Genomic DNA, 57671 nt, shown 5'->3' on the forward strand with positions numbered 1-57671 from the left:
GTTGCTCGCGGCGGAGTCGTTCGTACTCGTCTTCGAAATCGAGCCACTCCACAGTCTTCCCGTCCGATGTGTAGATGTAGTTGAGGATGCCGAGATCGATTCCCACACTGTTGCTTGCATCCAACGAGTCTACGTCGGGTTTCTCAGGCAGGTCTTCCTCGTCGGTTTCAAGGCCGAAAGAGACGAACCACTCTCCGGTCGTCTCCTTTTTAATCGTGACTTCCTTGATGGATGCTTCGTCAGGGATTTCGCGGTGGTACCGGATGGTGATGTCACCGATTTTGGAGAGCCAGAGCGTTGCAGTGCGACCACTCGTGTTTTTGAGTTCGAAGCCAGACTGCGAATACGTGATACTCTGAAACTCTTTTGGTGACTTCCATTTGAGCATCCCGACCGTGTGACCGTTCTTTTTCTTCTCGGAGAGGTTTGAGAGGTTCTGATAGAACCGGGTGACGGTTCGTTGGAGTGCTTTCGAGTGAACCTCTGTGAATACCGGATACTCCTCTTTCCAGTCGGTGAGGCGGTCGTGATGCGTGTAGGCCGACCCAATGTTGTCAGCGTCTTTGTGGTTCGTGTATTCGTACCGTGTGAAGTTGTACGCTTGGCGATGAACGTCGATGTGATAGTCTACAGCCTCCGCCACCTCTTGTGTCAGGTAGGCGCGATAGCGGTGACTGTATTCCATCGCCATCTTTTGGTTAGGGATGTATTCGCTTAATGGTTTGTACTGATGTGCGGCGATTCATCCCCTCCCTACTCACTCCCGTTGGTCGCTCCTTGAGGGGGGGAATTCTCGCCTCAATTCTGGTAATCACCATCAAGCAATCGTCTTTAGCTAAGAGACGAACCGCGTGACAGCAACGGCTTATCGAGGCTACTCTCTGAAAGGGATGGGGCAGTCGAGTCTGTACACGACAACGGCTCCTCAACTCGAATTATGCGTCGGCTCACCACATTGTTTCCCTCCGAGTTCCTCGAAGAGCACGCCGAGCAACTCGACGTAGTCGAGCGAGAGGCAGGCTTCAGATCCCTGTCCTCGTGTGGGCGCTCGTGTTCGGCTTCGCCGTAGGGCTTCTGTCACCGGTTGACCCCCTCACTCGCAGAGTATCTCCGCGACCTCATCGACCGCGGCCTCGACGAGGTCGCTGTTCCTGGCGCTGTTGATGCTGACATCGACCGCTTCCAGGACGTGATGATCGCTGATGGAACCGTTCTACGGCTTCACGAGCTCCTTTCTGAAGAGTTCCAAGCCCGCCACGAGAAGCAGACTGGAGCGAAGCTCCGTCTGCTCCAGAATGCCACTAATCGGACGATCGAACGACTAGACGGTACCGACGAGAAAGCGCACGATAGCGTCGTTCAAGACCGGATCGTGGCTTGAAGGACGGCTGGTTCTGCTCGATCTGGCCGACTTCAAGTACCGTCGGTTTGCGCTGATCGATGAGAACGACGGCTACTTCGTGAGTCGGGTGAAGCGGAACGCCAATCCGGTGATAACGGAGGAATTATGGGCATGTCGCGGGTGCGCCATTCTCTTGGAAGGCGAGAAGATCCACGATGTCATCGATGAGCTGCACGGTGAATACATCGATGTAGAGGTCGAGGTGGGGTTCAAGCGAGGGCCGCATGAGGGGACGCGGTCACGAGGTACGAGGCGATTTCGCGTCGTCGTCCGCAACGAGGACGCCGACGACTACCATCTGTACATGACGAATCTGCCGCGAGAGAGGTTCTTGCCGGAGGATATAGCCACGCTGGATCGGTGTCGGTGGGAGGTGGTGTTGCTGTTCCATGAGTGGAAGACGCAGTACGAACCGGACGAGTTCGACACGAGCAACCCGGTCGTGTAGAGGTTTTGCGCTACGCGGCGTTGCTGTCATTGCTGGTGAACCGCGATCTGTTGGATCTCGTCACCAAGCAGGCGGCTGATGAACTCGTGTTTCCGCCGGAACGCTGGGCGGCGGCCTTCCGGTCGCACGCCCGGCTCATCCTTCATGAACCCGGCGAGTACCTCGGCTACTCGCCACCGCCGCTGTTGACGCGGCTGATCGAGGACGCACGGAAGATCCACAAGCAACGACAGATACTGCAAGAGACACTCGCTACCGCCATGCAACCGAGGTGTGAGGCTTCGCGAAAGACGAAACTTCTTGATGTTTCCTTGCGGAGCACCCGTATGAGCAACGGACTCTCGCTTCTCGTGATCGGCCCACATCCGGACGACTGTTCAATCAAGGCCGGAGGCATCGCGGCCCACTATGTCGACGCCGGACACGACGTGACGTTTCTCTCCGTCACTGACGGCAGCGCTGGCCACCACGAAATGGACCGATCATCGCTCGCCGCACGGCGGAAACGCGAAACGGAGGCCGTCGCGGAGACGCTCGGAGTGGACTACGAGTGGTTCGGCGTTCGCGATGGCGAGCTAGAACCGACGTTAGCGCTCCGCAAACGTCTCATTCGATTCATTCGGCGGCTCGATCCTGATCTGATATTGGGGCCCCGACCGAACGACTACCACCCCGATCACCGCTATTGCGCGCAGGTCGTTCGTGATGCGGCGTACATGCTCATCGTTCCCAACGTCTGTCCGGATGCTCCTCCGATTGATTCGATGCCCGTGTTCGGCTATGTCGCTGACGGCTTCACGAAACCGAGCCCGTTCGATCCGGATGTCGTCGTCGATGTCACGCCAGTCGAAGCGGCCAAGATAGATGCACTCCACTGCCACGAGTCGCAGATGTACGAGTGGCTACCATTCACGTTCGGTGCGCTTGACTCGGTCCCGGAAGGCGACGCGGAACGGCGGGCGTGGCTAGCTGACGACGGCGTCGACCACCTCGTCAGCGTCACGGAAATGAACGTGGCCGATCGGTTCCGTGATCTGCTGCGTGAGCGATACGGGCCCGATGCTGACGCGGTGACTCATGCGGAGGCAGTCGAGATATCCGAGTACGGCGCGCCGCTCGATGAGACGACCCGGGAGCGGCTATTTTTCATGTGACTCCACCTCCATTGAGTCGCTGACCCCGGAGTATATGCCGGCGGCGGCGGCAACCGTGTGTATGAACCGTAAATCCGTCTACGACCGGTGGGGGGTCCCGGAAGTGATCAACGCAACGGGAACGAAGACGCGCATCGGTGGGAGCCGGATCCGCCCCGAGGCAGTCGAGGCGATGGCCGAAGCCGCCGAGTCGTTCGTCAGACTCTCCGACCTCCAAGCCGCTGCGAGCGACCGGATCGCCGAGGTCACCGGCGCGGAAGCTGGCTACGTCACCAACGGTGCAGCCGGCGGTATGGTGCTGGCCGCGGCCGCGTGTATCGCCGGCGACGACCTCGGGGCCATGTCGCGGCTGCCCGAGACGAGCGGGGTCGCCGACGAGATCGTGATGGCACGGACTCACCGGACCGGCTACGACCACGCGTTTCGGACCGCGGGAGCGTCGATCGTCGAAATCGGGACGAACGACCGGTACCTCGGGACCGGCTCGCGGGACGTCGAACCGTGGGAGTACGCCGACGCGATCGGCGAGGAAACGGCCGCGATCGGCCACGTGTACAAGTCCTACGGGACGCCACCGCTCGCGGAGGTGTGTGCGATCGCCCACGACCACGACGTCCCGGTGATCGTCGACGCGGCCGCTGAGGTGCCGCCGGCGTCGAACCTCTCGTGGTTCACCGAGCAGGGCGCGGACCTCGTCGCGTTCAGCGGCGGGAAGGGGATCCGCGGCCCGCAGACGACCGGCATCCTCGCGGGCCGGCAGGACCTGATCCGGTCGGTCGCACGCCAGCAGCTCGACATGCACGCGGCCGAGGCGGTTTGGGACCCGCCGTCACGGCTGGTCGACGCCGACGCGCTCGACGGCGTTCCCAAACAAGGGATCGGGCGACCGCTCAAGGTCGGCAAGGAGGAGCTCGCCGGGCTGCTCGCCGCGCTCGACGCGTTCCTCGACGAGGACGAGGAGGCCCGTGTCGCCGAGTGGCACGACCGAGCGGAGCGGCTGGCGGCGGGCGTGACGACCGCAACCGGGCTTTCGGCGCGGGTCGGCACGAGCGGGCGGTCGGTCGCCCCGGAGGTCGTCGTCACGGTCGATGGCGCCGGCTCCGCGGCCGATCTCGTCGGGCGGCTCCGCTCCGAGGAGCCCCGCGTGTTTGTCGGCGCCGACTCGATCGCCGACGGGGAGTTCACGCTCAATCCGATGTGTCTCACCGACGATGAGGCCAACTACGTCGTCGAGCGGATCGTCTCGCTGGCCGGGGACGACGCCGATGGCACCGCCGAGGACGCCACCGGGGGTGCCGCCGATGGCGCCACCGAGGGGGAGTGACCACGATGCGCGCGATCGTCGTGACATCCGAGACGGAGACCCCACACGTCCGCGAGATCGACCGTCCCGAACCGGGCCCGGGAGAGGCGCTGATCCGGGTCCTCCGCGTCGGCATCGACGGCACCGACCACGAGGTGATCGCGGGCGGCCACGGCGGCTACCCCGAGGGGATGTCACACCTCGTGTTGGGTCACGAGGCGATCGGCGTCGTCGAGGACCCGAACGGGACCGCTCTCGACGCGGGCCAGCTCGTAGTCCCGACGGTCCGCCGGCCGGTCGAGGACGGGCCGACGACCTACTTCGAGCGCGGCGAGCCGGACATGGCCCCCGAAAGCCACTACGTCGAGCGCGGGATCGCCGGTGCACACGGGTTCATGGCCGAGTTCATCACCAGCCCGGCGGAGTTCCTGGTTCCGGTCCCGCCCGCGTTCGCGGAGACAGGCTTTCTGATCGAGCCGATCAGCAACGTCGAGAAGGCGCTCGCGCTCGCACGCGCGTCACGATCCGGCTTCGAGTGGACTCCCGAGAGCGCGATGGTGCTCGGGAACGGGCCGTTGGGACTGTTGTCGGTCGGACTGTTGGATGCGGCCGGCTTCGACCGGCTCTACTGTCTCGGCCGGCGGGACCGCCCCGACCCGACGATCGAGGTCGTCGAACGGCTCGGAGCCACCTACGTCGACTCCCGCGAGCACCCGCTCCGGGAGATCCCCGACAATCACGAGCCGATGGACCTCGTGTTCGAGGCGACGGGTCACGCGCCCCACGCCTTCGAGACGATCGACCTGCTCGCGCCCAACGGCGTCGGCGCGCTGTTGGGGATCCCGGGCGACGACTCGGTCACGCTCGACGCGGGACGGCTTCACCGCGAGTTCGTCCTGTCGAACAAGGCGCTCGTCGGCAGCGTCAACTCCAGCGTTCCGCATTTCCGTGCCGCGCTCGACACGCTGGAGGCGTTCCCCGACTGGCTCGCCGACGCCGTGATCACCGACGTGTTCGGCCCCGACGAGGTGGGATCGGCCTTCGAGCGCGACGACGACCGGATCAAGTCGGCGATCGAGTTCGACACGCTCTGAGGACCGGCCCCGGCCTCGGCACGCTCCGAGGATCCGTCCTTCGAGCCCTCTCGGACGAACGCGACCACCGTGTGAACTATACGCTCCCGGGGAGCGGGACGAGACATGACCACTGACGGATTCGGCATCGGCGTCGTCGGCTGCGGGTTCATCACGCGCGAACGACACCTCCCGAGCGTCGAATATCTCCCCAGCGTCCACGTCGCGGGACTCCGGAACCGAACGCGGAGCACGGCCGAGACGGTCGCGGAGACGTGTCGTGAGGAGGGCTGGGGCGATCCGACCGTGGCCGATTCGGTCACGGAGCTGGTCGCGGATCCCACGGTCGACGGACTGTGGGTCACCTCACCGAACTTCACGCGTGCCGACGTGATCGACGAGGCGGTCGACGCGCTCGAGGACGGCGCGACCCTTCAGGGGATCGCCATGGAGAAGCCGGTCGCCCGGAATCTCACCGAGGCGACCCGGATCCTCGACCGCGTCGAGTCCGCCGGCGTTCCACACGCCTACTTGGAGAACTGGCCGCACGAACCGGACATCAGCGGACTGCGGGAGTTGTTGTGGTCGCGCGGGCGGGAGGCCGGGCGGCCGTACCTCGCGCGGTCACAGGCGGAACACGCCGGACCCCACTCGGCGTGGTTCTGGGACGGGGCAAAACAGGGCGGCGGCGCACTGACTGACATGCTCTGTCACGCGCTCGCGGGCAACGAGGTACTGCTGTCGGACCCGGCTCGTGACGCGGGAGATGACGCGGCCGACGGCGGCCTCACACCGGTTTCCGTGACCGCGGACACGGAGACGCTCAAGTGGGGTCGCGAGGAGTACGCGGAAGCGCTCCGCGAGGAACACGGCGTGGACTACGAGACGAACCCGGCGGACGACTACGCCCGGGCGACGGTGCGGTACGAGGACGCCGAGGGGGCCCCAGTCGTCTCGGAGGCGACCGGGTCGTGGTGTTACGTCGGATCGGGCGTGCGGCGGACGATAGAGCTGCTTGGCCCGGAGTACTCCGGACAGGTCCTCTCGGATGAGGCGGCATCCAGCATCTTTCTCTCCGACGCCGTCGGCGACGGCGAGGGCTGGGCCGAGAAACAGAACGCGACGAGCGGGCGAACGCCCATCGCCGCCGCGGATGTCGTGAAGGGCGGGTTCGTCGCCGAGAACCGCGATGCAGTCGAGTCGTTCCGCGCCGGCGAGAACGGCGCGTTGGACGTGACCGACGGCTATCGGGTGTTGAAGATCTGCATGGCCGCATACAAGTCCGCGGAGGAGGGTCGCGAGATCGTCCTTTCCGACGCCGACCTCGACGGCTATACGCCGCCGCCGGCACGGCGCTGAGTGGAGCGGGATCCCGCGTCAGGAACCGGTACCGAAGCGCACACGTGGCTGTCCCAGGTGGGGCACGAACAGTCGACCGGAAACCGCCTATTCGGTCTCCGCGAGTGGCTCTGGATTCCCGGTTCGAGCGCTCTTTCGGGCCGTCTCGACGATTCGGTGTGCCTCACGACAAAACGCGGGATCGGCAGGGCCTTCGGGTTCCGCACCGGTTTCGAGTCGGTCAACGAGATAGGCCACCACGTTTTCAAACCGGGGAGCAAGCGAGTCGGGCTCGACCGCGTAGCCCTCCGGGCGGTCGTTGGTCTGGACCCGGATCGACGCCGACCGCTCGCGGGTGCTGATCGACCCGTGAGTGCCGACGATCTCGTACCCCTTGGCTGGCTGGGGCGGTGTCTCCCACGGGTTCGTCACCATTCGCCAAGAGGTCTGGAACGTCGACAGGCCGGTTTCGTAGCGACACACCGTCGCCGACTGAACATCGACCTCCATATCCGGGGGAGAGTACGTCTCGGCGGTTACCGCGGTCGGGAGGTCGCCGTCGCGGAACCATGTGGCGAACGTCGCGCCGTAACAGAGGTAATCGAGCAGTGACCCGCCACCGGCGTCCGCGTCGTAAAACCAGCTATCGTCGGGTGGCGCACCCGCATTGCCTCCGTAGTACTGGACCTCCTGGACGTCACCGACTGTTCCCGCCTCGACGAGCCGCTTGACTGCATGTTTGACAGGGTCCCACAGCACCGGCCAGTTGATGAACAGCCGGCTGTCGCTTCCGGAGACTGCATCCAGCATCCGGTCGGCATCCGCGAGCGTCGTCGCCAGCGGCTTCTCGATGGCAATCGTCAGGTTATGCGGGGCAACTCGCTCAACAAAGTTGGCGTGGTCGGCGTTCTTCGGACAGCCGATCACGACATCCGGCTGCAGTTCCTCAAGACACTGGTCCAGCGAGTCATACACCCGATCCGTCGGGAGCCCCAACTCGTCGACCACCCGCTGGACGGAGCCGGTCGAGTCCGCCGGCGTCTCGTCGCAGACACCGACGAGTTCGGTTTTGGGGTGGTCGACGACCCATTCGAGGTTCGTGTTCATGTGCATCTGATCGAAGTTCGCACCGACGACGCGCCAGGTCATGTTCGTGACCGTGGTGTCGAGTCATGTTAAACCTCAGTCGTGTATCGGTCCCATGCTTCGGCACTCTCTCACCCGCAATTTATGACAGGTTCCATATGGTATGGTGATACGAATGTGAATTAAAACTCCAATACGCATTAGTGAGACTCCCGGATATCGATTCCGGCTACTCTTCGTTTCCTTACATATGTAGTTGTAAATAAAAGGATTTATGATGTATGATGGTGACACAACGAGATAGTATGTCACACCCACTACATTCGGAAACCGATTCGAACGCTCGCTCCGCCACATCCCAGACTTCGGGAACAGTTGACCGGCGCGCGTTCCTCGCGTCGACGGCTGCGCTCGGTGCTGTCGGGCTCGCAGGCTGTGCGGACGAGGAAGCTGACGCCGAATACAATGCCGCAATAATCTCGAGCCCGGCCGGGTTCGACGACAACGCGTTCAACGATAACGCTCGAGATGGGCTGCGTGAGGCCGCCGAGGAGTTCGACCTGACGATCAACGACGTTGAGGAGACCGAGGAAGCCGAGTACGGGTCGGTACAAGCCGAGCTCGCCGAGCAGGAGCTGTATGACGTGATCGTGATGGTCGGTCAGCAGCACTACGACCCGCTGGTGGACAACTCCGCGGAATACCCCGACCAGAACTGGATGCTGATCAACGACCACGTCGAGGGCGCGGACAACGTCTCCGGCTGGATCGAGATGAACCACGAGATGTCGTTCCTCGCGGGCGTCGCGGCGGGCACGCTCACGACTGAGGACATCGAACACGGGGACAGCAGCACGGAGCCCGGCGAGAGCGTCGTCGGGTTCGTCGGCGGCGAGGACATCGACCTGATCAACGCCTTCGAGACCTCCTACATCGAGGGCGTGGAGTACGTCAACGACGATGTCGAGGTACTCACCGGATACGGCGGCAGCTTCTCCGACACCTCCGCCGCGAACGACGTGGCCTCCTCGCAGATCGACGACGGCGCCGACATCGTCTGGCACGCCGCCTCCGCGGCGGGCGGCGGCGTGTTCTCCGCAGCACAGGACAACGACCGGTTCGCGCTCGGCGTCGACGTCGACCAGTCCATCACCGAGGATCAGTACTCGGACGTCATTCTGGGCTCGTCGGTCAAGGCGCTCAACGAGGCGACCTACGACGTGGTGACGGCGGTCATCAATGACGACTGGGACAGCGTGTCCGGCGAACGGAACCTCAGCATCGAGCAGGGCGGTATCGACTTCATCACCGGCCAAGAGTTTGAGGGTAACTTGCCGGCCGTTCTCGACGAGAACCTCGAGGACGCGAAGGACGCGTTCATCGCCGGGGAGATCGAACTGACCTGCGGCCCGACCGGCTGCTGATCAGCCGGTGTGCTCCGATATTTCGTGGGGTGACCAATGAGTACAGACAACAGCACCGCGGTTCGGCTCGACGGGATCACCAAACGCTTCGGCGACGTCGTCGCGAACGACGACGTGACGTTCACGCTGGAGGAGGGAACGATCCACGCGCTGCTCGGCGAGAACGGCTCCGGGAAGACGACGCTCATGAGCGTCCTCTACGGACTGTATCAGCCGACCGACGGGACGATCGTCGTGGACGGCGTGGAACGGTCGTTCGCGTCACCGCGTGACGCGATGGCTGCGGGGATCGGGATGATCCACCAGCACTTCCAGCTGATCGAGCCGATGACGGTGCTCCAGAACGTCGTGTTGGGTCACGAACCGACCAAGAACGGGCTCGTCGACGAGGCGACTGCTCGCGAGGAGATCACACAGATCAGCGACCGATACGGGTTCGATGTCGCGCGTCACCTCGACACGCCGGTTCGGGACCTCGACGTCGGGGTCCAACAGCGGATCGAGATCGTCAAGAGCCTCTATCGTGGAGCGGACGTGTTGATCCTCGACGAACCGACCGCCGTGTTGACCCCACAGGAAGTGGACGGGCTCATGGACGTGATGGACGACCTTCGGGCGGACGGCCACTCGCTGATCTTCATCACCCACAAGCTCGACGAAGCGCTCTCGGCAGCCGACCGGGTCACGGTGTTACGTGACGGGGAGGCCGTCGGCAGCGTCGACGCCGCGGAGACGGACCAGCGCGGGCTCGCCCGCATGATGGTCGGCCGTGAGGTGCTCTTCGATCGGCTGGAGCGAGAGGGAGAGCCCGGCGATCCGGTGTTGACCACGAGCGATCTTCGCGTCTCCGGCGACCGGGGAGTCGAGCAGGTCGACGGCATCGACCTCACGGTTCGTGAAGGCGAGATATTCGGGATCGCCGGCGTTCAGGGGAACGGTCAGACGGAGCTGATCGAGGCGATCACCGGCCTCCGGTCGATCGACGACGGGTCGATCGACTTCCTCGGCCGCGACGCCACGGCGATGAGTCGGCGTGAACGGATCGAATCGGGGATCGCATACGTCCCCGAGGATAGACAGAAGGAGGGACTGGTTCAGGAGTACGACCTCGTGCGGAACGGGTTGCTCGGAAACCAGACGATAGAGCCCTTCGTCGACGGCGCGCTCGTCGACTGGCCGTTCGTCGCCGACCACGCGGAGTCGATCGTCGCGGAGTACGACGTGCAACCGCCGACGACGACGTCGGAAGCGTCCTCGCTATCCGGCGGCAATCAGCAGAAGTTCATCGTGGGCCGGGAGATCGAACACGACCCCGACCTGATGGTGGCGTCGCATCCAACCCGTGGCGTGGACATCGGCGCGATCGAGTTCATCCACAACCGGCTCATCGAGCTACGGGACAGCGGGGTCGCGACCCTGCTCGTCTCCTCCAAGCTGGAAGAAGTGCGGAAGCTCGCTGATAGAGTCGCAGTGATGTACGAGGGCGAGTTCGTCGACGTCGTCGACCCCGACGGCGTCACCGAAGAGGAGTTCGGCCTGCTCATGACCGGTCACGGGCTTGACGAGGACGTCGACCCCGGTCCCGACCTCGGAATCGAGGACGAGGCCGAGGAGGTGACGGAATGAGCGGCGCGTCCGAGACGGACGGGTCGGAGAGCCTCCTCGAACGGGTCGCCGGCTACCTGCTGAACGCGACCGTGCTCGAACGGATCGGCATCGCGGTCGGAGCGACCGCGTTCGCGCTGGCGATCGGGCTCATAATCGTCGCGCTCGCGGGGTACGACCCGTTCCGGTTCGCGGCCCAACTCGTCGTGGGCGCGTTCGGCAGCGAGCGCGCGATCGCCCGCACGCTGCGGTTCTCGACCCTGTTCGTGCTCGCGGGACTCGCAGTCGCGGTCGCCTTCCGCGCCGGCGTGTTCAACATCGGTGTACAGGGACAGTTCATCGTCGGCGGCATCGCGTGTGTGATGTCGATCATCTGGACCGCGCCGTATCTCCCGACGGGCGTCATCGGCGGCACCCTCCTGATCGGAATCGGCGTGATCAGTGCGGTCATCGCCGGCGGCCTGTACGGCGCGCTTCCGGGCGCTCTGAAGGCATACGCCGACGCAAACGAGATCATCACCACGATCATGTTGAACTTCATCGCGATCGGCGTGGTCGGCTGGCTCGTCAACGGGCCGTTCCGTGGCGAAGACGCGACGAGCGTTCGGACCGAACAGCTGCCGGACTACGTCTCGCTCCCACAGATCATCTTCTCGGATTCGAATTTCTCCATTATCGGACTCGGTATCGCGCTTCTGGCAGTGATCGGCGTGGCATTCGTGCTCACGCGAACCAGATATGGCTACGACATGGTCACCAGTGGATATCAGGCAACGGCCGCCCGGTTCTCCGGAGTGAACTCGAAACAGACAATCGTCGCCACGATGACGCTCTCGGGAATGGTCGCGGGACTCACTGGTGCGATATTCGCGATCATGATTCAAGGCTCATACACTGACCCAGCAGGCATCGGAAACTACGGTTTCGACGGAATTGCGGTGAGCCTGCTTGCAGCGAACAACCCAATCGGTGTTATCCCCGCTGGGATCCTCTTCGGTGGGCTAGAGTCCGCAGGATCGCACATCCAAATCCGTAGCGATGTCCCCGTCCAGTTGATCAACGGGATTATCGGGCTCGTGGTATTGTTCGTGGCGGTTCCTGAACTGTTTAGGATGCTTGGGGCTCGGTTGGGTCTCGGAGGTGAGGACCGATGAGTGACAGCGGGCTCCTCCAGCAGCGGTGGGTTCGGTTGGTCGCGAGTGCGGCGATCGTTCTCGTCGCGTTCGGCGCCGTCGGATCATCCGTGTTCGGCTGGCAGCTCGAACGGCTGTTGACAGTCGGGTTCATCAACCGGTCGCTACAGATGGCGACACCCATCACGTTGGCAGCGATCGGCGGGCTGTACGCCGAAAAGAGCGGTGTGTTCAACATCGGTCTGGAAGGCTTCATGATCATCGGCGCTATCTCTACGGCCGGGGTGCTGTTCAGACTCGGCGGAACCACGCCCAGTCAGGGAGACATCTGGATCGCAATGGCCGTCGCAGTGCTGGTGTCGCTGGTCCTGACGACGATATTTGCGGTGCTGCTCATTGCCTATCAGGCAGACCAGATCGTCGCCGGCCTGGCGGTGTGGTTCATCGGCCTCGGCTTCGCCCCGTTCGTCGCCTCGCTGATCTGGGGCAGCCGGAACAGCCCTGGCTTGGCGAGCATTGACAGAGTGACCGTTCCCGGGCTCTCGGAGGTTCCGTGGATCGGTCCGATATTGTTTGATCAGTCACCGCTCGTGTTATTGACGCTCGTTCTCGTCATCGTCTCGTGGGTGTTTCTCTACCGGACACGCTACGGGTACTGGATCCAGGCGGCCGGCGAGAACCCCAAGGCGCTCGATACGGCCGGCGTGAACGTCACCCGAGTCCGGTACGCGACCGTGTTGTTCTCGGGAGCAATGGCCGGATTCGGCGGTGCCGTCTTGTTCGCACATGCGGGCAACTTCGTCGGCACTGGCGATACGATGGTCAACGGGCGGGGGTGGATCGCGATCGTCGCATACCTGTTCGGCAACTACAACCCGATCGGCGCGGCCGCGGCGGCCGTCCTGTTCGGCGGATTGGACATGCTACAGGTTCAGTTCCAAACCGCTGGAATCGACGTTCCAAGTCGACTCGTGAACTTGTTCCCGTACGTCATCGTGATCGTCGTCCTCTCGGTGTGGGGGAAGACACGGATGCCATCTGCTGTCGGTGAATCCTACGATAAGGACGAGTGAGAGCAACCCACCTTTGGGTCGGGGGAAATTGTCCATACGCTCTTGTGTAGACCATTGTTGGTGGAGCACTGTCTGGCGATTATATTGTCTCCGGGATTGGTGACCTGTCTCAGCAGAATGGCCGTGTAGCGGCTTGAACGGGGGCATCCCTTGCTCCGACAGACTCCTCACAGCAGTCCCCAACAATCTACGCCACAAGAGCGTCACTTCTATATATAAATATGAACCGTTGTTCACACTAGATCTATGGCTGGTTTGAACTGTCGGTGAATACTGTAAACGGGCGGGGGATATCCCTGAACTTCCGTAACGACACTGCCGACACGCAACGAACCGTCTGGTGGGGACTTCCGGCGTTCCCGGGTCTGCGAGCGCCGGCGACGGTGTCTCAGGACCGTTCGGCGGACGCCGGCACCGCTCCCTCGCCGAACCGGTCAGCGAGCCGCGCCCAGACCACGATTGCGGACGGGAGAACGACGATAGAGCAAACGTAAGCGTAGAACACGCCAAGCGCCAGCAGGAGCCCGAATTCCATGATGAGCGGAATGAGCGCAACGTACAGCACGCCGAGTCCACAGACGGTCGTAAGCATGCTGCCCGTGAGTGCGCCACCCGTCCCGCGAACGGTGACGGCTAGCGCCTCGTGGACGTCGGCACGTTCCTTGAGCTCGTCGACAAACCGGTGCATGAAGTGAACCGTGTAGTCGACGCCCAATCCGATAGACACTGCGAGGATTGGTGCGTTTATGGGGGTAAGCGCCACGTCAAAGTAGCGCATCGATCCGGCAAGTAGCGTGACAGTGAGCAGGACTGGGACCAGGTTTATCAGGCCGTACACCGCACGCCCCTCCAACCAGCGGTACGACAGCATGAGGAACACTGCGGTCAGTAGGAACGCAACGACCAAACTTGTGACCGACGACTCCGTCGTGTCCTCGATCACGGACTGGAAGACTACCAGCTGTCCGGTCGCTGTCGCGTCCAGCGGCATGTCGCTAGCAACCTCCTCGGCTGCGTTTGCCGCCTCGGTTTCGTCTGCGTCAACCGAGACCTGGAAATCGATCCGCGTGGAGCTACGGTCGGTCGTCAAATAGTTGAGCGCCGCCTCGTTTTCACCGTCATCAAGCAGTTCCTCGTACACCTGGTCGACGTTGCGGTCAGGGACACCATTCCCAGTGGTGTCGTGCCGTGTAATCGTCTCCTCGAACGAAGGGTTCGACGCCGCGAACGCATCTATCTCGTCGAGCACGCTGTCGGCTTCGGCTCGCCGATCCGACGACTCAAACGCGTCCGGAGGGCTCTCGTGTGCGCGTTCGATCGCGGAGAGCGCGTCGTCGTCTCTGAGGTCCCTGTCGTCGACGAAGACGGTCACTGACCCCTCCAGTCCCTGTCCGAAGTCCTCTTCCAAGTAGTCGAGCACCTCCATGAAGGTGTACTCGCCGGGTTGGAATGGCGCGGGGAGCGACTCATACTGCTCGACGCGGTCCTCGTCGGGGAAGAACGCCTCCTCGTTGAACTCCGTGTCGACACCCGTCCCGTACGCACCGGCGCCCGCTCCGACAACGAGCACGACGACGAGAACGACTACGGGCGCCACCCGTGCGGCGCCGGTTCCAACTGAGAGGACGCGCCCCATGACGGACCCCTCGCTACCAAGCGGAGTTGTTCCGAATTCTGGGAACCGAGTCCCCTCTCTGAGCCTGTCGCTGGCGACTTTTCCCGCGGGGAGGAGCACGCCGAAGATAGCGAACGTGAACACCATCCCGAACGCCGCGACGACGCCAAAGTCCTGCATGGAATCCATCGAACTGGTCAAGTTCGCTGCGAAGCTGAACACAGTCGTAATCGTCACGATCAGGAACGCAGTTGCCAGCTGGTCGGCGGTAACCCCCATTGCGTCCGGGATCTCCTTACCCGCTGCCCGCTCCTCGCGATACCGGTTGATGATGTGGATCCCGAAGTCGATCCCAACGGCTAGCAACAGTGGAAAAACAGTTATCAACGCGTCAGAGAACGGGATCCGGGCGTACCCCATGAACCCGAAGGTCCACACTAGGGTCATCAGCAACGATGCCATCCCGAGTCCTAGGTCGACCGGGTCGCGGTATGCGACCAGCAGGAAAAACACGATGAGAAGGATCGCTGCCGGAAATACGACGATAGCCGTGTCTCCGAGCAGCTGTATCGTCTCCTCCTCGATCACCGCGTCTCCGAAGACCACGACGTTATCCTCGGAGAATCCGTCGACGGCGTAGGCCGACTCCATCGTCTCGAACTGCAGCGGCGCGGTGTTCCCGGTATCCGCGTTTGGCGGCACGTCATAGGTGACCGCGATCTGGGCAACATCGGCGCTTGCAGACTCCTCGGTAAAATCGTCGCTGACGGGGAGGCCAGCGGTGTCTTCCGCCTCCGCGATGGCGGCGGTGAGGTCACGCTGTGCACTGCGATCAACCACTCGATACTGCTCTTCCGCAGTCGTTGCCTCGGGGTTGAGCTGCTCGGCGACTAGCGACGCCGGGCTCGTGGTGGAAGTCACCCGTAGACCGTCCGTTTCTTCGACGGTTTCCTGGAACTCCAGCATCCTGAGCAGGTTTGGTTCCGCCAGAACGTTCCGCTCGGTCTCGATGAACAGTTGTGCAGAGGTGCCGCCAGAATCGCGTGTCGCTCGGTCGAACTCCTCGTTCATCGCCTCAAGCGCATCCGCTTCTTCCGTCTCGTCACCGAATTGGTCCGCGCCAGCCTGCTGTTCGCCGCCGCTTACGAGGAATCCGCCGGTGAAGATCAGTGTTACGACGACGAAGGCAGCGATCACACGCCACGGACGCTCCGTGATCAGCGCGTTCACGCGCTCGGCGATGTCTCCGGCGCGACTACCGGTCGCATCGATCAGGTCTGCGACCCGCTCGGTTCCTCGCATCCGTCAGTCCCTGATTCGCCAGTGCCAGACGACGACTCCCGTGGCGCCGAGCAGCAGGAACACGCCGACGATTCCAAGTAGGCCGACACCATCATCATCGTCGGTTTCGGCTGTTTCGACCTGGACGGGATGTTGGTACGCGTCGGAGAGCTCCGTGTCACCGCGTTCGGTGTCGTACTCGAAGTCCAGTTCGATCGGGTGAAGCTCCGTCGTCGCACCAGCACCCGCGGCCACCTCGAAGGTGAGATCCGCCGTCTCCCCGGGACCTATTTCTGGAACGTATGCCTCGTCGTTAGGAGCCGACAGCGGGGAATCCGTGTATAATAGCGCACTGATGTCGGTGAAAGTCTCGTCGCGTTCGTTAGTGATCGAGAGCGTCACCTCCTCGCTCCCGCCTTGCTCGACCGTCGCGTTGCCCTCCAGAGAGAACTCGTCGACCTGATCGTTGATACTCACGCGGTCTGCAGCCGGTCCATCCTCCAGCGGCGTCCCCTCGTCGTCAAAGTACTCGACGGTGAACTGAACCTGTCGATCACCGGGGTCGGCCTGACCGCTGACATCCGTCGGATACGCGAATTCGGCGGTTTCTCCGGACTCAATCGTCGGCAGTGCGTAGCGGGTATCCTCGACGAACAGCGACTCGCTCATCGGCTCCATCACGACAACCCCGTCGTCGACGGTTCGCGGACCGTCGTTGACCACTTCACCACGGACGATGCCGTCGTACCCAACCGCAAGCGTCTCCTCGACCACCTCAACGGAGAACGACTGGGAGTCGGCCGGTGCCAAACTCGCCGATTCGGCGGGAGCCTCCCGCGTGATCCCATTTTTCCCGTCGTAAGAGAACTCAAAGTCGAGTGGCTTTGCGCTGTCGCTTGCAGCATCGTCGACTGCCACTTCGAGATCAACCGCCACGGTTTCCCCGGACTCCAGGTTGCCGAGCGCCACCTCGCTCTCGCCTCCATCGACGGTCACGCCGCCACCACCGAGGATGGTTGCCCGGGTAGCGTTCGCATCCTCGACCCCGACGTTTTTGACCTCGACGGTCGCCTCGCCGCTTGCGCCGGGCTCCACGTCGGTGGAGACGTTCCCCACGTCGAAGCGTGCGTCCTCCGGCACGACGACGGTCACCTCCTCCGTCTCCGTCGTCGTCCGCCGGTTCTGGAAGTTGCTTGAGTCCGACACTCTCGCCGTATATGCGTACGAGAGATCTATCTCGACATCGTACTCGCCCGGCTCGATGTCACTAGGTACGTCGATCGAGAGTGGTGCGTCCATCGTTGTCCCATCAGGAATCTCCCCTACGGCGACTTCTCCGGAGGCGGATTCGAAGGGTTCGCCGTCGGATATTTCTGCCGTGACGCTCCGTGCGTTGAGAACGCGGTCACCCTGGGCACCGGTGTCTAGATTCCCGTCGTTGGAGACGGCGACTTCGAGTGAAGCGGTCTCTCCAGGAGTCACCTCGTTCTCGGCGAGCGTTAGACTCAGGTCCGGCTCGCCAGCTGTAAACCCGCCGTCGTCAGCGGGATTTGCAAGGCCTGGTGCTGACGTCATCGTGACTCCGACCGCGAGGGTGAAGGCGATCACGAGAAGGAGCGTGTATCGCCGCTTCATCGGGTCGCCTCCACGCTGTTCGGGAGAGCTACACAGAGGATCGGCGGCTGCTCCACGGAGAGGAGGGTCGCGATGCGACGCAGTCTCATCGTACACTACTTTGGATAGCAGAAATATATATGTGCTGACTGAACGTTTAGTTAATAGCCTTATAAAGAGCAAGGAGAATACCTGCGGCTGAAGCCGCAGGATGAATCCGACGACAATGAACCAAGATACGTTCGACAACTTTGCTGAGATTTCAATCCGTAGGCTAAAGTGTCCGTTACCCACACAATAAAACAGGAATCGGTTAGGGATCGAGCGGTTCCTACCAGTCCACCGATGGCGGCCTGCTCGCCCCAAGCAATCGGACGGTAATCGGAACCAGTCGGGTGAACGGTCGGCTCCTACAATGGACCGATGCAGTGCCCGACTGCTTGGAAGCATCACAGAAAGGAGCCCCGAGTCTGTCGATGTCTGCCTGACTCCCCGTGGCAAAAGCAACACGGAGAGTCCGAACACGACGGAAGAGAGGAGTACTAGGGGCTTGGTACTCCCGGCAGTCTCACCCACAACAGACCGCGAGCATCCCCACGGATTCTTACCGTTTGGACGCTCGGTGCGACTGTAAACCTGAAATCTCCAACGCTCAGGATTCCGCCGCGTGAACGCGGAGGGGATAGCAAGACGCGTACGTAGTGGTGCCTTCGCAGTCTTCAGCGATCCGCCGTTCCACTCTCCCTCGTGCCTGAAGCTGGTTTTTAACAGCTTTCAGCGATCGAACGTCGGCGATCCGCGGCTCGGGACCCGGTGACGCGCCTCGGGCGTGACGGCGTGGCGACACGCCGATCAACCAGTCTCGACCATCCCGAGACGCCCCCACACCCGCCGCACGCCCTCGCGAACGACGAGAAGCACACTCAGCACACTCCCGACGACGACGGCAACTACCGGCGCAAGCATCACGCCTCCCACGTCGGCGACGGACACGTATACGCTCCCGACCACCCACCACAGGGTGGACGCTGCGAGCCCGCCGTACAGGACCGACCCCCCAATCCGCACGAGCGCCGTGTCCCCGTCCCGGATGCGGCTTCGAGAGCCGAGCGACGACGAGGCGAGCCGCAGCCCGTGTCGCACCGCTCGACCGAGCACGGAGACCGCGAGGAGACCGGGGGCGAGGAGGGTCGCAGGGACGACCACGTATCGGGCGACCGCCGGCGTCGCTCCGGCGTCGAACACGACCGCGGGCTCCAGGATCCAGCTGGCGGCGAGGCCCACGGTGAGGATGGCGAGCACCGGCTCGATGGTTCGTCGCCGGACTCGCGGGGCAAGCAGTTCGCGCGTCATTGGTCGGCCCCGCTCGCCTCACCGCCGGGCAGGTTTCGGAAGCGGGACCGGAGGACGTGCTCCACGTAGCCGACGACTGCGAACCCGACGGCAAGCGGGCCGAGCATGAGCAGGAACACCGGTCCTCCCTCACCCCCGACGAAGGTCTGCCGCAGGAGTGGCGGGACGACGAGCAGGAGGAAGCAGACGGTCGGGGTGACCACCCCGCGAGCGACCGCGGCACCGACCGGGACCGCGCCGGCGAGCGCGGTCGTCACGACGAGGAGCGGGAGAACGCTTGCGGGGCTGACGCCGACGCCGGCCATCCACGCCACGACGGCGACGCCGAAGAGGCCCCCGATTACACCGGCAGCAAGGAGCGTGGTTCGGCGGCGCGTCGGCAACGGCGGCAGATTCCGCAGCCGGTCATCGGCGAGCTCGTACTGTCGACGCAGCCCGTACTCGATCGTCCCGAGGACCACGAACGTCGCGACCCACACGTACCACGTGCTCACGTAGCTCGTCAGGTAGACGGCGCCGTCGACGACGAGGTGGCCGCCGAGCTCCGACCACTCCGGTGCCGGCGCCGTCACGTCCCGATACGCCGCCCACGCGAGCAACGTGACGAGTCCGACCGTCGGCGACCACAATCGCGTTCCGACCGTCACCAGCCCGACGAGAAAGCCGAACGCGAAGACGACGACCGCATTCCCGACCGAGGCGAGCGGCCACAGCGTTTCCGGCACGTGACCGAGCCAGCGGAACAGCGCCTCGACGACCAGGAGGTGAGCGAGGCCGGCGACCACCGCAACGAGCCGCGCGCGAACGGAGAGGGTCCCCATCTCGGACCCCTCACTCACGTGTTGCGACGACGCCGGCGTACACGGTCCCGCTCACGGCACCGACGGGGAGCGTCACCCACCAGGTGAGCATGAACGCGAGTGCAACGATGGCGAACGAGAACCCTGCGGCGCTGACGGGCTCCGCACCGGAGAGACCAAGGATGGACGACGCAGACAGCAGACTCGTCACAACAAGGAGCGTGCCGACGTACGTTCCGAGCACCCCGAGCAGGCCGGCAACGGGACCGAATGCTGGGATGGTGGACGGAAGTGCTCGCCAAACCGCGACGCCGACCACGAACGCGGTCGGAGCCACGATCGGAACGGCCATCCCGGCAAAAGCGGCTAATACGGGGCCGTCTAACGTCCCCACGACGCCCGTGGCATCCGCGACGAGCACGGCGGCCGCGAACAGAACCGAAGCGGCGAGTGCCGCGCTCGCCGCCGCGTATCCGGCACCGAGGTCCGGTCGTGCTGCACCGGGAAGTCGTCCGGGACCATACCGCTTGCACGCTCGCTGGAGGGACCGTGTGTGGAGGGACCTCATACCGGTCGGATCGACGGCCTGCCTGAAAGAACTTCCGCCGTCTCACCCCGAATCCAACTTCCAAAGCGCAACGAGTGACGTCGGGATCGAGACGGTATTCGAGTCATGGGAGGACCGATCGGATCTCGAATCTCCCCACCGCGTCACCCACTGAACGACCTGGTACCGGTCTCAGCGCCGTCGCCGCTCGTCCTCGCAGGTCCCTCAAGGTCACCGATCAACTTCGCATAGATGATGAGTTCGTATACCAATGTCGCCGGGATGAGGAGAATGCCGACGATCGTCACGGCAAGCAGCACCTGACCGATCGCGAAGAGCGTCGGAATCACGAACAGCCAGAGCAGGACCACGAGAAGATAGCGAAGACTGAACGCGGTACTGAGGACCGCACGCAGGTCAAACGCGTCGGCCATCCGCCGCCGCCGACTGAAGTGAAACAGGATTGACGTTGCGACGTACATGAGGCCGAAGTAGAAGAGGACGAGTAGCAGGAATCCAATGGTACCTGCCGTCTCACTAATCGATGCCATCAGTGAGAATAGACCCATCATCATCACAAATACAAGCAGGTAGACGAAAAGGACGGCCGACAGCTTCACCCCGTCGACGAACAAACTCCCGTACTCCTCAAACTGCGGCGGTGCGTTGCCGTCGATTGCGTTCCCTATCGTTTTGGTGAAAAAGCCCAACAGAACAAACACAGGGAGAATCAGTATCGACCCGACCGTCAGAATCGACCCGATTAGCAGTGTTCTTGCATAGCCGTCGTCCGTGAGAGGGTACTTGAACGCATCTACGATCATAGTAACGGCACGTATTTGGTAAAATAAAAAGGATTGCATTCACCTCCAGCAGATCCGCTATCCGGACGACCGGAAGGTGAGTCAATTCAATTAAGCAAGCAGCGAGACGGTCGCTCTCGCTAGTCAGCACTGCAGCGCCTCAGTCCCGTTTTGAGCTCAGTACACCCATATCGACGGGCACGAACCGATGCAGATCGGATTTTGTTAAAAAATCCATTCAAGACGGTTTAGTACAGCGGTTTCTCAGTTTTTGAACACGAGTAAGATCCGTTTCACGGCCGCCAAATACCGGTTCACGGAGTCCAAATCGGCGCCCCATTTTAATCATCCACACCAAGTATGGGATGATACCGTGTCCGTGATTCCGCCCTGGATCGACGAACGGATCGATCGGAACCTCGACAACGCGCTCACGCAGGAGCACGTCGTCGAGACGATGCTCGAGTCCGACCGGCCGTTCTTTTCGATCCGCCAACTGCATGCGCGTATCAAGCCCGACGTGAGTAGGGCGACCGTTCGCAATCGGCTTCGGGAGCTACAGGAGATCGATGTCGTCGCGACGGAGACGTATCCCGACTCGATCACGCTGTACTACGTCAACTACCAGGAGTCTGAGTGGCCCCTCTCGCCCGAGGGGAAACGCGCGCTGCAGACCGACACCCCGCTGGATCGGCTCTCCACCCGCGGATTCCTCACCCTCTCGGACACGGCAGGGATCCGCACTCTCGTACTCGCTGGGTTCCAACTGAGCCTAGTACTGTTCGCGCTCGGCGGCGTCCTCGCGATCATTGGGAGCGACATCACTGCGACACAGAGCGACATCGTCCTCTGGGACACCGCGTTCGACCTCCTGCTCGTGAGTCTGGCGTTGCTCGTCGTCGAGCGACTCGTTCGATGGGTTCGCGACAAGTACGGCCCGTTGAACCTCCTCCCGTCACCATAGATGAGGCACACGAAACCCGCATGTCGGCTCACGAACCACCGTATATCACAGGTACTCACACCGCTATGACAGCCACATCCACCGCGTCCGGTCCAGAACTGCTCGACGAACGCTCTCTCGGCGGTATCCTCGTCCATTTCCTTGGACTACTCACCGGCTTTTTCGGCCCGCTACTCGTGTACGCCGTTTCGGATCACGAGTTCACACGAGCGAACGCCCGACACGCGCTGAATTGGCACGTCACCGTTTTCGTACTCACGATCGTCGCCATGGTGACGTTCTTCCTCGGTGCGGACGAGTACACCGTGGGGGGTGGTGAGCCAACCGAGCTATCCTTGCTCCCCGAACCGCTCGATACAGTGTTCGGGATCGTTGGAATGATCCTGATGATCGTCGTAATAACCGCCATCCTCCTCACGTTCGTTTACACCATCGTCGCGACCGTAAAGGCGATCTTTGGGTCGGTCTTCACATACCCCGGTTCGGTCGATGTCGTCAAGCGACTCGGCTAACAAACCCTCATGCCCTCCGATCACACGGACGAGACGAGCTCGACGAGCGAGGGACCGAGACTCCTCGAGGAGCGGTCGATCGGCGGTATCCTCGTCCACTTTCTGGCGATTCCAACCGGGGTTATTGGTGCCGGATTAGTGTACCTCGTCTCGAGTAACGAGTTCACGAAACGCAATGCTCGCAACGCCCTCGATTGGCACCTTACGGTGTTGACATATGTGGTCGTCACGTTCGGCTTACTGTTCATCTACGCCGAGCTGACGGGACAAGGAACCACTGACGCAGTCATTCTTCCGTCACCCATTGCCTCCGGTGGCTTTCTCGTTATCTCCGCACTGCTCACGCTTTCGACGGGCGTGGTGCTCTGGACGATCGTCGTCGCGTTCATCGCGATAGGGAAGGCGACCTTCGGGACTGCATGGCGCTATCCGTTGTCTCCGGCGCTCGTCGACCGATACGGCTCCCGCATCAGCCTCCCCGGAGGATGGCCACTCGTCATCCTCGCGTACGTCCTCCTGGTTCCGGTCGTCTTTGGGGCCGTCTTTTCAGGGCCACGGGATGGCACCGGCTTCTTGCTCACGTGGTTGGGACTGTTCGGACTGATACTGTTCCTCGCCCCGGTAACGACGGTCGCGATGTACCTCCACGGCGAGCGGGATCGGCCGCCGAACGCCGACTGGCAGCCGCACGTCATTGCCTATCTTGGCATCCCCGTCGCCGTCGCCGTCGTCGGGTACGCACTGTCGAGTTCAGTCACCGATTCGATCAACCCCGGCGGCGATGCGGTATACGTGTTCCTCGCCGCGTTCTGGGTATCGTCCATCGTGTACGCGGTTCGGTGGTGGACGACGACAGCAAAAAGCGACTTCCGATGAGAGGGCAGTGTTGAATCGCTGGAAGGCGTAGGGATTCACTGTTTGCCGAAGCGATTGGTGTTGTAGACCATACACATCAGGGCGATCTCGCGGAACTCACGGAACCACGACCGCGCTCGCTCGGCGTTCGTGGTAGACGAAAGATTTGTAATGTTTGAGCAGAAGTGCGAGATATGCCTGGACCGTCGAAAGATCTCCTCGAGCATCTGAGTCAAGATGAACTTGATGAGGCGATCGATCAAGCTCAAACAGACGAAGAACCGCGCCTCGTCCGGCGATTATGTTTGATTAAAAACATTTATTTCGGTGATACACTCACAGACGCGGCGGCGCGTGTCGGCGTCTCAACGCCGACCGCAAGTCGCTGGCTTGATCGGTGGAATGACGGTGCTGTCGATGGTCTTCGACCTGAATTCGGTGGTGGACGGCCACCAAAACTTAACGACCACCAACGCGAGAGGCTTCAACAGGTGCTTAAAAAGCACCCACTGCTCACTATCGGCCAAGTTCAGGAGCTCATCGAAGATGGATTTGACGTATCATACTCTCAGCGACACATATCCCGACTTATCAATAAGCTTGGATTAAATCATGTGACCCCACAACCAGAATCGCCAGATCGTCCCGACGATGCAAAAGCGCAACTCGAAGAACGTCTCGAGGCGGCTCTCGCTGATCTTGACGACGACGCAGTGACTGATGGTGGCGTCGTCGTCGGGTTTCTCGATGAAGCCTAGCCGCGTTCAACAGACAACAGCCGGCGACTGTGGAGTTTCGGGCAACCAACACTGAGAGAAGAGATGCCAACAGAGAATTCTGCCGATGTTGTTTTCGGATTTCACGCGCTCAACGGAAGACCTGTTGTCGCATGTGAAGTGCCTCGGATCACCGCGCTCGAGGTTGTTTACTCCGAGTGGTACTGCCGCGACTTTCGCCGGATTGCAACCCGATCGAACAGATTTGGAAATGGGTGAAACGGGATCTCTCACCGCTTGATGCGTCTGGTCTCGAGACGTGCCGAAGGCAGATTGTACCGTCTTCCATGAGTTTGCTCACCAACTAAGCGTTGCGGAGTCATGGACTGACCAGCTCTTATCCATTCAAAAGATGTGACAATAATCATCAACCACCACCACGGTGTGGACTCTCTCACGTTTGCACGGCTGATTGCTATTGAGTGAGTTGTATTACAATCCTAGGTATGTAATCCTAGATATAAATGTAATCTATTTATTATAATATTTCAATTATATATAAACCACTCATAGAAGCCCTAGACACACGTTTAATATCCATTACTCTATATTAGATATTCAACATGAAAATACTACTAAACTGTTTGTTCTGCCACTATATGTATATTTCTTGTCTCGTATACCCTATCTTAGTACGTCTATTACGATTAATTACTATCGGATATAAGAATTGAACTCTCAATTATCTAATGATCGATCGATAATAGTTGGAATGCCATTCGTTCGATCTCGAGATACCACCGACGACGGCGTTATGGGGGCGGCCAGCTGATACTCGTAGATCGCCGGACTGTGCAGGTACGGAACGGCAAAAGCATGCAGGGGAGGGGGCCGAAATTACGAGCCTGCGGTCGTCAACCTCCCGTGTCGAGCGGGAAGGTGATACCCTCAACGTGGATCAGACGTGCTTCGATGTCCTCGTACACCGCACCCCAGCCGCCGGCCATGAAGCGGTCGCCGTCGGCCTCGAACAGGATGGCTGTCTCGCCGGCGAGATCCTCAAGCGAGGGCTCCTCGAGCCGGTATCGGCCCTGGTAGGTCATGTCGACGACCGTCCCCGACTTCCGGAAGTACTCGTCCGTGTCGAGGTGGCGTCCCTCGACGGTCACCTCGAACGTCGCGCCGCTGAGGAACAGCGGCGCTGCGTCGTGGATGAACCCCTGAATGTTGACGTACGACATCGGAAGGTCGTGCCGGCCAACCACCGTCTCCCAGGCCAGCCAGTGACAGCTCTGGAAGTACCAGTGGAAGACGAACGAGAGGATGTAGTCGTTGAACACGAGCCCGAACGGCTCGCTCGCCCGCTCGTTCGGCGCGTAACACGTTCGGGTCCGGTCGACGATCGAGAGGAACGGCCCGGGGATGTAGCAGGCACGTACCTCCGTGGCGTGCTCTCGGAGGTCGGCGTCGACCACGTCGCGGGGGTCGCCGTCGCAGTAGAGCGAGAGTTTGACGACGACGCCGCGGTTCCGCGCGTCGGCGAGCTCGTCGGCGAGAGCCTCGAACTGGTCCGGCCGGCAGGCGATCTCGATGGCGGTATCCGCCTCGCGTACCTGTTCCCGCGACCGGTCGAGAACCGTCTCGGCACGCTTGAACACCGTCATGTGGTGTTCCGAGAGCGAGGGACGCTGCCACCGCTTTTCGATCTCGTCGGCCGCCTCGACGAGGCGCTCGCCGCGCTCGCGGATCTCCTCCAGCACCTCGGCGGGGTCGGTGGGGCGGGCGTGGAGGGTGTCCTGTTCGAGCGTCTCGACGTAGCCCTGCTTCTCTAACGACCGCAGGACATCGTAGATCTGCGAGGAGGGGACGGAGGCCGCCTGCGCCACTTCCGTCGCCGACGCCATCCCCCGGCTCAGGAGGGCGAGGTAGGCGTCCGTCTGGTAGGACGTGAGCCCGCCGTCCTCCAGCGCCCGCCGCAGCGTGTCTTTGTCCATGGCCGTACGAGGGGGTCCGGACGCAAAAGCAGTTCGTGTCCCCCGGTGTTCCCTCGATACGATCGACCCGAAACGTGGCGAGCGTCGCTCAGTCGTCGCCCGATACGTCGACAGTGGCCGTCTCGTCACCGACAGCGAAGTCGTACGTCCCGCCTTCGAGCACGTGGCCGCGACCGGGAACGTAGTAGCCGAGCGCCGCCGGCGACACGTCGACCTCGACCGTCCGCGTCTCGCCCGGTTCCAGTTCGACGCGTTCGAACGCGACGAGCTCACGCTCCGGCCGAACCCGGCTGGAGCGGCGCTGGGTGGCGTACACTTGGACCGTCTCGATTCCGGGGCGGTCGCCGACGTTCGACACCGTGGCCTCGACGGTCGCCGCCGGTTGTTCGTCGTCCGGTGCCGTGGCTGGACCGTCCACGACGGCGACGTTGTCCAGCGCGAATTCGGTGTAGCTCAGCCCGTGACCGAACGGGAACAGCGGGTCGTAGGAGTCGGGGTGCTCGTTCTCGCCGATCGGTGTCGGGTGTCGGAGCGCGTCGTGGTGCTGCGGGAGATCCGAAGTCGAGCGCGGCACGGAGACGGGAAGCCGACCGCTCGGATCGTTCTCGCCGAACAGCGTGGCGGCGACCGCCGAGCCACCCTCGGTGCCGGGGAAGTACGCCAGCAGGATGGCGGGGACGTGTTCGGCCATCCACTCGACCGCGAGCGGCCGGCCCGTCACGAGCACGCCGACGACGGGTGTACCGGTCGCGTGGACGCGCCGGACGAGCTCCGACTGGGCGTCCGAGAGCCCGAGCTCGTTCCGTGTCGGCCACGCGCCCGTCTCGGTGCCGGCCTGCTCTCGTGGACCGAACTCGTGGAGGTACCAGCCCTCGCCGAGCGCGAGCACCGCCACGTCGGCCTCCGCGGCGGCGTCGACGGCGGCGTCCACGTCCAGCGTCTCGTTCAGCGTCGTCCCCTGTACGTGGGCTGTTTCTCCCTCGGTCGCTTGCGTGACGGCCTCACGAATCGTCGTCCCCGGCAGGTTTCCGTCGTCGGCGTCGACCGACCAGCCGCCGAGCTGGTGGACCAGGTCGTCGGCGTTCGGACCGCCGACGAACACGTTCTCGTCGCCCGAGAGGGGAAGCAGGTCGTCCGCGTTCTTCAGGAGCGTCATCGACGACTCGGCGGTCTCGCGGGCGGTCTCGCGGTGGGCGTCGGCGCCAACCGTCTCCGTCACCGCGTCGGCATCGACGTACGGGTCCTCGAAGAGTCCGAGGTTGAACTTGACGCGCAGGATGCGCCGGACGCTCTCGTCGAGGACGGCCTCGTCGAGCTGCCCGCTCTCGACGAGCTCGATCACGCGCTCGGCGTGAGGCACGTGGCCGACGGAGGCGATGTCGACCCCTGCCTCGCGGGCCTGCCGGACGCCGTCGGCGTGGTCGGCCGCCGTTCGGTGGTCCTCGTGAAGATGGCGAATCCCGTCCCAGTCGGAGACGACGTGTCCCTCGAAGCCGAGTTCGTCCCGGAGGAGGTCGGTCAGCGCCGCCGGGGAGCCGTGCGAGGGAACGCCGTCGATCGAGTTGTACGACGGCATCACGGAATCGGCGCCAGCCGCGAGTGCCCGCTCAAACGGGGGGAGGAACGTGTTCCGGAGCTTGTACTCGGAGACGTCGACCGGCGCGGCGTCCTCACCCCGCTCGGGTTCGCCGTACGCCGGGAAGTGCTTCGGGGTCGCGAGCACGCCCTCCGGGTCGCCGACGCCGTCACCGCGATACCCCCGCACCTTCGCGGCGGCGAACTCGCCGACGAGGTGGGGGCTCTCGCCGAACGTCTCGAAGATCCGCCCCCAGCGCGGTTCACGCCCGACGTCGACGGTCGGCCCGTAGTTCTGGTGGGCGCCGGTTGCTCGCACCTCACGAGCGGTGACTGCCGCCGCGGTCTCGACGAGATCGGGGTCCCACGTCGCGGCGGCGCCGAGCCCGTTCGGAAACGCGGTCGCGCCGGCGACGTAGGCGTGGCCGTGGACCGCATCGACGTTCAACAGGAGCGGAATCCCCAGCCGGCTCTCCTCGACGGCAGCCTCCTGCAGCCGGTTCGCGATCCGGGCGGCCTCCGCGGGATCATCGGTGAGCGCTCCGCCCCAGCCGAAGGGGGCGACGGCGCCGATACCGTCCTTGACGACTGCAGCCGTGAGGTCGTCGACGTCGAGGTGCTGTCTGAAGTGGCCTCCCCAGGTGCCGGTTACCTGTCCCGCCTTCTCGGCGAGGGTCATGCGGTCAAGGAGGTCGGCGACGCGTTCCAGGGTCGATGCCGACGCCTGTCGGTACGTCGGGCTCTCGCTTCGGGCGTCCATCGGGTTTCAGGTCTTGCTACCCGCACATAAGTGTTATCGTGTGAGGCCGTACCACGAATCTTTCAGAGGTGCTGCTGTGATAAGTGGATTTAACTCCCCGCCGGGAGGCCACAGCGTATGGCCGATATCGCCATCCAGCTGTACACGCTCCGTGCCATCGACGAGCCGCTCGCTACCCTGCTCGACCGTGTCGGCGACGCCGGCTACGACGGCGTGGAGTTCGCCCATCGGGTGGCTGATGCCCCCACCGACGAGGTGACCGCCGCGCTCGACCGGAACGATCTCGAGCCGGCGGCCGCCCACGTTGGACTCGACGCGCTGGAGGACGACTACGAAGCGACCGTTTCCCTGTACGACGAGCTCGGCGTCGACACGCTGATCGTCCCGTGGCTCGACCCCGAACACTTCGACACGCCGGCGGCTGTCGCGGATGCCGCGGAGCGGCTCGACGCGGTCGCGTCCGACCTTGCGGACGACGGGTTCGCGTTCGACTATCACAACCACGACCAGGAGTTCGTTCCCTTCGACGACCGCACCGCGATGGACGAACTGCTCGCTGCGACCGACGGCCGTGTGGGATTCGAGGTCGATCTGGGCTGGGCGAACGTCGGCGGCGTCGACCCCGCCGCGCTCGTCGACCGCTACGCCGACCGGATCAGCCATGTCCACTTCGCCGACGCCGACGTGGAGACGGGCGAGCCAACAGAGCTCGGCGCGGGTAGCCTCGATCTCGAGAGCGCGGCCGCGGCCGTCGCCCGCGCCGACGCCGACTGGTACGTCTACGAACACGACGAGCCCGCCGACGCCGAGGCGTCGCTCGCACACGGCGTCGAAACGTTGCGGAGTCTGCTGGAGTGAACGGGGCAGCCGAGGTTCGTTCGGAACAAGACTTAATATGCCGACACGACCGAACAACGAGTATGGCCCGAATCACTGTACAAGCAACACCTGACCCGAGGGTGGGAACGTGCCGATGACCCCCCGCGAGCGGTTCTGGGACGTGCTCCGGCCGTACCGTGGCCAGCTCCGGCTACTCAGGATGTTCGCAACGAGCCTCCTCGTGCTCGCGCTTCTCGCGATGGCACTCGGCGAACAGGGGACCGAGGCGTACGTCGTCTCCGTCGTCACCGTTGCACTGCTCGCCGGAACGATCGTTCCAGTGAGCTACTGCATCTACCGACTCCGCCCCGGACGCGGGGCATCGAGAAGCGGCTCCGGCGACGGGGTGGAGGGGGCCCGTGACTGACGCGGCCGCAACGGCTGATCGACGCGAACGAGCAAAGGAGCTTCTCGCAGCTGCGGACGAGACCCCCGCGGCAGTCGCTCCCGACGCAATCCCGGAGCTCGTCGATGCTGAACCGGGGATCTGCCGGATCGCGGCGGCCCGGGTCGCAACGGTCGTCACGCGGGAGGATCCCGATCGGGTCGTGTCTCACGCCGAGGACCTGTGGGAACTGCTGGAGGACGACGTGCTCGCCGTCCGGAGTGAAGCAGCACTGACGGCCGCGGCGCTCGCTCGCGAGCGGCCGGCCGCTGTCCGTCAGGCGATCCCAACGCTCGTCGGCGCGCTCGACGAGGACCCCCCCCGTGTTCCGGTTCCGCGCTGCGGGAGCTGTCGCGCCGCTTGCGGCCGACGACCCGTCGGCGTTTCTCGACCACGTTCCCGAGTTGATCGGCGTGCTCGTCGATGGTCCCAGGCTGGACGACGCGATGGCCGACCCGAACGAGGGAGACGTTCGTGACCGCCAACGACATGCGAGCACGATGCGGAGTCGTGGCACTGAAGCCGGTGCCGACCGGACCCGATCCGCTGACGTGCGGGTCGTCGTGGGCAACGCACTCGTCGCGATCGCACGGCGGTATCCGGAACGTCTCATCGATCGGGTTGAGAACCTGTTGATCGCGCTGGACGACCCCGACCCTGCGGTACGTGCGGCGGTCGTCGCGACGCTCGCCGCGCTCCCGGCACTCTCCTTTATCGTCACCGGATATGGCCTGCTGGCGCTGACGATGCGGGGGAACAGCATCCAGGTGCTCGGCGAGGACTACGTGCGCGTGGCCCAGCTGCGTGGGCTCCCTGATCGACGAATCGCACTCCGGTACGTCGGGCGTAACGCGGTGCTCCCGCTGTACACCAGTCTGCTCATCTCCATCGGGTTCATGTTCGGTGGCTCGATCATCCTGGAGATCCTCTTTCAGTACCGGGGGATCGGCTTCGAGATGAACGAGGGGATCATCTACCGCGACATGCCGCTGATGATGGGAACGTTCCTCGTGATCACGTTCGGCGTCGTGATCGCGCTGTGGGTGGGTGACGCAACGTACGGCAAACTGGATCCGCGGATCAAATCGGGTGACGAGGGTGAAGCCTACTGAAAACGACGACGCGACGGACGCCGGCGTCGACGGGTCGGGAGACTCGCCGGCCGGCAGCGACGCATCGACCGGCGAGCGCGAGTACCGCTCGGTGACGGACGCGTTGGCGAGTGACGCCACCGAGTACGAGACTGCCGCCGCCTCGACTGACGACTCAGTGCGAACCGACGGTGGCGCTTCGCCGGCGGACGATGGCGAGACCATGTTCGCCTCGGCGGAGGTGACGGCGGTGACGCGTGAACAGCGCCTTCGCGAGTGGTTCGGCGAGTCAGTCGCCGAGCCGTTCCGGGTGGCGTGGGCCGACTGGCGGACGAAGATCGGCATCACGATCATCCTCGCGTTCCTGTTTATGGGGCTCGTCGCGTGGCTCTCCGCCTCGTCGTGGTGGCTCCTTGAGCGGGTCGTGTTGGTCGAACAGCCGATAGCCAACCAGGGAACGCCGCGAACCCAGCCGTTCGAGGACCCGAGTCATCCGCTCGGAACGGACATGAATGGGCGTGACATGATCTCAGGCGTCGTCCACGCCACGCCGACGATGATTCAGATGATCCTCGCCGGCGCGGTGTTCACGATCGTCGTCGCGACCATCGTCGGTACCGTCGCCGGCTACAAGGGTGGTCGGGCGGAGACGATCCTGATGACGCTCAGCGACGTGGCGATGACGATCCCCGGTCTTCCGCTGGTGATCGTGCTCGTCGTGCTCATCGAGCCGGAGTCGCCGATACTGATCGGCGTGATCATCACGATCAACGTCTGGGCCGGCATCGCCCGGACGATCCACTCACAGGTGCTCTCCCTCCGTGAGAACTCCTACGTGGAGGCCTCGCGGACGATGGGGATCGGCACGCCGTCGATCATTCAGAAGGATATCCTGCCGAACCTGATGCCGTACGTGCTGGTGAACTTCGTGTACGCCTCGCGGCGCGTCATCTACGACAGCGTCGCGCTGTACTTCCTCGGATTCCTCTCGTTCCGGGGCGTCGAGAACTGGGGCGTGATGATGAACCTCGCGTACGAGAACGCGAGCGCGCTGCTCAATCCCAACGCAACGTACATGCTGCTCGTTCCCATGATCCCGATCGTGGTACTCTCGTTCGGGCTCATGTTGTTCGCGCAAGGTACCGATCGGCTGTTCAACCCGCGCGTTCGAACCCGACACGAGGGGAAGACGCGTGACGATGACGACGAAGAGGCTGCAAAGCCGGTGGTTCAATGAGTTTCCAGACGCCAACGACAGCGGACGCCGAGTTGTACCGGACGGACGACCCCATCATCGAGATGCGGGACGCCGAGGTGGTGTTCGAGATGGAGCGCGGGGTCTCCCGCGTGCTCGACAACGTGAATCTCGACGTCGAGCGCGGCGAGATCCTCGGCATCGTGGGTGAGTCGGGCTCCGGCAAGTCGATGCTTGCGTCCGCGATGCTGGACGCCGTCGTCGACCCTGGCGTGCTCTCCGGCTCGATCACGTACAATCCCGCGGACCGAGACTCAGTCGACGTGTTGGAACTCGACAAACGAGAGTTGAAGCGGCTCCGATGGGAGGACATCTCGATGGTGTTCCAGGGTGCGATGAGCTCGTTCAACCCGACGATGGGCGTTCGCGAGCACTTCGTCGAGACCTTGGAGGCGCACGACGCCGACGTTCGGACCGGTATGGACCGCGCCCGCGAGCTCCTCTCCGACCTCTATCTCGATCCGGATCGTGTGTTGGGGTCGTACCCGCACGAGCTCTCGGGCGGAATGCAGCAGCGGGCGCTGATCGCGTTGTCGCTCGTGCTGGAGCCCGACGTGCTGGTGATGGACGAGCCGACCGCCGCGCTCGATCTGCTCATGCAGCGGTCGATCCTCGACTTGCTCGAGAAGCTCCGCGACAAGTACGATCTCACGATGGTGTTCATCACCCACGACCTGCCGCTGGTCGCCGAGCTCGCCGACCGGCTCGCGGTGATGTACGCGTTCGAGCTGGTGGAAGTCGGCCGGACTGCCGACATCCTTCAGGAGGCGGGCCACCCGTACACCCGGGCACTGCTCAACGCGACGCCGAACATCGAGGCCGACCTCTCGGAGATGCAGGCGATCGAGGGGGCCGCCCCCGACCCCGTCGACGTGCCGACTGGGTGCTCGTACCATCCCCGATGTCCGGTTGCCGACGGGACGTGTGTCGACGTGGATCCGGAGTATCGGGCCGTCGGCGACGAACACGGCGTCGCCTGTCACCACGTGGAGGAGGCCATGGCGGCCGTGCCGTTCGCGGGTGGACGCGGCGACGAAGAAACCGACGACGAGGCCGCCGGCGAGGGGGTGACGCGATGAGCGACCCGCTCGTTTCGCTGCAGGACGTGCAGGTACACTTCGAGCAGAGCCAGGGAATCTTCGATTTCGGCGAGCCCGATGTCGTGCGTGCCGTCGATGGGGTCTCACTCGACATCGAGGAACAGGACGTCATCGCGCTCGTCGGCGAGTCGGGCTGTGGGAAGACGACGCTCGGAAAGACCGCGATCGGACTCCAGCGGCCCACCGGCGGGAGCGTCAAGTATCGTGGCCAGGACATCTGGGACGCCAGAGACGGCGTCGGCGACGTGGAAGTCCCCCACGAGGAGATACGCCGGTCGCTGCAGATCATCCATCAGGATCCGGGGAGCGCACTCAACCCGAATCGGCGGGTTCGGAAGATCCTCGAATCGCCCCTGAAAAAGTGGCAGCCGCAGCTCTCGGCGGGCGACCGCCGGCGTGAGGTTCTGGGGATGCTGGAGCGCGTCGGCATGTCGCCGCCGGACGACTACGCGGGACGGTACCCGCACCAGCTCTCCGGCGGCGAAAAACAGCGTGTAGCGCTGGTCAGGTCTCTGCTGATGGACCCGGACCTGATCCTTGCCGATGAGGCCATCAGCGCGCTCGACGTGTCGCTGCGCGTTGAGATGATGGACCTGATGTTGGAGTTACAGGGGCAGTTCGACACCTCCTTCGTCTTCGTCTCGCACGACCTCTCGAACGCCCGCTATCTCGCGTCCCACAGCGGGGGCCGTATCGGGGTGATGTACCTCGGACAGCTCGTCGAAGTCGGCCCGGCCGAGGAGATCATTCGAAACCCCAAGCACCCCTACACGAAGGTCCTGAAGTGGGCCACGCCCGACCTTCGCGTCGACGAAGGAAGCGGTGCACCGCCCGTTCGGAAGATCGACATTCCCGACCCGGAGAACCCGCCCGCAGGCTGCCGGTTCCACACCCGATGTCCGGAAGCTCGCGAGGCGTGCAAACGGGAGAATCCGGAAACGGTGACGGTGTCGCCGGACCACGAGGTCGCCTGCTTCCGCGAGGTCGACGACCACGACTACTGGAACAGTCCGGAGCTCGTCGACGAGGAAGACGAGCGCCCGGGCGGCGACGCCGCTTCCGCGGACTGACCCGGACGGGGAAAAAGCTAATTCGGCACCCCCACAATTTCTCGCCGAACGCAGATGGACGAGACACCACGAGCGAGCGACGAGCGTCGCGACAGGGTGGCGGTATGAGCACGATCGTCGACCTCGGGGGCGAGTGGGAGTTTCGGCGTGCGCCGGACGCCCCGCCGATCCCTGAACATGTGTCGGACGCCGTCGACGAGTGGATGCACGCGACCGTCCCCGGTGACGTGTACACGGACTTGGAGCGCGCCGGGCTGATCGACGACCCGTTCGACGAGGACAACGAACTCGATGTACAGTGGGTCGGGCGAACCGACTGGGAGTACCGACGGACGGTGACGATCAGTGCCTCCCTGCTCGACCACGCGGCAGTCAAGTTGGAGTGTCTCGGCCTCGACACCGTCGCAACCGTCACCGTCAACGGGTCGACCGTCATCGACGCGAGGAACATGCACCGCAAGCACACGGCAGACGTGGGTGACGTGCTCCACGAGGGCGAAAACGAGCTCCGGGTCCGCTTCGACTCGCCGGTTGCATACGCTGCGGCGCGGAAGGCGGCGTCGCCATACGAGGTGCCGCTCATCAGGTACCCCGTCGATCAGCCGGGTCGCAACTTCGTTCGGAAGGCGCAGTGCCACTTCGGGTGGGACTGGGGCCCGTGTCTCCCCGGGGTCGGCATCTGGCGGACCATCCGACTCGTCGGCCACACGGCGCCGCGAGTGGAGTACGTGACGACCGACCAGCAGCACGACCCACGGGACGGCGACGTGACGCTCGACATCAGCACCGGACTCGACGTGCCCGCCGAGTCGGACGGGGAGTGGGAGGTCTCGGCGGTTCTCCGGGCGCGGGAGGGAGGCGACAAACTCCCGGAACGCGACCCCGTCGCCGAAACGAGCCGCGAGGTCGCCGTGGATCCGGGGGAGACGACGGCCGAACTGGCGATCGAGGTGGCCGATCCGGACCTGTGGTGGCCGAACGGCTACGGCGACCAGCCACTGTACGATCTGACCGTCCGGATCGGGGGGACACCGGATGGCGACGATTTCGATGAGCGTACCGAGCGCATCGGGTTTCGGGAGTTCGAGCTCGTTCGCGAGCCGGACGCCCACGGCGAGAGCTTCCGGTTCGAGGTAAACGGCGAGCCCGTCTTCGCAAAGGGCGCGAACTGGATTCCCGTCGACAATCGCCGTGGCGCAATCGAACCGGACGCGTACGACGACCTCCTTGAGAGTGCGGTCGCCGCAAACATGAACACCCTCCGCGTGTGGGGTGGCGGCATCTACGAGCTCGACGCGTTCTACGAGCGGTGTGATGAACTCGGGATTCTGGTCTGGCAGGACTTCATGTTCGCGTGTGCGCTCTATCCGGCAGACGACGCCTTCGTCGAGGAGGTCGCCGCCGAGGCCCGCTACCAGACGCGGCGGCTCTCGACGGCACCCTCCGTCGCGCTGTGGTGTGGCAACAACGAAAACGAGATGTCGCTCGTGAGCTGGTTTTCGGAGGCAGAGCACATCGACGAGCTGTACGCGGACTACGAGCGGCTCAACGACACGCTCGCGGACGTGGTTGCGTCCGAGGACCCTGGGACGCCGTTCTGGCCCGCGTCACCCTCCAGCGGTGCCGGCGAGTACGACCCGTACGACGAGACGCGCGGCGACCTCCACTACTGGGACGTGTGGCACGACGGCGAGCCGTTCGAGGACTATCTCACGGTGGAGCCGCGGTTCGTCTCGGAGTTCGGCTACCAGTCGTTCGCCTCGGTCGACCTCCTCTCGGAGGTCGTTCCCGAGAACCACCAGAATCCGACCGCGCCGCTGATGGAACACCACCAGCGCCACCCGGACGGTAACGCCACACAGCTCGCACGGATGGCTGACGGGTTCCGAATACCGGACTCCTTCGAGTCGTTCGTCTACCTGTCGCAGGTGCAACACGGGTTGGCGATGAAGACCGCCATCGAACACTGGCGTCGGCTGAAGCCGCAGTGTATGGGGACGCTGTACTGGCAGCTCAACGATCTCTGGCCGTGTGCCTCCTGGTCCTCGCTGGAGTACGGCGGCGACTGGAAGGCGGTCCACCACTTCGCACGCCGCTTCTACGCTCCCGTGCTCGTGTCGGTGGCGGTCGCTGGGGACACGGGACCGGACGACGATCCTGCCGACGGTCAACTCGGGGAGTTCGACGTTCCCAACGAACTCGACGTGTGGCTGACCTCCGATCTTACAGACGCCGAGTCCGGGAAACTCTCCGTGGAAATCGTCACTCTCGACGGAGAGACACTACACGACTCCTCCGAGTCCGTGACGCTCGGCGCCCACGAGAGTCGCGTCGTCCGGACGCTGGAAGCGGACGCCGAGCTCGACGGCGTGGACCCGACGAACGCGATGGTGCGCGTCACGTTCGACGGGGAACGAACCCACGTCGAGAACACTGACTTTTTCGTGCCGTACAAGCGCCTGCAGCTTCCCCACTCCGACGTGCAGTGGTCCGTCGAACAGGGGGAGAACGAGACGGACAGCGACGACGGGAATCCGCTGTCCCCCGTCATCGAGGTGGCGGCGCCACCCGACGCCGCGGCGCTGTTCATCTCGCTTGACGCCGGCGACCTGCCGGGGCGGTTCGCCGACGACTACATCCACCTTCTCCCCGGAGAGCGGCGGCGAATCGCGTTCGATCTGCCGACATCGCGCTCGGCGAGCGCGGATCCGCCGACCGCCGACGCGCTGCGCGACGCGCTTTCGGTGACGCACTTGCGCGAGACGTACTGAGCCCGGCGACCGACGAGGGTGCGGGAGGGATGAGAGAGGCTCGGGTCCCCGTCGACACGGTGCGCGACGAGGCGGCGCCCGAGTGAGCCGCCCGCCACCGGCGTTCGCGGTTACGCGACCCGGACGTCGTCCCCGAAGGTGACGATCAGGGTCGGCTCCTCGCGGGAGACGTCACAGTCGTCGCCGTGCTCAACGTCGAGCGTCAGCTCCGACGGCCCGTCGGTCGACAGTATGAGGCGCGTCGTCACGTCGTGCGTCCGCTCCGCGCCGCCCGTGATTACGGCGCTGGAGGTGTACTCGTTGGGATCGTAGCGAACGGGGGCCTCGTCCTCGACGACGGCGTCCGTCCCGACCACACAGCCGTGCGCCTCCGGGAGCGTCACGGGGCGCGTGAACAGGGAGGGGTTCGCCACGGTGAGCGTCCCGACCGTCAGCCTCGTCTGGATCGCGTCGCGGTCCTGCGCGTCGGCGTCGATGCTCGCGACCGACTCCTCGTCCAGTTCGGCCGTGTATGTCACGTCGTCGCCGGCCACGTCCGCGCCGACGAACACGAGACCGACAGCGAGGAGCGCGACGGCGGCGTACCCGGCTGTGCGCCGGTCGGGGGAGACCATCCCCTGTCGGACCACGTAGCCGAGCGCGACGAACAGCGCCGCGGACGCCGCAAGCAACAGGAAGACTCCCGTCTCGTCGGGCGTGTACCGGCTCACGACGTAGCCGAGGAAGACGGCGTACGCGAGCGCGGAGAGCGCGAACGCGACGACATCCAAGGCGTCCCGGTCGGTCGTCACGCCGGCGACGAGGAAGCCGACGAACGCGAGCAACAACAGGACGCTCTTCACCGTGATCGAGAGACCGAACACCACGTCGCGGATGAAGTACGTCAGGGCGCCGAGCGCAAACAGGACCCCGAGGGCGTACAAGACCTTGCCGCCGTCGATGTCGTAGTTCATGCAGGGACGTGCGCGTTGTGACGGCGAGAGACATATCAGTATTGCGCCGTCAACTACCTCACCCTACTGCGCTCGGGCAGATGAACCGCTACTCGCTTGTTGAAGGAGGGCTTGTCGGTAGACACCCATTCAGTCTCGGCAAAATTGCCGGACAGTGAGTAGAGTAGTTCACAGATCGGCAAGGCGGATGCCACGGGGCTTGACGTGGAGGAAGCCGACATACACATTACACAAACGCAAGAATTCTTGACATCCTCCTCCGCGTGAACGCGGAGGAATCCCACGGCACCGCACCGCTGAGTTGGGATATTAGGGTTTGCAGTCTACCACCTCTGCCCGAGGTTGGAATCCTCGGGAGAGGTCATGAAGGTAGACTCCGGGCTGTGTCAACCAACCGGTACTCCTATCCTCGTCCAAACTGGCTGAAGACTCGGAGTTACTTTCCTCGTTGATGTTGAGACGGATGTTCTCCGCCCCGTTCACGTCAGCGTTGAACGCAGCATCACACTCCTCACAGACGTACAGGCCGCGCTCCACACGCTGATTATCGTCTTCTCTACCGCAGACGCTACACGTCTTGCTCGTGTTGCGTTCTGAGACTTCTACGACTTCAATTCCCTCGACCTTCGCCTTGTATTCGAGGATGTTGGTGAAGCGGTCGAACGCCCATCCGTGCAGGTCAAGATTCCCGTGTTTGCCCCAGTTCTTCGACTCACCGTTCTCGGCTTCGCGGACACCAGCAAGTTCCCCGACGTTGATGCGACCCACTTCCTTCTCGACACACCGTCCAACGATGTGTTTCGCTAAGGCGTGGAAGAAGTGGGTGCGGCGCTCCGACCACTTCTTGTGCAATCTGGTAGATCGCCCTCCACCAGAGTCGTCGCATTTGGCGATTTCTTTCGGGAAGTAGTACCCGTCCTGTTTGAGGCGGTTGCCGGGGTACAGGTCGGCTTCCTCGGTGCTGTACGCGACCGCCGCGAAATTACAGATACCGAGGTCAATACCTGCCGTCTCAGTGCCGGGAGCGGTGGGCGTGTCGATCTCGTCTTTGCAGACGAGGTGCAGTTCCCACTGCCCCTTTGCCTTGTCGTAGACTGCTCTGACCTGTTGCAGATTCTCGACTGTGACACCGGGACGGGTTTCGTACTCGACAAGGATGTATTCCCACGCTTTCGGGTGTTCCTTATGATTCGCGCCCTTCGAGAGCCGAACACGATTGTTCTTCGAGTCGTGTTTGATGCCGTTTTGCTTCCACGTCACCGTGCTTCGCGGGTGTTCTTCGTGGACGCGACGGCCTTGGTTGTCGTAGTAGTTTTTCTTGCGGTAGCCGGGCGGATTCGCCCGATCATCGGACTCCCTCTTTTTGTACCACGAGTTGAAGGCTTCAGCGAGTTCCTCCAGAACGCGCTGACTGGACTGGCTATGCAGTCCCTTGTAGTTGGTGTGACCTTTCAACTCGTCTTTGAGGTCGCCGTGATCGGGAATCTCGCCCGTCTCCTCCCAGACTTCTCGGGAGTGGTAGTTAGCGACGTTCCAGAACTTGCTGGCCGACCATCCGTGGTGGTTGAGCGGCTCCTCTACCTGTGCGTGGTTGAGGATTTTCGCTCGGTGGGTTTGGTGGACTTCCAGCATTTCGAACGCCTGTAAAATCACTCACATCTGCGTCTCTTGAAAAGGTTCGTGTTGAGGGTTGTGGAATATCCGGCCTTGCTATCGACTGTGGAGTGTGTGGGAGTTGTCGGATTCATCCTGACCCTAAAGGGTCAGATATTCTCCTTCCTCTTTATAATTATCACGCACTGGAAACTTCCGCACACTTTTCGTTGTTTTCCGCACACTTATCAAAAGTCGTCTGAAACAGCCGATATGCCCTCCACATCCGATCTCAAATATTATCGCTCACGTCTCGGATTTGGTCCAGTCCTCCTTGCAAACCTGATTCCACTTGTGGGTGTCCTCCGATTCAACTGGGACCCGGCAACTCTCGTGGTGATCTATGCGCTGGAGCTATTGTTCACGTTCCCGCTTGCCGGCGTGAAGGCGCTGTTCGCTGGGCGACCCCCGCGGACCGATCACGACGGAACGAGCGTGGTCAGCGTATCCAGCGAGCTGACAGCGGTTCGCGGGTCCGTCAAGCTCGTCTCTTGGCTGCCGCCAGTATATCCGCGCAACCTCCCGTTCGCAACCGCCGTGATCAACGGGGCCGTGTGGTTTCTCATCGCGGGCGGAGTCGTACTCTCAAGCGTGGTCCCCGTCGGTAACGTCCTCACTAGTCCAGAAGTGCTGGTGAGCGCGCTCGCATTGATCGTCGGTCAGTCAGTCGAGACGTGGCGCGACTATCTCCAGGACGGGCACGAAACGGCGTCAGCGTATTCGGTCATCGAGACGCCGGCGAGACAGGCGTTCTTCCTCACGTTCGTCCTGATGGTAACTCCCGGTATCGGAGTTGTCGGCGTGGAGGGTGTCCTAAGCGTCATCGTGCTGGTCAAACTCCTCATCGAGTGGTCAGCGTTTCGCGCCACTACGGACGGCACCGGACGGCTCACCGGGTGGCTCTCGGGTCCGGAGCCGATGACTGCCGACCCAGACCCGGTGGAAATTCCTGACTGCGATATTGACGCCCGCATCTCGACTCATCGGCGTGCAGCGCTGTATACTGCTGTTTTCGACGTCGGCGGGAGGCTTGCCCCGTTTGCCGTCATGCCGTTTATTTTCGTCTGGTTCGTCGTGATGATTCTCCTCGGTGACGGAGCGGCCCCCATCGTCGCGGGCGCCATTAGTGTCGCTATCCTCGTGGCGTTCCTCGGCTATCTCGCGATGCGTGTCCTGATGGAGTATCTGCAGTACGGCTCGCTGGAGTACCGCCGATACGGGGACCGACTCGTCGCGTACGACACGCTGTTGGCGGAACCGCAGTGGTCGGCGTCGATCGCTGCGCTCCGTGACGTACAGGTCGTTCCGGACCGGTTCGCCGATCGTCTGCTTGGAACTCGAACGATCGCCATCACGACTGGCTGGGGCGACGATGAGACCCGGCGATATCTGGGACCCACCGCGGACGCTGACAGGCTCGTCGAGGCGTTCGAGCTTCCGGTGAGAACGACAGAACTCGATCCGCTCGATCGACGTCCGGCCGCCCTCGTTATCATCTGCCTTGTCGCACTCGGCGGTGCGATCGGTGGTCTCGCGATCGGCCCGTGGGTCACTCTCGAAGAACTACTGTTCGGCGGACTCACGTACGGGGTCTTCGGAATTCCGATCATCGGGCTGATACTCCGGCTCCTCTGGGTGCAGTCGTATCCGGAGCGGACGACTGACCCGATCACAAACTGAATCGGAGTGGAGGGCCGAAACGACAGCAGGGGGAGAGCTGTTACCCGGCAGTTAAACGTCTCGCCAGATTCAGTTATAAACAACCGAAGTTTTCTCATCCGGAAAATAGGCCTCGATTTTCAGAGCTGGAGCATACCGCTGTTTTATATATAGTTCTCGGAATGACATCCAGTATGGCCCTCCTGAAAGCCCTTCGAGAAGCCCCGCGGCTCCTCCGCGAGCAACCGATACTGTTCGTTCCGATGGCGATATTCGCCGTCCTCCAGACGCCACAACTGTTCTTAGAGACGCTCGATCCAGTGATATCGCTGATCGGGTCACTCCTTGTGATGGGAGTGTTCATCTTCGTGACGCCCGCCTTCTACGCCGGGACGATCGGAATGGCGAACGACGCCGCCGCTGGAACCCCGACCTCACTCGGACAGTTCTGGAGCCACGTCACGGAGTTCTACGTCTCCGTGTTGGTCGCGTACCTGTTCATCACGGCCGTGACGTTCGGGTTCGGGTTCGCCATCTCGATCGGCGTGTTCGTCGCCATCGTCGCCGTTGGCGCGGGCGGTGGGGGACTCCCGCTTACGCTCGGTGTCGGCGGCATCATCGCGTTGATCGTCCTTGCGTTCCTGATCGCGCTGTTCACCGTCCACTTCTACGGTCATGCAATCGTTATTGAAGGGAACGGGCCAGTTGATGGGCTCTCTCGAAGTGTACATGTCGTGCGACACAATATCAAGCCAGTCGTCGGCTACGGACTTCTCTCGCTCGTGTTTGGCGGCCTGTTCGGCGGGCTGTTCGTACTCATCGCCACGTTCGCGTTCCCGTCCGCGCCGGCTCCCGGCGAGCCCGCCCCGATGCCTGATCTCGTTCCGGCGCTGCTCGGCTCCGGTACATCAATCCTCGGAACCACGCTGTTCACGACGTTCTTCATCGTCTTCTCCGTCGTGTTCTACCGGGTACTCGTCGGGGCGGACGAGACACCGTCCCGGACGGGCGCGACGACGGCCGATCACGGTTCCAATGAGTTCGACGATCCACACCTCTCCGATTGATGCTGTTCACCGTCGTCGGCATCGGCTTCGTCGCGCTTGGGCTTGCGATCGGCTGGTACGGACTCCGGCCGCTCGCCGTCGTTCCGAGCGTCCTCCGTGCCACCGTACAGGGCCCGAACGAGGTGACAGAGCGTGACTCCGTCGTCGCCTGTCGTGGTGTTGCGAACAAATCGAGCGAGACACTCTCAGCTCCGTTCACGGGCACACGGTGTCTTGGTTTCGAGTTTGAGGTCACCGAACGGCAACCGTTCGGGATCGGCGTTCCGTGGTTTCAGGCACATCTCGACGACGGCGTGGCGACACGCCCGTTCACGCTCGACGGTCCAGCCGGATCGCTCGACGTCGTCCCGTCCGCCAAACGGTTCGCGCTCGACACCGAGTCGACCATTCTCACGGTTAGCGCGACCGAAACGCCGTCCGAGCGGATCCAGCGATTCGTCGACGTCCGAGACGAGCTCGATCCGGTCGCAGGCTGGGCACAAGCGATTCCCGGTCTCGGAACGCGGCGCTACGTCGAACGGCGGATCGATCCCGGCGAGACGTATCTCGTCGCGGGACCGACGGAACGACGGCAGGGCGAGGTCGTCCTGACTGGCGATCTCGTCATTACCGACCGCTCCCCGAAACAGTTCGCGCTCGCTCGTCTCCGCCGGGCAGCGTTTCCCACGATTATCGCGTTGGTGTTCGTCGTTGCTGGGCTCGGAGGTATCGCGTTATGACTGACTGCAGTTCACAATTGACTACGGATCCCGAACGATGACACGAGACACAGACGCCATTGAGACGCGAAACCTGACGAAACGATTCGGCACAGAAACCGCCGTCGACGGGCTCGATCTCACCGTCGAACACGGCACAGTGTACGGCTTTCTCGGTCCGAACGGGGCCGGGAAGACGACCACGATGCGGATGTTGACGTCGCTGACGCGACCGACTGACGGCCAAGCGTGGATCGACGGAAGCCCCGTCTCGGATCGCGATGCGATCAGGGCGTCGATCGGCTACCTCCCCGAGGAACCCCCGGTCTTCGACGAGCTCACCGGCCGTGAACAGCTCGAGTACTTCGGTCGACTTCGCGATCTTCCCGCCGCCGAGATGGAGGACCGGATCACGGACTGGTTGGACCGGTTCGATCTCACCGACGACGCCGACAAGCGAATCGAGGATTACTCGAAGGGAATGCGCCAGAAGGTCGGGCTGATAAAGTCACGAGCGCATACCCCCGTCTTTAGGCGGGGGTCAAGCGGACAATAGCCTACGAGTCCACCGAAAACAGCATAGATGGATTTCCCACCGTTCTGCCGGTGGTATTAAGACGTCGATAGACAATAGTCTGCAGCACGGATGAAGACCACACGGCACGCGACCTATAACCTCAACTATCACATAGTGTGGTTGCCGAAGTACCGCCAATCGGTACTCGTCAACGAAGTCGCAGACCGTGTGCGAGACATCCTCCACGAAATAGCCGACAACAAAGACGTCGAAATTCTCGACCTTACCGTACAGCCCGACCACGTACACCTGTTCGTCAGTAGCCCGCCCAAGAACGAACCGGCACTCCTCGCCAACTGGTTCAAAGGGATCTCCTCACGCAAGTACAACCACCGATACGCCGACCATGACGGCGAGAAAATAGAATGGGCGCGAGGATATTACGCAGGAACCGCTGGACACGTTTCAAGCGAGACAATCGAGAACTACATCCAACAGCATGAGGAGGGCGACTCGTGACCGAGCTCACGAAAACGCTCGAACTCAAGCTGGTGGAGCCGAACGCACACAAGCGGAGGAAACTCCGTGAGACGCGAGAGGCGTACCAGCATGCCCTCCAAGTTGCCTTTGATGCCGGGTGTACCACGCAGACCGAAGCGAACGACGTGGTGGTCAACTACGACCTGAGCGGGTACGCGAAGAACGCCCTCAAGAAGTACGTCCCGCAGCTTACGACGACGTACAACGCGGTCGAGCTTCACGACGACCACCCAGTTCGATTCACGAACGAAGGGCTCCGGCTCAACCACAAGCCCGAGAACGAAATCGAGTGGTACGTCAAAATCCCGCACCACGAGGACTACCACCTCTGGATGCCAGCCCAACCGAACCCCGAACAGCGGGACTGGTTGGAAGCGTTGAACGCAGGGGATGCAGAGATGGGTGAGAGTCGGCTGTTCGAACGGGACGGAACATGGTTCATCCATGTCACCGCCACCCGCGATGTAGAGGAACGCTCCGAGATGTCAGCCGAAGAACGAACACCCATCGGAGTGGACATCGGGGAAGCGTCACTCGTCACGGTGTGTCACCGCGACGAGCACGGGTCTCCGAGCGCACCCGAACTGTGGGCCGATGAGGGGAAAACCGTCCGTCGGCTCCGGAAGACCTACTTCACCGCCAAGCGCCGACTCCAGATGCGTGAGAGTGAACGTATTGCGGAGTCCTTCGGGGACAACGTGTGGGACCAGATCGACGATGTGTTCCATCGCGTCACCCGCGAAGTCGTGGAATATGCCGAATCTGTCGAGACCCCCGTTCTTGTACTGGAAGACCTGACGTACATACGGGAATCGATGGACTACGGCGACTTCATGAATCGGCGTCTCCATGGGTGGGGATTCGCCAAACTCCACGCGCAGATACGCTACAAGGCCGTTGAAAAGGGTATTCCGGTGGAGACGGTGAACCCGCACAACACCTCGAAAGAGTGCCATGCGTGCGGTGAGGTAGGATACCGTCCACGACAGGCGACGTTCACGTGTCCGAACGACGCTTGCTGGATGGGCGAGTACCAAGCGGACGTAAACGGCGCGATAAACATCGCAGATCGCTACCTCAGTGGAGAGAGCCATTCAAGAGAACACACGGATGGCGATGACTCGGCTGAGGATGGGGGGCGTTTGACCGCCCCACAAGACAGCCAAGCCGATGCTGACATCCAGCAGTCGACGCTTGGAGCGAATGCGTCTTGAAACCAGAGGGCCACGCACGGCCTGAAATCCCGTGGTGGGATTCCCACGTCTTCAGGCGTGGGAGGAGGTCAATCAGGCGCTGTTGCACGAGCCCGACGTCGTCTTCCTCGACGAACCGACCAGCGGCTTGGACCCGCGAGCTGCGCGGACGGTTCTCGACGTCATCGCGGAACTGACCGACGACGGCCACACGGTGTTCCTCTCGACGCACATCCTCTCGGTCGTCGAGGAGCTCGCGGACGTCGTCGGCGACCTCTACGTCCTCTGGCGGCTTCGACGAATGCCTCCGGGGACGCTCATGTACGATGTCGACCTCCAGCACTGGTACGTTTTTGAGCCGCTTGATCCGGACATCGTTGCAGAAGTCAACGTTGGCACATGACACTCACTGGCCACAACTTTGGCCTCAACTCGATATTTCTAGATGAGATCGAGCCTAAGACGTGGTACTCGTGTCGATTGAGACGCTACTCTCCCCGTTTTGGAAGATCTCGCCGATTCGAGAGGTAGTATAAGATCACGATGAAACCGGCAGCGGGAACGATTATTCCGAGCTCATACTTCTCCGGCTGTTTGAGACCGAGTCGTCTCGCATCAAAGTACACGATAATCGCTATCGGAAGCTGGGCAAAGACGACCAGAGCGAGGAGGAGGGCGACCGTGTTGGACATGCTATGTTCGTATGCACATCTCACTCAACAGGTATTATTCCCCTGAGAGCGATCCGGACGTCGATCAAACGTGTCGAGAATCGGGTCCGGCTCGCCGAGGTGGGGCAGTCGGAGCGTTCGGTCGCGAAGCTCCACGACAACCGTCGACGTCCCGAGCCAGTCGTCGGCACGGTCGCATTCGACCCGGAGGTCAGTTTCGTCCCACGGCTCGACCCGCCACAGCGGCGTCCGAAAGAGACGGTCGTACGCGACGATGGCGTCACCGTCGGTTCGGTACTCAACTCCTCCGTACCGGAGCCAGTAGTCGGTCTGTCCAAGCGCGAGTGGCACGACGACGGCCGCAACACCCAGTACGACCGCGACAATCCAGCCGCCACCGATCGCGAACAATCCGGCCACAAACAGGAGAAAGACGCCGGCGAACACGCCACCGGGGTGTCGTCGGAGCGTAACGACGCCACCGAGCAGTCGCCCACGAACAGTGGGTCGGAGCCGGACGGCCTCGGCTGATAACGACGTGTCGACGGCGTCAGGGGCCGGCGGTTCGTACGCCCACCCCAACTCGAGGTGCTGTGACTCGTCGAACGCTTCGAGGCGACCGCGATACACGCTCGCGAGGTCGAACGCGAACTTAACGAGCACGACGCCGACCAGCAACACGCCGCCCACGGCGGCCGGATCGACGGCGCCGATCGGTTCGTCCGTGGCGACCGAGTCGTCGACGAGCGCCGCCAGCACCACCGCCAACACTCCCCCGAGGCCGATCGCGATCGCTCGCATGAACGGTCCCTGTATCGCCGTCTGGGCGCTGTGCTCGTGATATCCGCCGCGGTAAAAGTACTCGAGCGCCGTTCGCACCCCTTCGCTGACGAAGATGCCGACGACAGCAACCACCACCGTGACGAACACGTCTTCACCGAGTGAGTCGGCACCGACGAATCCGACCGTCATGACGCCCGCAAACAACCAGACGACCGCGAGCATCGGAACGGCGACGACGAGGACGGGAAGCGTCGACAGTTGCACGCCGACGTTCGTGAACGGCACCGGGATCGCTGCCCGCTTTCGACCGAGTGCACCCAGTATGAGGGGGTCGTTCTGGAACTCGGACGGTCGCCCGGCGAACGTCGCGCGAACGAGCGCCCACAGACAGAGCACGCCGAGTTCGAGCCAGTAGAGCACGACCAGCGCCGCGACGTTCCAGCCGAGAGCGACGACGCCGACGAGCGGCAGGAGGTTTGCGAATCCAACGGTGAGTGCCTCGAGTCGTGGAGCGCGATCGAGGAGTCGGCCACTCATCGTGATCGCCATCACTGATGGACCCATCCCGAGACGGTCCGTGCGTGAAGAAGATGCACGAAAACGTACCCGACGATCCCCGCCATACCCCCATACGACGCATCGAGTAGTAGTTGGATCGTGACCGACGTCACTGACGCGACTACCGTCGCGCCGCCGAGCAGTACGATCCCGACGATCGAAAGGACAAGGACCCGATGGGGTATGGATACCTCTTTAAATCGGGTTTCGACCCGTCTTCCAACCTGCGAGTTCGCTATCGGTCCCAGTACGACGACCGACACAGCAATACCGGTGAAAACGACAGGCCATGAGACCGACGAGGAGATCACTAGTTGCGGGAGGTACACGACACTGACGAGCAGGGAGAGCCCGACTTCCGCCCACGTCGGCGGGCGATCAGGGAGAAACGAACGCGGAGCCATCTCGACCATGCCGAAAATATATCCGGGTGACAATTAATAAACGGTCCGAACGACAGCTTGATATGGACTTCTCCGAGGCTTCTGATTCGGAGTCAAACAGGTGGTCGGAAGCCATTCGGCCGCTTCTGATTGCGGCCGCGTTAACTCCGATGTTGTTTCTTGCTGGCGCGTCGACGGTCGTTACGCCGACTGTGACTTTCGTTGCAGTCGCTAGCGGTCTACTGTACGGAGGGATCCTCGTCGCCGTGTCACCCTCAGTGTCTCTTGAGAAGTACGATGAGATCACCGTGGCTGTCGTGTCGTTGGGTGCTGTCTTTGCTGTCACCATGGTCGTTTGGGTGATTGTTCCGCCTACGTACATCCCGGCACTGATACAGTTCGCTATAGCGTTTCTCTGGGGATCCGCGATCGTTGAACTCAGCAGACACCTGATCGTGGGAGGGGGGTGAAAATAATCCCGAGAGGATGGTCCGCAAGCGATATTCGCAGGTTGAATCCGGTAAAATCGGTGACGTCGCAACCGAAGCACTAGAACAGATCGATTGACACAAGCGCTTATACGGGAGGAGAACCAATATTCGGTCGATAAATGAGTCTTGACCAAGCGGTTGACGAAGCGCTCGCGACATACAATATGTCGCGCAGCGAAGAGGCCGAAGAAACGGGGCGAACAGTCGCCACGCTGCAAGACTAGTGAACTGCCTCGGGGTCAAGCCCCGAGGCACTCTGCCTTGAGTTCTGTAGAACCGCTTAGTCGAGATCTCGGTTTTTTTCGGCGAATTCCGCTTTCGAGATTCCTGGCGTCTCTTTTAATTCTGGATAGCTAGCACGTTCGACAGCCTCCTCAACGAACGTAACCCAGAGATCTTCATGCTTCTCCGCGTAGACGATTTTTGCCTCACTTGGGTACATATCCAGCTCGTATTCAGTCAAGTCGATTTCGACTGCGTGTTTTCGCTCAAGCGTTCTCGTACCGAAGCGATACAGGTGCTTGAAGAGGATGTTCTTCCGTCGAACTCCCAACCCAGAACTCGTTCGACGAGCCGGGTAAGTGGACTGTCAGGGTGAGCGAGCACTCCGCGTTCCCCCGGTGGGATGGCCCAACCGAAGAAGCCTTCAAGCGGTCCAGCTGGCAGTTCCACGGGGCGCTGGTGACCACACTTGCGGACCTCGTTACCGGGTAGTCCGTTCGTCAACTCAAATCCATAAACGTATATATACGAGTGGGTCTTAGAGTATACACAGATGATTTCAACGGCCGGACTTGCTGCGATTGACGCCCTAAGTACCGGCCACGAAGCGACGCCAGCAGATCTCGCGCCAGAAATCGAGTATTCACAAGCACACATCTACGAGGTACTGGATGACTTGCTGGACGCAGGGCTCTTGGTGGAACGCCGTGGCCCTAACAACCAGCGGCACGTTCGTGTCGCGGACCACCCGGTCATTGAAGCGTACCGGACCCTGCAGTCAGAGCTCAGCCACGTTGAATGGGTTGACCTCCTTTCGCCTGCCACCGTCCGTGTGTGCTGGTTTCTCGATGAACCATGTCGCGTCACAGACATCGCAGACCGGCTGAATATCACTCGACAAGGCGTTCACAAGGCGCTGTCCCCGCTCAAGGGCCGGGCGATGCTGTCCCCCTCCGGCCCCGAGTATGCGGTGAGTGAGGACCTCTCGCCGCTGCTGGCGTTCGCTCAGGCCGTCGTGACCCACGAGCACCGGTCACGAGCACGGGAGATCGCGCCGAGCGCGACTGTCGAGTGGTGCGACCCGAAGCGCGCGCTCATCCGCGTACAGACCACCGAAGATTCGGACAGCCTACTGGAGGCACCTGACTGGCAGGTGACCGGGCTCGGTCGGTTCGAGGAGTACGGGCTGCAGTTCTTCCTTGCAGGTGAGCCCGCGTTCTGGTATGCACCCGACACGGAGCTCACGCCCGGTGAAGTGGTGTGTCACACGCTCATCCTCGATAGCGGTTCCCGCCGGGTTAGCTATGCGATGCTGTTGATCGAGAAGCTGGACATCGACCAGAAGACGCTTACAGACACTGCAACGTGGTACGATCTGGAAGCCACGGTCGCTGGAATGTACCAGGCACTGCAGGACGGGGTTGAGAGCTCAGACGAGATCCCTGTCGTCCTTCCGAGTGAATCAGAATTTATGGCACTCAAAGAGCAGTACGGGGTCATATGACTGTATTCAAGGGCGGTGAGGCGATCCAAGAGTTCCTCGAGGAGTTCGATAGCTGGCTGTCGGAGTCCGTGACGGTGTATCTCCTTGGCGGGTCTGCGATGACGGTCCGGGGGTTGAAAGACCAGACCGAAGATATCGATCTCGCGGTGGGTGTGGTGTCCGAGTTCGAGCACGTTTACCAGACGCTCGTGTCTCAGGGATTCACGATCGTCGACGAACCAACTGAGTCATTCGAGGACGTCGGAAAAACCGTCGAACTGCATCACGACAAGCGGGGATTTCGGATCGATCTCTTCGAACAGCAGATCGTGGGAAAGGTCTGGATCACCGACCGGATGCACGACCGCGCCGAGGAGTTCTGGACCGGAAGTCACGTAACAGCGCTCATTCTCTCGGATGCGGATATGTTCCTGCTGAAAGCGGTCTCCGGCGGTGACCTAGCGAGTGGGCGGAGGCGCGACATTGAAGATATGCGGAAATACGCCCAGCGTGGGCTGGACTACGAATCGATCCTCATCGAGATCAGCGAACAGCGACCGTTCAATACGGGCACAACTGAAGCACGACAGATCCGTGATCGTTCGCATCCTTTGTTCACGGTTGAGATGGCAGTGAACTCACTCTCGGGACTGCCGAACACATTCACGTCACGTATCGAAGAATTTGCGACGGAATTCGAGATCGAATACACCGTTCTGGGAGTAGTCGACGACGGCATCGACAACGTCGAAGCGATCCGGGAGCAAGTCCTCGAGAATGTTCGGGCGGTGTCGGACGACCAGGAAGACGCCGTCGACGACGCGATAGACCGACTCGTTGCAAAGCAGGTTCTCGAGCAAGACGGGGATACGATTCGACTTCGCTAAGAAAGCACGCCGACTTCGAGTATTGTTTTCGTCCCGCAAAGGGTGCGGGACGGCACAACCGTCCCGGGTCACCAATGAGGAAGTGTGCTTCGAGATTCGGAATGACATATCGATTGTGGGGACACCGAGGAGTCTAACACCTCGTCTCTGATGATCGCAGCTGCGTGATGGCCACTCGCGAACCGTGGGCAAGCAGCCGTCCCGGAGAAGTACTTTCACTCCGCTCGCCCGAACTATAAGTCACAGAGCGCATAATTTGAGGTGAGGGAGCAAAGCTGAGTCAGTCTCATCGGCTGGACCAGCTCAAAGATAGTGTCACACGCTCCCTCTCCCCCTAAAAGTAGCTCCCGAGAACGTGAGAATGACCACCGATGACCCAGAGATAGTCCGTGGTGCCTGCTCGTTCTGTGGTGAGACAGTCACTGGTCGGCACGCGATCATCCACTGTCAACTGCCTCGGGGTCAAGCCCCGAGGCTTGTCAGTGGACTTCCGCTCTAACTGCGTAGCGCAGTAGGTCGAAACCGACCATTCGCGTTCAACGTCCCTGACTTCAGAGCCAGTTGACTGGTGGCTCGTTCAGCACCAGACTTGAGCCAGTGCTGAACAAGACGCCACCCGACGTTCCGAGCGGCGTTATAATCGCTGTGCAGTTGCTTCCCGCACTTCAGACACTCAAATTCGTCGCCGTCGCGGTTATCCTCATGAGTGAAGCCGCATTCCGAGTGGCTACACTGTTGACTCGTGTACGACGGACTCACGTCGTCCACGCCGATGCCGTATTCTTCGGCTTTGTATTCGACGTGGCGTTGGAGTTCTTTGAATGCCCACTGCTGAAACTTCGACCCGTTCGAAATTCGCTCACGAATGTGTTTCAGATTCTCAAACGCGATCGCTGTACAATCGTTCTCAACAGCTTCACGAACAAGTGCTTTTGACACTCGGTGGAGGTAGTCGGTGCTCCATCGAGCGAATCGATCACCAATCGATTTGATCGTGAGGTGGGCTGAGCGAGTCCCTACTTGTTGCAGGCTTCCGCGACGGCGTTCGTACTCGTCTCGTTTGTGATTGAGATAGTCTGCGTTGCCGAGGAATGCTCCGGTGCTCGTGACGGCGAGATACCCATCCACGTTCCGGTCGACACCGAGAACCACTCCGTTCTCGGATTCTTCGCCGGAAGACTCGGGTCCAACGTCTTTCTTCACGGCGACGTGAAGGTAGTATGTCCCGTCTCGTTTGTGGAGAGTTGCTTCGCGTTTCTCCCATTGATCTGTCCAATATTCCTCGAACGGCGTTCCTCCCTCATTGACCGGTGTGACGTATTCGGCAGTCACACGTTTGTCAGTCGTGGCGAGCGTTACCGAGTTCTCATTGTACGTGATGGTTCGCCCGTTGTACACGACGACACTTCCTCGGAACTCAGGCTTGCTCGCTTTGTCACCGTCTTCGATGATGCGGTCTTTGCAGTTTCCGAGTGCTGTCGCTGCGAGGTTGCGAGCTGATTGAACCAGACTCGATTGCAGAGAAAGGTTGTCACGAACGTCAGAATACGTCTGTTCGTGGAGTGTATTCTTGGTGTCCGTGATCTCGTAGGGGCTGTCGTCCCATCCGTGGTCAGCGACGTGTTGGGCCGCTTGTCGGAACTGCTCAAACGTCTCATCGAGGACTTTCTGATCCTCTTTGGGAACGTCGAGTTTGACTTGGATGTTCCGAACAACCTCCATACTTCATTAGTATCTCTATGAATACTTAATAGTATATACTATTTGGGAGTGCGTCTTGCCATTGTGCGTAGTTTGTGGAAGCGAGTGTCGGCTTCCTCCCCGAGGTCAAGCCTCGGGGTATCCGCCCTGACTCTCGATGAATGTCCACAGTGTGGGTCTCACGAGATTGCAGCCTACGATCTTGGGTGATCGCTGAAGAGCTCACAGTTGGTGGAGGGGCTTCAATGCCTTATGTATCATCCGAGCGCTAAAGAGACATCAATTGTTACATAAGGCATGGAGCAGCCGTCACCACCCACCTCGCTTCCGAAGTATCTCTCGGAGGGACTCCCGAAACAGGATACGGAGACACTGCAAGAGGTACAGAGCTACGTCGAGGCGCTCATCGAGTATCGCAACCAGTCGGTCGACACCGATGAACTCCCCAAGACAGCCGAGCTCGTTGACGAGCCCGATAGTTCAGGAAGCGGAACCGTCGTCAAAGAGAAAGTCTCCTGTGGCGACGACAGCTGCAAGTGCACGAGCGGGGATCGCGCAGATATGCACGGCCCGTATCTCTATCGTTACTATCGTGAGAACGGGACGATGAAATCGGAGTACATCGGCAAGCCCGAAAGTGAGTAGGGGTGGGTTGAGGTGCCGATATTGAGGCGATTACGCAGGACGCCCCGGTGAAATCGCACATCAGAATCGATCTACTAATCTTCTCGTTACTAGTGAACTACCCCACCCTACTCGCTCACCGCTGACGCGGCTCGCTCTTTGAGGGTGGGGCTTCCTGTTTCTACGACGCGCTTTGCAGATACAGGTGTATCCACAGGGAGCGCAGTCTCCACAGGCGTTGATTCGGAGTGAACCACTCCTACTTCTGCAAGACCGCGAGAAAGAATATTCCACGCTGCATTCGCGTCCCTGTCCGCTTCAAACCCGCACGAGGGACACGAGTGTTCACGAACCCACAGTGGCTTGTCCGTCTTGATACCGCAGGACGCGCACTCCTTCGTCGTGTCTTTCGGGTCAACAGCGACGAAGTGGGCCCCCTCGCGCTCGCACTTGTATTCGAGCATCCGCAGAAACGTTCCCCATGCCGCACCTGCTCGATTCCGTGAGTTTCCGGGGAGTTCGACCAGTCCCTTCGCGTCCAAGTCCTCGACCGCCACCAAGTCGTACTCGGTGGCATAGTAGTTCGACAACTTGTGGAGGAAGTCTCGTCTCTTCCGCTTCAGGTCGGCGTGGCGTTCGGCAACGACCTGCCGTTGTTGTTCCCAATTCGCAGAGCCGTGTTCCTTCCGTGAAAGGTTGCGCTGGGCGCGTTCCAACCGTTCACGCTCGGCGCTGAAGTCGGGACTCTCGATGGCATACCCGTCGGTGTCGTGCGCGTACTTGAGAATCCCCACGTCGATGCCGACGACCTTCTCGGGCGTCTCCGGTTTCTCAGGCGTGGCTTCGTCCACATCGATACCGAACGTGGCGAACCACTCACCTGTGGGTTCCTGCTTGACCGTGACCTGTTTGAGTGTTGCGTTCTCGGGGATGTCTCGGTGGAGATGTATCGGAACCTCACCGATTTTGCTCAACCATAACACGGACCGACCACTCGTATTCTTGAGTTCGAAGCCGGACTGGTTGTAGGTGAGCGACCGATACTTCCGGGGCGGTTTCCACTTGAGCATTCCCACGCTGCGTCGGTTCTCCTTCTGGGCTTTGAGCGTGGAGAGGTTGTCGTAGACGCGCTTGACGACCATTTGGAGAACTTTCGAGTGGACATCTCCGAGGTCGTCCCACCACGATTTGAGGGTGGGAAGTCGTCCCTGCACCTCGTAGCGGGCGGGAATATCGTCTGCCTTGTTGAGCAGGTAGAGAACGTGGTTATACAGTTGCCTACAAGTATCGATGTGAGACAGAAGTGCCTCAGCGAGGTCTTCTGACGGGTTCAGTCGATACTTGTAGTTGTACTGCATGGTCTACTCGTCTGGGTTTGGTTCGGAGACGCGGACGACTTTCACGTCGGCTCCGCGCCAGCGTTTGGGAACGATGACGTGGGCACTATTCCCTGACGGTTTTGCAGTCCCGTCGAGAACTTCCTCGCCTTCGATTTCAAATCTATCCATCACCCTTGTATAGACTATGGATAGACATAAAGGTAGCGGTGGGCCTGTGGGCCGAGTGGTGAACGTGTTTGAGAACCGTGCGGCGTTGACGAGACGCTGTGCGTCTCGTTCGCGCACAAGAGCTCCGCTCTTGTGAACGCTGTATCCCCTCCCTACTGCGCTACTCGGTCGCTTCGCTCCCTGCGTTGCTCCTTGAGGAAGGGGACTTAGCGCCTAATTCCAGTTAAATGTACTTCGGGCGAGTATCCATTACGAGAAATGGCATCGAACCTAATTCCAGTTAAATGTACTTCGGTCGAGTATCCATTACGAAAAATGGCATCGAATTTACTTGAGGCGGACATTGAGGATATCCTCGAGTCGGCGTTTTCGGAAACCGACGGCGAACTGCTCGTGAACTACCCCACCCTACTCGCTCACGGCTGACGCCGTTCGCTCCCTGAGGGTGGGGCTTCCTGTTTCTACGACGCGCTTTGCAGACACTGAATGGGTGTCCGTAGCGAGCGCAGTCTCCACAGGCGTCTCTTCGGGCCATCCCAGCCCTAGCTCAGAAAAGCCTCTTTGCAAGACGTTGATCGCCGCATTCGCATCACGGTCACACTCGAATCCACACGACGGACACGAATGCTCTCTGACCCAGATGGGTTTCGCCGTCTCTACACCGCACGACGCGCATTCTTTCGTCGTTCCTGCCGCTTCGACCTGAACGACGTGCGCCCCGTACAACTCGGCTTTGTATTCAAGGAGCGTGATGAACTGTCGCCACGCCGCGTCCTGCTTGTTGCGAGCGTTGTGCGACTGTTCGAGCATTCCCTTCACGTTCAAGTCCTCAATGAACACTGCGTCGTACTCTTTGACGAGCCATGTCGTGAGTTTGTGCTGGTAGTCCAGCACCGTCCTTCGGATGTGACGCTTGATTTTCGCCACTTCCCGGCGTTGTTTCTCGTAGTTGTTCGACTCGCGTTCTTTCCGTGAGAGCTTGCGTTGCTCGCGGCGGAGTCGTTCGTACTCGTCTTCGAGATCGAGCCAATCCACAGTCTTCCCGTCTGATGTGTAGATGTAGTTGAGGATGCCGAGATCGATTCCCACACTGTTGCTTGCATCCAACGAGTCTACGTCGGGTTTCTCAGGCAGGTCTTCCTCGTCGGTTTCAAGGCCGAAAGAGACGAACCACTCTCCGGTCGTCTCCTTTTTAATCGTGACTTCCTTGATGGATGCTTCGTCAGGGATTTCGCGGTGGTACCGGATGGTGATGTCACCGATTTTGGAGAGCCAGAGCGTTGCAGTGCGACCACTCGTGTTTTTGAGTTCGAAGCCAGACTGCGAATACGTGATACTCTGAAACTCTTTTGGTGACTTCCATTTGAGCATCCCAACCGTGTGACCGTTCTTTTTCTTCTCGGAGAGGTTTGAGAGGTTCTGATAGAACCGGGTGACGGTTCGCTGGAGTGCTTTTGAGTGAACCTCTGTGAATACCGGATACTCCTCTTTCCAGTCGGTGAGACGGTCGTGATGCTTGTACGCCGACCCAATGTTGTCAGCGTCTTTGTGGTTCGTATATTCGTACCGTGTGAAGTTGTACGCTTGGCGATGAACGTCGATGTGATAGTCTACAGCCTCCGCTACCTCTTGTGTCAGGTAGGCGCGATAGCGGTGACTGTATTCCATCGCCATCTTTTGGTTAGGGATGTATTCGCTTAATGGTTTGTACTGATGTGCGGCGATTCATCCCCTCCCTACTCACTCCCATTGGTCGCTCCTTGAGGGAGGGGCATTCTCGCCTCAATTCTGGAGAGGTAATTGACTATCTGCGAGAGCATACAGAGCCGCTCGCACCGGAATACGAGGCGACGATCAACCTCTGGCTGTCACGTATTGACGGCACAGACCAGCTACCCACGGAGCACGAGACAGTCGATCAAGAATCCAACGAACCAAACGATTATGCCGACAAACACCATAGTGAGGAGTAAGAATGGCCGCTGAAAGCGAGCAGTCCGAGGTTCCCGATGAGATGTCCCCCGAGGAGGCACGGCAGTATCTCATTCGGTTCCTCGGCCGCCAGGACCTCGACGAGCACGAGAAGATATACGACGAACTCGCCACCGAATAGACGGCGGGCGCCAAGGCCTCGGCGTTCACTCGTTCTTCGCTACGACCTGTTTGGCCTCTCTCAGCACCGACCTCAACAAGGCCAGCTCAGAGTACAGTGGGTACAGTACCCGGTGGTTCAGGGACAGATCCGCGAGATGCTTCAGGTCTTCCCCCAAGGTCGTTTACACCGGTCACGAGCCGGGGCGATGGCTGATTCAATCGGGGGGTAGACGCGACGAACACGTCGGCGTCGACTGTCTGGGCGCACCGAGATACCTGAGCAGAGCAAGTTGCCTCATCGAGGCATCGTAGGAAAGAATAATTATCTCAGCAAATTATTTGTTCTCAGAGTCCGTAGCAACCAGTATGCCCGAAACGTGGGACGATGTCAATGAGCAGGTCAAAGCGGACTGGAAAGACGACACCACACCGTTCGAACGTGTGTACGAAGTCGTCGAACAGACCCACGACGGGCAGGCTGCCGCCGAGATCGCCGACCGCGCCCTCGTGAGCGAGCCCACGGCCCGTCAACACTGCAAGTCACTCGTGAATACGGGCTTCGCTGAAACGGAACAGGATGGGCAAACAACGCTGTACAAGCGAAATAGTGACCGGGTCTTGATGTCCCGGATCCGCGAGCTCCGTGAGGAAGTCACGCGGCCGGAGTTGCTCGACAGCATCAAAGAGATGAAAGGCGAGATCCGGCGCTACGAGGACCGCTACGACGTGGTGTCACCGGAGGAACTCGCTCAGCAACTCGACGCCGACTCGACGGAGGGCTGGGACGACCTCACCGCGTGGCGCACGACGCGGCAGAATCTCGCCGTCGCACAAGCCGCACTCGCCTACGATGAGGCCAGCCACCAGCTCGCGGTATGAACGACGACGACCGTGCCGGCGAGTTCGGACCGATCTATCTCCCGGCGCTCCAGCGGATTCGTGATCTCTGGCTCGAACTCGAGCCGCTCGTCGACGCCACGGCGTACGACGACGTCGTCGCCCCCACG

Annotated in this window: 50 protein-coding genes and 5 pseudogenes (2 of these 55 only partly in view); 34 read left to right on the forward strand and 21 right to left on the reverse strand. The window is 61.7% G+C overall.

Going from position 1 to position 57671, the window contains the following annotated elements; all coding sequences use genetic code 11:
• On the reverse strand, positions 1-685 hold the 5' portion of the coding sequence (locus tag ACYQ07_RS02890; RefSeq protein WP_459880205.1) for an RNA-guided endonuclease InsQ/TnpB family protein. The gene continues 575 nt to the left of window position 1, outside the view; only the first 685 of its 1260 coding nucleotides appear in the window; the start codon lies at positions 683-685; the stop codon falls past the left edge of the window.
• Between the two features lie 252 nt (positions 686-937).
• Here ACYQ07_RS02890 and ACYQ07_RS02895 point away from each other — a divergent pair.
• From ACYQ07_RS02895 to ACYQ07_RS02915, 5 genes and pseudogenes are all read left to right on the forward strand, one after another.
• Positions 938-2131: pseudogene (locus ACYQ07_RS02895) on the forward strand (IS4 family transposase); the annotation flags it as partial.
• 45 nt (positions 2132-2176) lie between these two features.
• Positions 2177-3004, forward strand: coding sequence for a PIG-L deacetylase family protein (locus ACYQ07_RS02900; RefSeq protein ID WP_459880208.1), 828 nt, complete (start codon positions 2177-2179; stop codon positions 3002-3004).
• A 61-nt stretch (positions 3005-3065) separates the two neighbouring features.
• Positions 3066-4328: an aminotransferase class V-fold PLP-dependent enzyme gene (locus ACYQ07_RS02905; protein WP_459877129.1), complete on the forward strand. Its 1263-nt coding sequence runs from the start codon at positions 3066-3068 to the stop codon at positions 4326-4328.
• A gap of 5 nt (positions 4329-4333) precedes the next feature.
• Entirely contained in the window at positions 4334-5401 is a 1068-nt protein-coding gene (locus ACYQ07_RS02910; protein ID WP_459877132.1) for a glucose 1-dehydrogenase, read from the forward strand.
• 105 nt (positions 5402-5506) lie between these two features.
• Complete coding sequence (locus ACYQ07_RS02915) at positions 5507-6739, forward strand: Gfo/Idh/MocA family protein (protein ID WP_459877135.1); 1233 nt, start codon at positions 5507-5509, stop codon at positions 6737-6739.
• An 87-nt stretch (positions 6740-6826) separates the two neighbouring features.
• Here the strand turns inward: ACYQ07_RS02915 and ACYQ07_RS02920 are convergent, their stop codons facing one another.
• Entirely contained in the window at positions 6827-7867 is a 1041-nt protein-coding gene (locus ACYQ07_RS02920) for a Gfo/Idh/MocA family protein (protein ID WP_459877138.1), read from the reverse strand.
• Between the two features lie 242 nt (positions 7868-8109).
• Here ACYQ07_RS02920 and ACYQ07_RS02925 point away from each other — a divergent pair, with 242 nt between their 5' ends.
• Genes ACYQ07_RS02925 through ACYQ07_RS02940 form a run of 4 tightly spaced genes read left to right on the forward strand, consistent with a single transcriptional unit; the run spans position 8110 to position 13039 of the window.
• Complete coding sequence (locus ACYQ07_RS02925; RefSeq protein ID WP_459877141.1) at positions 8110-9228, forward strand: BMP family lipoprotein; 1119 nt, start codon at positions 8110-8112, stop codon at positions 9226-9228.
• Between the two features lie 36 nt (positions 9229-9264).
• Positions 9265-10854, forward strand: a complete 1590-nt coding sequence (locus tag ACYQ07_RS02930; RefSeq protein WP_459877143.1) for an ABC transporter ATP-binding protein — start codon at positions 9265-9267, stop codon at positions 10852-10854.
• On the forward strand, positions 10851-11987 hold the full coding sequence (locus ACYQ07_RS02935; RefSeq protein ID WP_459877146.1) for an ABC transporter permease: 1137 nt from the start codon (positions 10851-10853) through the stop codon (positions 11985-11987). The genes ACYQ07_RS02930 and ACYQ07_RS02935 overlap by 4 nt, the downstream gene beginning before the upstream one ends.
• Positions 11984-13039 (forward strand): ABC transporter permease, encoded by a 1056-nt coding sequence (locus ACYQ07_RS02940; protein ID WP_459877149.1) that lies wholly within the window; start codon positions 11984-11986, stop codon positions 13037-13039. The genes ACYQ07_RS02935 and ACYQ07_RS02940 overlap by 4 nt, the downstream gene beginning before the upstream one ends.
• A 388-nt stretch (positions 13040-13427) precedes the next feature.
• Here the strand turns inward: ACYQ07_RS02940 and ACYQ07_RS02945 are convergent, their stop codons facing one another.
• The 6 genes from ACYQ07_RS02945 to ACYQ07_RS02970 all read right to left on the reverse strand — a co-directional run bounded on the left by ACYQ07_RS02945 (position 13428) and on the right by ACYQ07_RS02970 (position 21073).
• A complete protein-coding gene (locus ACYQ07_RS02945; protein ID WP_459877152.1) occupies positions 13428-15956 on the reverse strand; it encodes an efflux RND transporter permease subunit in 2529 nt (842 codons plus the stop codon).
• Between the two features lie 3 nt (positions 15957-15959).
• Positions 15960-17843: a COG1361 S-layer family protein gene (locus ACYQ07_RS02950; RefSeq protein WP_459877154.1), complete on the reverse strand. Its 1884-nt coding sequence runs from the start codon at positions 17841-17843 to the stop codon at positions 15960-15962.
• Positions 17844-18401: 558 nt separating this feature from the next.
• A complete protein-coding gene (locus ACYQ07_RS02955) occupies positions 18402-18902 on the reverse strand; it encodes a hypothetical protein (protein WP_459877157.1) in 501 nt (166 codons plus the stop codon).
• Positions 18899-19741, reverse strand: a complete 843-nt coding sequence (locus tag ACYQ07_RS02960) for a hypothetical protein (RefSeq protein WP_459877159.1) — start codon at positions 19739-19741, stop codon at positions 18899-18901. Before ACYQ07_RS02960 ends, ACYQ07_RS02955 begins: the two co-directional genes overlap by 4 nt.
• The gene (locus tag ACYQ07_RS02965; protein ID WP_459877162.1) at positions 19734-20270 is read right to left on the reverse strand and encodes a hypothetical protein; all 537 of its coding nucleotides are present in this window, start codon (positions 20268-20270) and stop codon (positions 19734-19736) included. The genes ACYQ07_RS02960 and ACYQ07_RS02965 overlap by 8 nt, the downstream gene beginning before the upstream one ends.
• Positions 20271-20413: 143 nt before the next feature.
• Complete coding sequence (locus ACYQ07_RS02970; protein WP_459877165.1) at positions 20414-21073, reverse strand: DUF4013 domain-containing protein; 660 nt, start codon at positions 21071-21073, stop codon at positions 20414-20416.
• A 352-nt stretch (positions 21074-21425) separates the two neighbouring features.
• On the opposite strand from ACYQ07_RS02970, the gene ACYQ07_RS02975 reads away from it, so the two are divergent.
• From ACYQ07_RS02975 to ACYQ07_RS02985, 3 genes are all read left to right on the forward strand, one after another.
• On the forward strand, positions 21426-22016 hold the full coding sequence (locus ACYQ07_RS02975; protein WP_459877168.1) for a hypothetical protein: 591 nt from the start codon (positions 21426-21428) through the stop codon (positions 22014-22016).
• A gap of 65 nt (positions 22017-22081) precedes the next feature.
• On the forward strand, positions 22082-22528 hold the full coding sequence (locus ACYQ07_RS02980; protein ID WP_459877171.1) for a magnetosome magnetite crystal formation protein family: 447 nt from the start codon (positions 22082-22084) through the stop codon (positions 22526-22528).
• Positions 22529-22537: 9 nt separating this feature from the next.
• Positions 22538-23404: a magnetosome magnetite crystal formation protein family gene (locus ACYQ07_RS02985; RefSeq protein ID WP_459877173.1), complete on the forward strand. Its 867-nt coding sequence runs from the start codon at positions 22538-22540 to the stop codon at positions 23402-23404.
• A gap of 35 nt (positions 23405-23439) precedes the next feature.
• Here the strand turns inward: ACYQ07_RS02985 and ACYQ07_RS02990 are convergent.
• A pseudogene (locus ACYQ07_RS02990) lies at positions 23440-23529 on the reverse strand (IS5/IS1182 family transposase); the annotation flags it as partial.
• 48 nt (positions 23530-23577) lie between these two features.
• On the opposite strand from ACYQ07_RS02990, the gene ACYQ07_RS02995 reads away from it, so the two are divergent.
• Positions 23578-24141 (forward strand): IS630 family transposase, encoded by a 564-nt coding sequence (locus ACYQ07_RS02995; protein WP_459877176.1) that lies wholly within the window; start codon positions 23578-23580, stop codon positions 24139-24141.
• A gap of 872 nt (positions 24142-25013) precedes the next feature.
• Here the strand turns inward: ACYQ07_RS02995 and ACYQ07_RS03000 are convergent.
• Entirely contained in the window at positions 25014-26093 is a 1080-nt protein-coding gene (locus tag ACYQ07_RS03000) for a TrmB family transcriptional regulator (protein ID WP_459877179.1), read from the reverse strand.
• 88 nt (positions 26094-26181) lie between these two features.
• Positions 26182-28428, reverse strand: coding sequence for a glycoside hydrolase family 3 N-terminal domain-containing protein (locus ACYQ07_RS03005; protein WP_459877181.1), 2247 nt, complete (start codon positions 28426-28428; stop codon positions 26182-26184).
• A 117-nt stretch (positions 28429-28545) separates the two neighbouring features.
• On the opposite strand from ACYQ07_RS03005, the gene ACYQ07_RS03010 reads away from it, so the two are divergent.
• The 7 genes from ACYQ07_RS03010 to ACYQ07_RS03040 all read left to right on the forward strand — a co-directional run bounded on the left by ACYQ07_RS03010 (position 28546) and on the right by ACYQ07_RS03040 (position 36979).
• Positions 28546-29286 (forward strand): sugar phosphate isomerase/epimerase family protein, encoded by a 741-nt coding sequence (locus ACYQ07_RS03010; protein WP_459877184.1) that lies wholly within the window; start codon positions 28546-28548, stop codon positions 29284-29286.
• 115 nt (positions 29287-29401) lie between these two features.
• Entirely contained in the window at positions 29402-29674 is a 273-nt protein-coding gene (locus ACYQ07_RS03015) for a hypothetical protein (RefSeq protein ID WP_459877187.1), read from the forward strand.
• A gap of 341 nt (positions 29675-30015) precedes the next feature.
• A complete protein-coding gene (locus ACYQ07_RS03020) occupies positions 30016-30804 on the forward strand; it encodes an ABC transporter permease (RefSeq protein ID WP_459877190.1) in 789 nt (262 codons plus the stop codon).
• On the forward strand, positions 30791-32020 hold the full coding sequence (locus ACYQ07_RS03025; protein ID WP_459877193.1) for an ABC transporter permease: 1230 nt from the start codon (positions 30791-30793) through the stop codon (positions 32018-32020). Before ACYQ07_RS03020 ends, ACYQ07_RS03025 begins: the two co-directional genes overlap by 14 nt.
• Positions 32017-33117 (forward strand): ABC transporter ATP-binding protein, encoded by a 1101-nt coding sequence (locus tag ACYQ07_RS03030; RefSeq protein WP_459877196.1) that lies wholly within the window; start codon positions 32017-32019, stop codon positions 33115-33117. The genes ACYQ07_RS03025 and ACYQ07_RS03030 overlap by 4 nt, the downstream gene beginning before the upstream one ends.
• Positions 33114-34208, forward strand: a complete 1095-nt coding sequence (locus tag ACYQ07_RS03035) for an ABC transporter ATP-binding protein (RefSeq protein WP_459877199.1) — start codon at positions 33114-33116, stop codon at positions 34206-34208. The genes ACYQ07_RS03030 and ACYQ07_RS03035 overlap by 4 nt, the downstream gene beginning before the upstream one ends.
• A gap of 104 nt (positions 34209-34312) precedes the next feature.
• Positions 34313-36979, forward strand: coding sequence for a beta-mannosidase (locus ACYQ07_RS03040; protein WP_459877202.1), 2667 nt, complete (start codon positions 34313-34315; stop codon positions 36977-36979).
• 110 nt (positions 36980-37089) lie between these two features.
• Here the strand turns inward: ACYQ07_RS03040 and ACYQ07_RS03045 are convergent, their stop codons facing one another.
• Both ACYQ07_RS03045 and ACYQ07_RS03050 read right to left on the reverse strand, forming a co-directional pair.
• The gene (locus ACYQ07_RS03045) at positions 37090-37932 is read right to left on the reverse strand and encodes a hypothetical protein (RefSeq protein WP_459877205.1); all 843 of its coding nucleotides are present in this window, start codon (positions 37930-37932) and stop codon (positions 37090-37092) included.
• A 309-nt stretch (positions 37933-38241) separates the two neighbouring features.
• Positions 38242-39564 carry an RNA-guided endonuclease InsQ/TnpB family protein gene (locus tag ACYQ07_RS03050; protein ID WP_459877208.1) on the reverse strand — a complete coding sequence of 441 codons (1323 nt, stop codon included), beginning with the start codon at positions 39562-39564 and terminating at the stop codon, positions 38242-38244.
• A gap of 96 nt (positions 39565-39660) precedes the next feature.
• On the opposite strand from ACYQ07_RS03050, the gene ACYQ07_RS03055 reads away from it, so the two are divergent.
• The 7 genes and pseudogenes from ACYQ07_RS03055 to ACYQ07_RS03085 all read left to right on the forward strand — a co-directional run.
• Positions 39661-41265, forward strand: a complete 1605-nt coding sequence (locus ACYQ07_RS03055; protein ID WP_459877210.1) for a DUF6498-containing protein — start codon at positions 39661-39663, stop codon at positions 41263-41265.
• A gap of 173 nt (positions 41266-41438) precedes the next feature.
• Positions 41439-42311 (forward strand): DUF7847 domain-containing protein, encoded by an 873-nt coding sequence (locus ACYQ07_RS03060; protein WP_459877213.1) that lies wholly within the window; start codon positions 41439-41441, stop codon positions 42309-42311.
• Complete coding sequence (locus ACYQ07_RS03065; RefSeq protein ID WP_459877216.1) at positions 42311-43030, forward strand: hypothetical protein; 720 nt, start codon at positions 42311-42313, stop codon at positions 43028-43030. Before ACYQ07_RS03060 ends, ACYQ07_RS03065 begins: the two co-directional genes overlap by 1 nt.
• A gap of 37 nt (positions 43031-43067) precedes the next feature.
• Positions 43068-43535: pseudogene (locus ACYQ07_RS03070) on the forward strand (ABC transporter ATP-binding protein); the annotation flags it as partial.
• A 120-nt stretch (positions 43536-43655) separates the two neighbouring features.
• Positions 43656-44045 (forward strand): IS200/IS605 family transposase, encoded by a 390-nt coding sequence (tnpA, locus tag ACYQ07_RS03075; protein WP_459877219.1) that lies wholly within the window; start codon positions 43656-43658, stop codon positions 44043-44045.
• Positions 44042-45280, forward strand: a complete 1239-nt coding sequence (locus ACYQ07_RS03080; RefSeq protein WP_459877222.1) for an RNA-guided endonuclease InsQ/TnpB family protein — start codon at positions 44042-44044, stop codon at positions 45278-45280. Before tnpA ends, ACYQ07_RS03080 begins: the two co-directional genes overlap by 4 nt.
• Positions 45281-45353: 73 nt before the next feature.
• Positions 45354-45539 (forward strand): annotated as a pseudogene (locus ACYQ07_RS03085) (AAA family ATPase); the annotation flags it as partial.
• Positions 45540-45747: 208 nt separating this feature from the next.
• Here ACYQ07_RS03085 and ACYQ07_RS03090 read toward each other — a convergent pair.
• The 3 genes from ACYQ07_RS03090 to ACYQ07_RS03100 are packed head-to-tail and all read right to left on the reverse strand — an operon-like array spanning position 45748 to position 47684.
• Positions 45748-45951 (reverse strand): hypothetical protein, encoded by a 204-nt coding sequence (locus tag ACYQ07_RS03090; RefSeq protein WP_459877225.1) that lies wholly within the window; start codon positions 45949-45951, stop codon positions 45748-45750.
• Positions 45952-45975: 24 nt separating this feature from the next.
• Positions 45976-47250: a DUF6498-containing protein gene (locus tag ACYQ07_RS03095; RefSeq protein WP_459877228.1), complete on the reverse strand. Its 1275-nt coding sequence runs from the start codon at positions 47248-47250 to the stop codon at positions 45976-45978.
• An 11-nt stretch (positions 47251-47261) separates the two neighbouring features.
• Positions 47262-47684, reverse strand: a complete 423-nt coding sequence (locus ACYQ07_RS03100; RefSeq protein ID WP_459877231.1) for a hypothetical protein — start codon at positions 47682-47684, stop codon at positions 47262-47264.
• 53 nt (positions 47685-47737) lie between these two features.
• Between ACYQ07_RS03100 and ACYQ07_RS03105 the strand changes: the two genes are divergently transcribed.
• The gene (locus ACYQ07_RS03105; RefSeq protein ID WP_459877234.1) at positions 47738-48124 is read left to right on the forward strand and encodes a hypothetical protein; all 387 of its coding nucleotides are present in this window, start codon (positions 47738-47740) and stop codon (positions 48122-48124) included.
• Positions 48125-48425: 301 nt separating this feature from the next.
• Here the strand turns inward: ACYQ07_RS03105 and ACYQ07_RS03110 are convergent, their stop codons facing one another.
• The gene (locus tag ACYQ07_RS03110) at positions 48426-48698 is read right to left on the reverse strand and encodes a DUF8172 family protein (RefSeq protein WP_487247234.1); all 273 of its coding nucleotides are present in this window, start codon (positions 48696-48698) and stop codon (positions 48426-48428) included.
• A 222-nt stretch (positions 48699-48920) separates the two neighbouring features.
• Here ACYQ07_RS03110 and ACYQ07_RS03115 point away from each other — a divergent pair, with 222 nt between their 5' ends.
• Together ACYQ07_RS03115 and ACYQ07_RS03120 are read left to right on the forward strand one after the other, a co-directional pair.
• Positions 48921-49871, forward strand: coding sequence for a MarR family transcriptional regulator (locus ACYQ07_RS03115; RefSeq protein ID WP_459877240.1), 951 nt, complete (start codon positions 48921-48923; stop codon positions 49869-49871).
• Positions 49868-50737, forward strand: a complete 870-nt coding sequence (locus ACYQ07_RS03120) for a hypothetical protein (protein WP_459877243.1) — start codon at positions 49868-49870, stop codon at positions 50735-50737. The genes ACYQ07_RS03115 and ACYQ07_RS03120 overlap by 4 nt, the downstream gene beginning before the upstream one ends.
• 495 nt (positions 50738-51232) lie before the next feature.
• Here the strand turns inward: ACYQ07_RS03120 and ACYQ07_RS03125 are convergent, their stop codons facing one another.
• Positions 51233-52459: an RNA-guided endonuclease InsQ/TnpB family protein gene (locus tag ACYQ07_RS03125; protein WP_459877246.1), complete on the reverse strand. Its 1227-nt coding sequence runs from the start codon at positions 52457-52459 to the stop codon at positions 51233-51235.
• Between the two features lie 276 nt (positions 52460-52735).
• On the opposite strand from ACYQ07_RS03125, the gene ACYQ07_RS03130 reads away from it, so the two are divergent.
• Positions 52736-53083 carry a DUF6788 family protein gene (locus ACYQ07_RS03130; protein WP_459877249.1) on the forward strand — a complete coding sequence of 116 codons (348 nt, stop codon included), beginning with the start codon at positions 52736-52738 and terminating at the stop codon, positions 53081-53083.
• Positions 53084-53190: 107 nt separating this feature from the next.
• On the opposite strand, the gene ACYQ07_RS03135 is transcribed toward ACYQ07_RS03130, so the two are convergent.
• The 3 genes from ACYQ07_RS03135 to ACYQ07_RS03145 form a co-directional block, all read right to left on the reverse strand.
• Positions 53191-54420 (reverse strand): RNA-guided endonuclease InsQ/TnpB family protein, encoded by a 1230-nt coding sequence (locus ACYQ07_RS03135; protein ID WP_459877252.1) that lies wholly within the window; start codon positions 54418-54420, stop codon positions 53191-53193.
• Positions 54421-54423: 3 nt separating this feature from the next.
• Complete coding sequence (locus ACYQ07_RS03140) at positions 54424-54570, reverse strand: DUF2080 family transposase-associated protein (RefSeq protein ID WP_459876301.1); 147 nt, start codon at positions 54568-54570, stop codon at positions 54424-54426.
• A 408-nt stretch (positions 54571-54978) separates the two neighbouring features.
• Positions 54979-56238, reverse strand: a complete 1260-nt coding sequence (locus ACYQ07_RS03145) for an RNA-guided endonuclease InsQ/TnpB family protein (protein WP_459880211.1) — start codon at positions 56236-56238, stop codon at positions 54979-54981.
• A 307-nt stretch (positions 56239-56545) separates the two neighbouring features.
• Between ACYQ07_RS03145 and ACYQ07_RS03150 the strand changes: the two genes are divergently transcribed.
• The 3 genes and pseudogenes from ACYQ07_RS03150 to ACYQ07_RS03160 form a co-directional block, all read left to right on the forward strand.
• A complete protein-coding gene (locus ACYQ07_RS03150; protein ID WP_459877254.1) occupies positions 56546-56683 on the forward strand; it encodes a hypothetical protein in 138 nt (45 codons plus the stop codon).
• A gap of 347 nt (positions 56684-57030) precedes the next feature.
• Positions 57031-57543 carry a winged helix-turn-helix domain-containing protein gene (locus ACYQ07_RS03155; protein ID WP_459877257.1) on the forward strand — a complete coding sequence of 171 codons (513 nt, stop codon included), beginning with the start codon at positions 57031-57033 and terminating at the stop codon, positions 57541-57543.
• Positions 57540-57671: pseudogene (locus ACYQ07_RS03160) on the forward strand (toxin-antitoxin system TumE family protein); it runs 319 nt beyond the window's last position. The gene ACYQ07_RS03155 and the pseudogene ACYQ07_RS03160 overlap by 4 nt, the downstream one beginning before the upstream one ends.

The organism is Halorubrum gandharaense, from assembly GCF_054654575.1.

What these genes read in the sequence shown, in the direction of transcription:
- ACYQ07_RS02980 (WP_459877171.1), top strand. Translation starts at nt 22,082, where the DNA reads ATGACAGCCACATCCACCGCGTCCGGTCCAGAACTGCTCGACGAACGC.
- tnpA (WP_459877219.1), top strand. Translation starts at nt 43,656, where the DNA reads ATGAAGACCACACGGCACGCGACCTATAACCTCAACTATCACATAGTG.
- ACYQ07_RS03005 (WP_459877181.1), bottom strand. Translation starts at nt 28,428, where the DNA reads ATGGACGCCCGAAGCGAGAGCCCGACGTACCGACAGGCGTCGGCATCG.
- ACYQ07_RS03140 (WP_459876301.1), bottom strand. Translation starts at nt 54,570, where the DNA reads ATGGATAGATTTGAAATCGAAGGCGAGGAAGTTCTCGACGGGACTGCA.
- ACYQ07_RS03095 (WP_459877228.1), bottom strand. Translation starts at nt 47,250, where the DNA reads ATGAGTGGCCGACTCCTCGATCGCGCTCCACGACTCGAGGCACTCACC.
- ACYQ07_RS03050 (WP_459877208.1), bottom strand. Translation starts at nt 39,564, where the DNA reads ATGCTGGAAGTCCACCAAACCCACCGAGCGAAAATCCTCAACCACGCA.
- ACYQ07_RS03125 (WP_459877246.1), bottom strand. Translation starts at nt 52,459, where the DNA reads ATGGAGGTTGTTCGGAACATCCAAGTCAAACTCGACGTTCCCAAAGAG.
- ACYQ07_RS03000 (WP_459877179.1), bottom strand. Translation starts at nt 26,093, where the DNA reads ATGGACAAAGACACGCTGCGGCGGGCGCTGGAGGACGGCGGGCTCACG.
- ACYQ07_RS02930 (WP_459877143.1), top strand. Translation starts at nt 9,265, where the DNA reads ATGAGTACAGACAACAGCACCGCGGTTCGGCTCGACGGGATCACCAAA.
- ACYQ07_RS03145 (WP_459880211.1), bottom strand. Translation starts at nt 56,238, where the DNA reads ATGGAATACAGTCACCGCTATCGCGCCTACCTGACACAAGAGGTAGCG.
- ACYQ07_RS02995 (WP_459877176.1), top strand. Translation starts at nt 23,578, where the DNA reads ATGCCTGGACCGTCGAAAGATCTCCTCGAGCATCTGAGTCAAGATGAA.
- ACYQ07_RS02920 (WP_459877138.1), bottom strand. Translation starts at nt 7,867, where the DNA reads ATGACCTGGCGCGTCGTCGGTGCGAACTTCGATCAGATGCACATGAAC.
- ACYQ07_RS03030 (WP_459877196.1), top strand. Translation starts at nt 32,017, where the DNA reads ATGAGTTTCCAGACGCCAACGACAGCGGACGCCGAGTTGTACCGGACG.
- ACYQ07_RS03040 (WP_459877202.1), top strand. Translation starts at nt 34,313, where the DNA reads ATGAGCACGATCGTCGACCTCGGGGGCGAGTGGGAGTTTCGGCGTGCG.
- ACYQ07_RS03090 (WP_459877225.1), bottom strand. Translation starts at nt 45,951, where the DNA reads ATGTCCAACACGGTCGCCCTCCTCCTCGCTCTGGTCGTCTTTGCCCAG.
- ACYQ07_RS02940 (WP_459877149.1), top strand. Translation starts at nt 11,984, where the DNA reads ATGAGTGACAGCGGGCTCCTCCAGCAGCGGTGGGTTCGGTTGGTCGCG.
- ACYQ07_RS02945 (WP_459877152.1), bottom strand. Translation starts at nt 15,956, where the DNA reads ATGCGAGGAACCGAGCGGGTCGCAGACCTGATCGATGCGACCGGTAGT.
- ACYQ07_RS02985 (WP_459877173.1), top strand. Translation starts at nt 22,538, where the DNA reads ATGCCCTCCGATCACACGGACGAGACGAGCTCGACGAGCGAGGGACCG.
- ACYQ07_RS03015 (WP_459877187.1), top strand. Translation starts at nt 29,402, where the DNA reads ATGACCCCCCGCGAGCGGTTCTGGGACGTGCTCCGGCCGTACCGTGGC.
- ACYQ07_RS02905 (WP_459877129.1), top strand. Translation starts at nt 3,066, where the DNA reads ATGAACCGTAAATCCGTCTACGACCGGTGGGGGGTCCCGGAAGTGATC.
- ACYQ07_RS02910 (WP_459877132.1), top strand. Translation starts at nt 4,334, where the DNA reads ATGCGCGCGATCGTCGTGACATCCGAGACGGAGACCCCACACGTCCGC.
- ACYQ07_RS03120 (WP_459877243.1), top strand. Translation starts at nt 49,868, where the DNA reads ATGACTGTATTCAAGGGCGGTGAGGCGATCCAAGAGTTCCTCGAGGAG.
- ACYQ07_RS02915 (WP_459877135.1), top strand. Translation starts at nt 5,507, where the DNA reads ATGACCACTGACGGATTCGGCATCGGCGTCGTCGGCTGCGGGTTCATC.
- ACYQ07_RS02935 (WP_459877146.1), top strand. Translation starts at nt 10,851, where the DNA reads ATGAGCGGCGCGTCCGAGACGGACGGGTCGGAGAGCCTCCTCGAACGG.
- ACYQ07_RS03105 (WP_459877234.1), top strand. Translation starts at nt 47,738, where the DNA reads ATGGACTTCTCCGAGGCTTCTGATTCGGAGTCAAACAGGTGGTCGGAA.
- ACYQ07_RS03155 (WP_459877257.1), top strand. Translation starts at nt 57,031, where the DNA reads ATGCCCGAAACGTGGGACGATGTCAATGAGCAGGTCAAAGCGGACTGG.
- ACYQ07_RS02955 (WP_459877157.1), bottom strand. Translation starts at nt 18,902, where the DNA reads ATGACGCGCGAACTGCTTGCCCCGCGAGTCCGGCGACGAACCATCGAG.
- ACYQ07_RS03035 (WP_459877199.1), top strand. Translation starts at nt 33,114, where the DNA reads ATGAGCGACCCGCTCGTTTCGCTGCAGGACGTGCAGGTACACTTCGAG.
- ACYQ07_RS03115 (WP_459877240.1), top strand. Translation starts at nt 48,921, where the DNA reads ATGATTTCAACGGCCGGACTTGCTGCGATTGACGCCCTAAGTACCGGC.
- ACYQ07_RS03010 (WP_459877184.1), top strand. Translation starts at nt 28,546, where the DNA reads ATGGCCGATATCGCCATCCAGCTGTACACGCTCCGTGCCATCGACGAG.
- ACYQ07_RS03065 (WP_459877216.1), top strand. Translation starts at nt 42,311, where the DNA reads ATGCTGTTCACCGTCGTCGGCATCGGCTTCGTCGCGCTTGGGCTTGCG.
- ACYQ07_RS02900 (WP_459880208.1), top strand. Translation starts at nt 2,177, where the DNA reads ATGAGCAACGGACTCTCGCTTCTCGTGATCGGCCCACATCCGGACGAC.
- ACYQ07_RS03135 (WP_459877252.1), bottom strand. Translation starts at nt 54,420, where the DNA reads ATGCAGTACAACTACAAGTATCGACTGAACCCGTCAGAAGACCTCGCT.
- ACYQ07_RS03130 (WP_459877249.1), top strand. Translation starts at nt 52,736, where the DNA reads ATGGAGCAGCCGTCACCACCCACCTCGCTTCCGAAGTATCTCTCGGAG.
- ACYQ07_RS03060 (WP_459877213.1), top strand. Translation starts at nt 41,439, where the DNA reads ATGGCCCTCCTGAAAGCCCTTCGAGAAGCCCCGCGGCTCCTCCGCGAG.
- ACYQ07_RS02970 (WP_459877165.1), bottom strand. Translation starts at nt 21,073, where the DNA reads ATGATCGTAGATGCGTTCAAGTACCCTCTCACGGACGACGGCTATGCA.
- ACYQ07_RS03150 (WP_459877254.1), top strand. Translation starts at nt 56,546, where the DNA reads ATGGCCGCTGAAAGCGAGCAGTCCGAGGTTCCCGATGAGATGTCCCCC.
- ACYQ07_RS02965 (WP_459877162.1), bottom strand. Translation starts at nt 20,270, where the DNA reads ATGAGGTCCCTCCACACACGGTCCCTCCAGCGAGCGTGCAAGCGGTAT.
- ACYQ07_RS03100 (WP_459877231.1), bottom strand. Translation starts at nt 47,684, where the DNA reads ATGGTCGAGATGGCTCCGCGTTCGTTTCTCCCTGATCGCCCGCCGACG.
- ACYQ07_RS03045 (WP_459877205.1), bottom strand. Translation starts at nt 37,932, where the DNA reads ATGAACTACGACATCGACGGCGGCAAGGTCTTGTACGCCCTCGGGGTC.
- ACYQ07_RS02925 (WP_459877141.1), top strand. Translation starts at nt 8,110, where the DNA reads ATGTCACACCCACTACATTCGGAAACCGATTCGAACGCTCGCTCCGCC.